Here is a 52,995-nt window from a genome sequence, read left to right as displayed (position 1 = left end):
CCTCAACACACCCTGGCCAAGCCAAGTCCAGCAATCCCATGGACGCTTCAGCCCGCCACAACGTTGCCTCTCAGCAACTTTCGACACAGGGCCTAATAGAGAGGCCGGTTCGGGCTCCGGCTCCAGCGCGGCAAAGTGCAACCTGCCGTCGTCGTCGAAGACGATCTGCGCGTTGTCCGGCAGGCGCCCGGCGACCTCCCGGTACGTGCCGTCCAGCAGCGCCGCCCGCGCCGCCAGGTGCTCGCCCGCCTCCTCGGGCAGCCCGAGCGAGGCCAGCACGGTCGGCCTTGCCTGCTCCCATGTCTCACCGGCCAGGAGCTTCGCCCGCGGGTCGCCCCACTTCGAGGAGTTCTTCGCGAACACCTGCTTGCTCCGTAGCATCCGGTGCAGCTGCTCCAGGACGCAGAAGGTGTACGCCTTCCAGTCCACCGCGCCCGGCTCCAGGTGCGGAGCCGCCAGCACTAGGCGCCGCCACGAGCCGACCAGCAGACCGGCGTCGATCTCGGCCGGGCCGACCTTCTTGCGACCCATGAGGTCCGGCAGCGACTTGAGCGCGTCCAGCACGGCCTCGCCCTCGGGGGTGGCGCCGAAGTCGACGACCGCGACCAGGAGCTTGAGGAACGGCCGGACGGTGCCGAACCGGCTGACCAGCATGGACCGCCACGCCTCGTCCGCATCGGAGTCCAGCGGCGGGGTCAGCTCGAATAGCGCAGCGATCGCGGCGGCCAGCTCGTGCCGGGGCACCACCGCCTCAATCCGCTCCCACATCGCCTCGAACGACTCCACCGCCGGCCCGGTGACCTCCCCGGTGTCGGTGTCGACCAGCTCGCTCGTGGTGTCGAACACGACCTGAAACGCGGTCGCCAGCTTCGCCGAGGCCCGCTCGACGCGCGGCAGCGTCTTCATCTTCTCCTTGACGGTCTCGCGCTCGGCCTTGGCCAGCAGCTTCGTCGCGATCAGCACCTCCAGGAGGTCCAGCGCATCATCGACGGCCCGGGTAGTCAGGTAGACCGTCGTGGCCAGCAGCGTCGCCAGCCGGCGGGAATCGCCGTGGCGGCGCAGCAGCGATGCCTTACCGTCCACGCCGTACCGGGACAGCTCCGCCAGCCGCCGGGGCGGGATCGCCGAGACGTCCAGGTCCCCCATGCCGAGGGCTGCGAGCTCCTCCGCCCGCTGGAGCGACCACTTCATCTGCGGACCCGACACCCGTACCGGACCGCGCCGCAGCCGGTCCAGCTCCGAGACCCGCTCGCCGGGCGGCACGGTCAGCAGTGAGTCCAGCACCGCCCGCTGACCGACGCTCAGCAGCCCGTACAGCGTGTCCCACAGCCGCTGGTTCACCGCTTCCCGCACCGTGCCCACCAGCCGAGCCAGGCGGCTCGCGCCCGGCAGCAGCACCCGCCCCTCGCGCAGCCAGCCCGCCGCCGCGTCGAACAACGCCTTCGGCCCGTCCCCAGTTGTTCAAGCCCGCGCGTCCAACCAGACCACCAGCTCGTCTTGGACCTCGGCGAAGTCCCGCCAGCCCCCCGACTCCTGGATCTCCCCGGCGTGCGTACGGGCCGTACCGTCCCGCTCGCCGTACAGCTTCAGGCACGAGGCGTCCGCGATCTCCAGCTGATCGGCCAGGTACTCGGCCACCTCCGCCGGCACCTGCCGCGGGTCCGGCATGAACCGGCCCAGGAGCCGCACGCTCGTGAGCTGGACCGCGAACCCGAGCCGGTTGTGAGCCCGGCGCTTGGCCTGCACCGCCTCCCGGTCCGCGTCGTCCAGGAAGAAGTACCGCTCCAGCTCCGCCCGCGAGGGCACCTCGTGAAACGACCCGTACCGGGCCGCCTGCTCGTCCGTCAGGAACTCGACCGCCACAACAGCTCTCCGAAGATCGACATCAACGACCCTCGAAGGCTCCGACGCCCAATCACCCCAGGTCAAAGCCCCAACCAGACCGGAGAACCCTTAGCGCACGATCTGACACGGATGTTCCTCAGACCCCTGCTCCACCGCGCCATCCGGCGCTGCCGGACCGCCCACCAAGCGGCACCCCGCCGGCGGGATCCGCTGCACACATCCGACCCGTCCCGCCTCTGTGGAGCGATCGGCCTGAGGCAGGAGACAGGTGAGCCTCAGGCGGTGTGCCGGATGGTGCCGGTGGCCTGTGTCCACTCCGACAGGACACGGCGGGCGCCGGCCCTCTCCTCGACCAGGGTGATGCGGGCGGTGGGATGAGCGGAGTAGGTGTAGACCTACTCCTCGAATTTTCCGTCCGCCGTCTCCTCTCCCTCCCACGTGCCGGTGACGGCCGGCCCGTCCGGCGGCTGGAACTGGAGCAGCACGTGGAAGGTCATGCTCCCGAGCCTACGCAGTGCCTGACCTGCGCTGTCAGTGCCGGGTGCGAGTCTGGACGCATACCCGGAGGCAGGAGGAAACAGGCCATGGCGAAGCAGGGAAGTAAGAGTTTCAAGATCTGCTGGCGGCTGGGCGACAAGAGCGGGGTGTCGGCAGTCGCCTACAGCGAATCGGCCCTGGAGCGCTACATGCGGCTCAAGCGCGAGAAGCTGGGCGAGGGGGCTGAGGTCGAGTCCTGCGAGGTCAAGCTCGGCGAGCCGTAGAGCGGTTTCAAACGATGGCTCCTGTCTGAGGCTGCTGTCGGTCGTGTCGCCGACTCACGTTCTGCGGCGGCGACCCGCGCGCCTGTGGCCTCCCGTGGGGAGCCGGGAGGCGGGCGCGGCCCTGCCCTCGACCGGCCTGGGACATGGCCGGAGCGCGGCCCGCTCGGGCAGGGCCGGCGGCATGACCCGCGAGGTGGGGGCTGGGTGCCGCATGCTGTTCACACTGCTACCGGCTGGTAAGGGTGCGCTAGAGGTGTGCACGCACCGGCCGATGGCATATGCGGCTCGTGGGGCCAGCGCTGGCGGTTGCGGGCGTATCGCTCGTAGCAGCGGGAGGAGGCGCGATCGGCTCGCCGTCCGGGGCGTTCCCTGTCCTTGACGCAAGAGGTGGAAGGACGCGGGTCCGCCCCCGCCACCCGCCAGAGCTTTACCGGCTCACCCATACGGGTGACGGGCATACAAACTCGCGATCGTCCCCGCACAGGCCCCGCTCTCCTCCACGCGGATCTGGGCAACCCTCCACTGACACCCGCCAACCGCTTCCGGAGGTCTCTGCCCGACCCCGCCATCGGCTCCGACCGATTCACGGCTCAACGCAGTTGATCCAATGCGCGCCTCGCCGGCCCGGGCGGCGCGCGGGCAGCGGTCCGACTGCCCTGCCTGCGTGCCGGGTTCGGCCCTGGGCGCTGCCGGGGGTGGGTGATGATGGGCCGGTGAGTACCGTCACCAGCGAGAACGCCGTGTCCCACGAGCCCGTCCTGCCTCTGTTCCCCGACCAGGTCCGGGGACGCGACAGCGCGGTACGGCATCTGCGGCGCCCCGGCACCCGGGGGCTGTACGTATCGGCGACGGGCACGGGCAAGACGCTGGTCGCGATCCGCGTCGCACTCGCGCTCGGAGCCCGGTTGACGCTGGTTGTGGTACCGACCCTCGACCTCGCCGCGCAGACCGCTCTGGCCTGGCGCGCGGACGGCTACCTGCGCCACCTGGTGATCGTCTCCTCGATGGACACGGCCGGCCATGACCGCCTGGCGGCCGCCCGGGTCGGCTCGACCGGCAGCCCGCAGGCGCTGGCCGCGCTCATGTCGGTGGTGGGGGAGGGGAAGGACCAGATCCCGTTCCTCACGGTGATCTGCACCTACGACTCCCTGGACAAGATCCGCGACGCCCAGCACACCCGCGAGGGCGTACCGGGCTTCGACCTCGCGGTGATGGACGAGGCACACCGGATCGCGGGCCGGACGGACAAGAAATGGGCGCTCGTCCACGACAACGCCGCCATCCGCTCAGACCGCCGCCTCTACATGACCGCCACTCCGCGCAGCTTCGCCGCCCCTGAGCTCGCGGAGTCCGCCAGCCTCGTCCGCCCGCGCGGCTACCGACCCGCCGGCTAGGCGGCCGCGGGCTCTGCCAACTCGATGGACAACGAGACCGTCTACGGCAAGCTCATCCACGACTACCCTCTCGCCACAGCGATCACGGACGGCCGGGCGGCGGACTACCGGATCGTGGTCCCCACGGTCAGCGACACCGACCTGCGCGCTCTGCTCAACCTCCCGGCCCCCGGCCAGGCCGGCCGCGACGACGACAGCACCGAGGACGGGACAGGGGAGGGGGCGCTGCGCACCAGTGCCCTGCACCTGGCCGTCCTCAAGGCCATGACCCAGCACCACCTCAAGCGGGTCCTGGTGTACTTCCACCTGGTCGAGGACGCCACCCGCTTCACCCGCGAACTGCCCCACACCCTGCGCCTGCTGCGCCGCACCGCCCCCCACCTGTGCCCGGACGCCGACCCGCGCCTGTTCTTCGTCCACGGCGAGCACACCCCCGACCAGCGCACCGACACCTTCACGAGTTTCGCCGCCGCCTCCTGCGCGATCCTGACCAACGCCAAGGTCATCGCCGAGGGCGTCGACATCCCCAGCGTCGACGCGATCGTCTTCGCCGACCCCACCCGCAGCATCGTCCGCTGCGTCCAGGCCCTGGGCCGCGCCCTGCGCCTGGACGTCTCCGGCAAGACCGCCTCCCTGATCGTCCCCGTCTACCTGCCGCCCGGTGCCGACCCCGAGAACATCCTCGGCACCGCCTACGGGCCGGTGTGGGCCATCACCAGCGCGCTGGCCAGCCACGACCACCGCATCCTCGAACGCCTCCCCGACAAGGCCAACCGGCTGCCGCGGGAGACCAGCACGCTGGTGACGAACCGCTGGCACTTCGACTTCACCCTCCACCCCGAGCGCATCGCCCAGGCGATGGACCTGATCGCCTTCAACCCCCGCGGCCCGCTGACCCGCACCCGCCGCGAAGGCCTCGCCTCCGCCCAGGCGTTCCACGACGCCTACAGCCACCTCGACGTCCCCGCCGACCACACCGACCCCGTCGGCTTCGAACTCGGCCGCTTCATCACCACCATGCGCGACGCACACACCACCGGCCGCCTCGATGCCGACTGGATCGCCGAACTCGACGCACTCGGCATGATCTGGGACAAACACGACGCCGCCTGGCGCACCCGCCTCACCCAGGCAGCCGACTACCACCGGGCGCACGGCCATCTCGCCGCCCCCGCCACCACCCCGATCGGCGCCTGGCTCGCCGAACAACGCTCCCACGCATCCCACAACCGCCTCGACCCCGCCCGCGCCGCCGACCTCACCGCCATCGACCCTCACTGGCAGCTCCCGCACGGACCCGACTGGCACCGCAAATACCACCAAGTGCGCCGCCACCTCGAAACCGGCCGCCCCCTCACCCCCGACACCCACGCCAGCGGCGTCAACCTCGGCAGCTGGACCATCCGGCAGCTCACCACCTGGAGCACCCTCACCCCCGGCCAGCACCCTCGCACCCCGCCCCACCACCCGGCGGACCTTCCAGGAGACCGTCCAGATCCTCGAACTCTTCCTCCACCGCGAACGCCGCGCCCCCGCGGCACGCGAGACCATCACCGTCGACGGCGACACCGTCAAGATCGGCCCCTGGTTCGCCAAGACCCGCACCAAGATGCGCACAGGCCGGCTCCATGCCGAACACGCACAGCTCGTCGCTGCCCTCTTCGACGGCGACTGGACCGACGAGAACCCGGCACCCGCGTTCACCTGAGGCCCCTCACCCTTGAGCGGCTGGCCGTACGCCGGACAGCCACACGAGTGGGGATCTTCGTAGCCCGACAGGTACCAAGTAGGTACCATCGGAGGTATGCCGTCCTTGAATGTCACCTTCACCGACGAGGAGCTCGAGGAGGTCCGTGCCGCCGCGACCGCCGAAGGCAAGTCCCTCAAGCAGTACGTCCACGACCTGCCGCTGCGCGAGCGCCAGCGCCGCCAGTTCGTCCGCTACGCCGCTTCCTGGGGCGAGGCGCACCGGGCCGATTTCGACGACGCCTTCCCCGACGAGATCCCGCACGCCAGCCGGGAGCGCGGAGCGGACGCCGCCTGATGATCCTCCACGTCGACGTCTCCTGGCTCCTAGACGTCCAGGAACAGGCCGTCTCCGAAGACGTCAGCGTCGCCGAATACTCCGCTCTCGTCGCCGCCGTCGCTCGACACAGGACCCGCATCCCGCGCCCCACCACGGCCGATCCCGATGCCGCATGGCGTGGCGCCGCCCTTCTGCATACCCTGATCCGCCTGCAGCCGCTGCCGCACCGCAACAGCCTGTACGCCTGCCAGGTCACCGCCGCCTACATGCATGCCTCCGGAGAAGGCATCGACCCCCCTTACGGGGCCATGGTCGACCTCGTCCGTGACATCCAGGCCGGCAAGGTCACCGTCTACCAGGCCGCCGACCGCATCCGCACCTGGCGCATCTGACCCACCCGAGCCGGAGGGCCCCGGCTCTGTACTTCGTCATGCCGCGACACCTCGGCCGTAGCCGCCGGCCGCCTGCCCACCCCCCTCGACGCCCAGGGACGAGCAGCGGCCGTCGGCCTCCTGACCCGCGAAGCCACCACTGCGGGCACTGTCCGGGCAACACCCGCCACCAGCCCTCTGCCCACGACCCAGCCCCCCGTGCCGCCGCGGTGCCTGTGGCCGTGGGGCGCGGACGCCGCCTCGCTTGCATCCCTTGCCCCAAGGACGGTGACGGCGCTGGTGTCACTGCCGACAGCCAGCCGCTCCACCCTGGCGCTGAACGTCGCCCTGCACAACGCACAGCAGCACATCGGCGCCCTGTTCACCTCCGGGGAGATCACCAGTAAGGCCCTGGCCCAGAAGGTCATCGCCGCCCGGTACGGCTTCGACGTACGTTCGCAGGTCCTTCCCGGCGGCTGGGAGACGTTCAAAGCCACCGCGGTGCCCGAACGCGACGCCACCCCTCTGCTCCGGCACAGCGCGCGAGTGGGTACCAGCGCGCGCGACAGCCTTCGAGCTGGCCTGCTGGCCGCAGCCCGCAGAGGCTTCACGCTCAGCCTCTGGCCACCGCCTCCACCGCGACCATTCTGGGACTGGAGGCCCTGGGCCTGCTGTTATGGGGTTCAGAAACAGGCACTGCCCTTGCGATTTAACCCTCGGCATCAAGCGCGGCCGGTTCGGTCCCGACGGCGAGGGCGACCTGAGCGGTCCATGACCAGGGCTCCTGAGGAGGATCCCAGCTCACCTCAACGTCGGTGTCGTGGAAATCGCGAGCGAGTTCCGTCACCATCTGGGCCGCCGCGTCTCGTGCGTCTTGTGGGTCGATGTTGACCGGCACGTCCAGACGTCCGCAGAGCATGCCGCCTTCCATGGTGAGGATGCTGTGACGCCAACCCTCTGGCGTCGCCAACAGCACGATCCCCTTCGGGATGCCCCAGTCCGGCCGCTTCTTCTCCTTCTTTCGTCTCACCATGCGGCTATCCAACAGCGTCGGGGTCGTGGCGATGAGGTCGGGTGGCAGCTCAGCTTGCCGGCGGCCCAGTTCTGCGGGGCTTGGTGCCGATCTTGTGGTGCGCGGGTCTGGTGCAGGACTCGCCGATAGCGGGGACGCGTCCACGTCGTAGCGGGTGGCGGGCCGCTTGTTCTTCGAGCCGGGCGGGCGGCCGGGGCCTGGCCGGCTCGGGTTCGGTGACTGGCCTGCGTGCCCGTCCGCGCGTGCAGGTTCCTGAACCCTTGGTGGAATCGGGCGGGGGTGAGCTTGTTCGGTTCCGCGGGTCATTCCCACGGCCGGCGGAGGCCCCGAGCGAGCGGGCGAGGCGGAGTTGTGCGTGGGCGGCCAGGACGAGCCAGGTCCAGCGGTCGGCTGCGGCGCAGTCGCGGAGCCTGGGGCGGGTCCAGCTGGGAGTCTGCTTGAGCAGGCGGAAGGTGTACTCGACGTCGAACCGTCGCAGGAACGCCTGCCAGCACCGGTCGACATCCTCGGACCCGGCGCCGGTTCCCGACCACCAGAGCCCGAACCGAGGAACCGGTCAAAGCCAAACCGGTGATCAGTGGCCGAGTGCGCTGTGTCAGGGCCCGGTGCCACACTGCAACCACCCCCATCGAATGGGCGGTTGACCTGATCGCCGGCGAGAGGACTGATACGTGGCGGCCGACTGGGACGCACTGGACTTCACCTGCCCCACCTGCGCGGCCACGCGCAAGGAGAGATGCACTACGAAGGACGGCCGCCCCGGGCCACGCACCTCGCCCGCCGCCTTACCTCGATCCTGCTGCGGATCGCCGTACACCGCGGCCGCAGTCAGCCACCGGCACGGTCCCGACGGCAGCGCCGTGCTGACGGCCACCCAGGCATGGAGTCCCCGCGCACAGGGACGGTCCCAAAGGCAGTTCCCCCGGAGGAGAAGCTGCATGGAGTTCCCGCGCGCAGGGACGGTCTCTACCGGTTCAACATCAAGGCCAGCGGCCCGGGCCAGGGACTGCGCCCGCTGGGGACCCGGACGCCGTCGAGGACGCCGAAGACGAGGAGTGACGGGCCGCGCACCCGACCTGTCGGGCCGTTCGTTGTGGAAGAGAAGGCCCCGCGCAGCTGCCCGGGGCCGAGAGGAGAAGAGGACGCTCTAACCCGCACGAAGGTCCGGTCGCTGGGCCACGGCACCCGCTGCACCCGTGCCTGATGGAAGGGCGCGGACGACGCCGCTTGCTGGAACATCGAGTTCACTCAGGGGCGCCCGGTCGGGTACCTGTGCCCCGAGTGCCAGACGCCACCTCTCCCTCGCTGTCTAGTCGGGCGACCTCAGGCCTGGAGGGTGTTCCGTGCCCGTGTGACAGTGTCGTAGAGGGCTTTCGGGTCATCCGCGTGCATCCGGATCACGGTGACGGGGTGCGGTGCGCCGAGGAATGTCGGTGCGTTGACCGGTTCGTTCAGGTGCAGGGTGAGCGAGGTCTGTGAGCCGATGGCGAGGTTGAGTTCGTCGGCCTTCTTTTCGTGGGTGAACCGTGCCTCTCTCCGGATGGCCGCGATCTGATCGATGGGGACGAGCACGTCGGTGTGGGCTCCCTGCCGGATGCGCAGAGTGCGGTCGGTGAGTACGTGGGGCCGGGTGATGGAGGCGGCGTGGATGCCGAGGACGAACAGGACGGTGTAGACGTCGATGACGAGCATCACGGCGTGGATGACGGGCCAGGCAGCGAGCAGGAAGGACACGGCGACGGTCTCCACGACGCACGCGAACGCAAACCCGTACATCAGCGTGGCCTGGTCACGGCCGTGCGGGAAGACGGCATCGGCTCCCTCGACTCCGTGTCGGCGGCGGCCGATCCAGCGGATGAGACTCGCCATGAGTCGCAGCTCATGGGTGACAAACCGCAGCACTGGCACGGGAATCATGTGGGTGAGCGCCTCGCGTGCGGACAGTCCGGACCTGCGCAGCCGCAGCCACGTGCAGACCTCCGCAGCGAGCATGGCCAGCAGGAGGACCTTGGCGCCGAGGATGACCGCTCCGGGTACCGGCGCCCCTGCCAGCAGGCAGCCGGCCAGCGCGACCTGAGGCAGCAGGGTGAAGGTCCGAAGCTTGCGCAGGACGGGACCGCGCGCCGGGGGTGGCGGCGCGGCGGGGAGTACCGCCTGGTTCTCGGGGTGTGTCATGGTGATCCTTCCTGCCGTTCGGTCGCCCGCTTCATCGCGCGGCGGATCGCCGCCGACTGGGCCGGAGCGAGATCCGCGAAGATTTCCTCGCCCACAGCGCCGGCCTCGCTCTGGGAGAAGCGCGCGACCAGGTCGTCGGGCAGAAGCCCGGCCAGCTCTCTCGCGGTGCGGTCCACCAGCGGATCGTCCGGCCTGATGTCGGCGAGACTGTTCAGCAGCGCGTAGACCTGCTCGGCGTGGTCTCGCATCCCGTGCAGGCTCGCCAGGAGTCCGGTTCGATGTTCCTGGGAAAGCACACTGTCCAGGAAGGCCAGGTGGTCGCGGTCTCTCACGGCCATCGGGGACTCCGGTACCGGAGCGAGGCCGGCCAGCAGCCGTGTCAGTTCCGGCGACAACGCCCCGTTGGCTGCTAGCTGGCCGGCCCGTGCCTCGGCCAGCAGTGCGTGAAGCCGCGTCCGGCGGTCCTGGAGGACCGTCTGCTGGCGGGCGAGGTCCTCGTCGAGTTCCTCCAGGATCTCCACCAGCTCTCGGCCCTGGTCGTCCTGAAGGACGTCGCGTACCTCTTCCAGGGAAAGACCGAGCTCGGTCAGCCGCCGGATCCGGGCGAGCAGAACGGCGTCGCGCAGGCCGTAGTCGCGGTAGCCGTTGCCGAGCCGGGCAGGTTCGGGCAGCAGGCCCTGGTGGTGGTAGTGCCGCACAGCCCGCTGGGTAACCCCGACGAGTGCGGCGATCTCGCCGATTCGCATGAGCCCAGTACAAACCCTGCCGCCACGTCAAGGTCAAGCGCGACCCTGACGCCGGGACGCTGCTCCTGCGCCGCGCCCGGGTCGGGCCAGTCGGCGATTTGACCTTGCCGCGACGTCAGGGTTTCTGATGAAGGGCATCCCGGCCCGACACCGTGACCGAACCGTCGGGAGGGTCCTCCCGAAAGGATGCTGAGATGACCACCACGACCGAGAAGAACATCGCTCTCATGCGCGCCGCGTACCGGGCTGTGGAGAACGGCGAGCTGGAAGTGGCCGCCGGGATGCTCACCGAGGACTTCATCGCCAACGTCCACGGCATGCCGGAGCCCTTCGTCGGACGGGAGATCTGGCTCTACGGCACCCGGGGTATGAAGGAGGCGTTCCCCGACCTCAAGATCAACGTCCAGGACATCTTCGGCGTGGGTGACAAGGTGACCGTTCTGGTCACCTTCGAGGGGACGCACCAGGGCGCGTTCCAGGAGTTCGAAGCCACGGGCAAGCAGGTCAGCTTCCGCAGCGTCGAGGTCTACCGCATGGAGGGCGACAAGATCGCCGAGGAATGGGTCGCTCCCGACATGCTCAGCCTCATGCAGCAGATCGCACCCGCTCCCGCCACCCAGTGACGGCACACCCCCAGCCCAAGAACAAGGAGTAGGCCAGCTGCTCCGCTGGGAGTCATACATCAACCCGCACTTCCAACGAACCGCGGCAGACCCCCTTTCGCCATGGGAGGGGGCCTGCCGCCTGTCGTCAAACGTCGAATGAAGACAGGGGAGGCGGGCGTCCAGCGAACCCGGGCTTTCCGGGCCCGACGGCGTCGCGGATCCAATGAGATCCGATAGCGGCTGATGACAGGGTTTGCTGACAGCTAGGGTCGGATGCGACCACCACGGGAAGCGGCATGGCCAGCCTGGTCTACAAGAGGGTGTCGACCGGCCAGCAGTCGACCGACCGTCAGAACCTCGTCCTGGACGAGGCCGGGATCGAGGACCCGGTCGTCTTCGAGGAGACCGCGGGCACCTCCAGCCGCCTCCACCCGCTGGAGCGTCCGAAGTTCGCCAAGCTGCTCGCCTACGCGCGGTCGGGCGACACCGTGCACATCTCCGAGATGTTCCGCCTCGTACGCGGCACCGGTCACATCCTCGACGTGCTTGACGTCCTTCACCGCGACCAGGTGGCGCTGCGCATCCACGATGGCGCGTTCTCCGCGATGGACCTCACCGCCTGCCACCCGCGCACCGGCGAACTGCTGTCCACCGTGAAGTTCATGGTGCAGACCCTCGCCGCCGGCGAACTCCAGCGCGAACTCCAGCGCGAGCTCACCTACGACGGACTGCGCGCCGCCGAGGCCAAGGGCAACAAGGGCGGACGCCGCCCCGCCGTCCTGGCCGACAAGACCGGCGCCGTCCGCACCGCCTACCCGGAGGGCCGGTCCATCGCAGCCCTCGCCCGTGACCACGGCGTCAGCCGCGGCGCGATTCGCACCGCCGTCGCCGACCTCCTGCCCGAGCACACCACCACCGAGCAGGACGCCCCCGCCCCGGAACTGCCGGTCACCCTCGACATGCCGGGCAAGATCGCCGACTTCCTCCGCACCACCGAGCTGGAGCCCGCCGAGCGTGCGGCGCTCAACCAGGGGGTGACCGTACGGCGGGGCCAGGGCCCAAGCCCCGCGCGCCCCGTCATCGTCGGCGCTCTGCTCGGCTGCTCTGGCCGCCCTCAGGGCGCTGATGGCTCCCCTCAGGCACTGGGGTTTTTCAACCTCACACTGATGCGTGGTGAAGGACGAGGACGGACGGCTTGGACGATCGCCGGGGAAGGCGGTGAGCGGCCGAGAAGGAGTGACCGCAGCGGGCAGGCCTCGCCAGGGGCCTGCGCCACCGCTGTGACTGGGCACGGATGGACGAATGGAGGGACAATGGTGGCGATGATGACCGTGCTGATAGCGGGCCTGCCCGAGGGCGCCGAATTGGAAGCGGTGCGCGCCCGCGTCCACTCCAGCCCGCACTTCCGCGTCGTCGCCCACGCCTATGAGCCCCGAATTGCCTCGGCCCAGGCTTGTGTGCTGCTGCCCGACATCGCAGTGATCACCCGCCACCTGCCCCACCCGGAGGCCGATCTCGCCCGCTACCGTCTCGTACTGGATCTGCGAGCCCTGGATCCGCCCACCGGGATCATCCTCCGCCGGGACCCCACGGAGCCGGATCAGCCGCTGGGACCGGGCGCCGGACCTGTGCACGGAGCGGTCCACGAGATTCGCCGAGGAGATGCAAACGCTCTCTGGGAGGCTCTGGTCACGATCGGCCGGCGCCGCGCCAGCTGCGACACCGATCCGACGGGACTGTGATCCCGGGCGCCTCGGCCGGCAGCGTCGGCGACGCTGTCGTCGCGTTCGGGCGTGGGACCCTCGGGAGCAGCGGACCGTGTTCACCGGCGGTGGAGGCGGTTGCGAAGGGCTGTGTCCCAGGTGCCCCGGGAGCAAAGACTCAAGATCAGGAGGGGGCAGGGTTCCGGTCCCCGGCCGGGGCAGGGAAGCGGTGGGCGGGCGTGGAGCGGGCAATGGCCGTACAGGAAGGCCCGGACGCAGTGACGCGCCCGGGCCGATCCTTCACGGGCCCCGCTGCTAAGGAGTCAGCCGGAAGCTCTGGGCGGAGGACCCGTCGCAGGTGCGCTGGACCAGGGGGGTCGAGATGGTGGGGGCGGAGGCGGCGGTGAGGCACTTTCCGCTGTGCCGGGCCACGAAGCGGACGCGTCCGGGCGCCTCGTTCACCTGGCGCCACTGCTGGTTGGCGCCGCCCGCGTAGGTCCAGAGCTGCAGGGGCGCGCCGTCGGCGGTCGAGACGCCGGTGACGTCGATGACCTGGGAGGGGTTGTCGCGGACGCCCACGCGCACGTGGCCGCCGTCGGTGGGGGTGAGGACGAACTGCTGGGCCGTGGTGCCGTTGCAGGTGTACTGCTGCACGACCGTGCCGTTGGCCGTGGCCGCGGCGCGGGCGTCCGCGCAGAGTCCGTTGGCCTCGGAGACGAGCGAGTACGACACGGGGCCGGGGGCGTCTTCGGCGCCGGCGAGCCATTTCAGCCCGTCGAGCAGGAAACGGTTCTGGGCCGCCGAGGCGAAGGTGGAGGAGGTGCGGGTGTTGGTGGCGTAGTTCATGGCGTTGTGGCCGAAGTTGGCGTACAGCATGCGGTACTGCGTGTTGGTCCAGGCGATCGGGTAGTCGCCGCCGTACCAGGACTGGTTCGGGTCGGTGCCGAGCGGGAAGCTCGACGGGTGGACCGAGGCGAGGACCTTGATCGACGGGTTCGACCGCAGGTTGTTGGACCAGGAGTACCACTCGCTGACGGCGGAGGTCCACGTCGCGGGCAGGTTCGCCGCGGCGGGGTGGGTGGGGTTCTCGGTGCGCAGCACGGCGGTGGTGGGGCCCCAGGTGTTGGAGCGGAAGTTCCCGCTGCCGAGGAAGCGGTTGTAGTACCAGTCCCAGGAGGAGGCGTCGGTAGTGAACGCGGAGACGTGGAAGCCGAGCCAGCCGCCGCCGGCGCGCATGTAGCGTTCGAAGCCGGTCCGCTGGGCTGCGTTGTGCGGGGCGCCGTCGAGGAACATCACGACGTCGTAGGCGTCGACGCCGCCGTTGGCGAGGAGGTTCCAGTCGGTGGTCGCCTGGTAGGTGAAGCCGTTGTCGGCTCCTGCGCGGGGGAACCAGTCGTTGGCCTCTTTGACGAAGTCGATGTGGGCGGCGTCCCAGGTGCCGTTGTAGAGGGCGAGGACTTTGAAGGAGGGGGCGGCGGGAGCGGCGTGGCCGGCGCCGGTGCCGGCCGCCGAGGTGACGATCAGGGCGAGAAAACCGAGGAGGGCGGTGAGGATTCTCTTCACGGGTAGCTCACCAGGTTCGCCACGTTGGTGGAGGAGTTGGACGGGCCGCCCCGGTCGTTGATGACGTGGCGGATGGTGCCGGTGCCGCCGAGGGAGACGGTGACCATGCTGCGGAACCGCACGTCGGGCCGGTTCGGCGCTTCGATGGCACGCTCGGCGACCACGCCCGGGTTGATGTTGAAGTAGCAGTAGCTGCCGAGACCGTAGGCCTGGTGGCTGGTGACGGAGTCGGCGACCTTGTAGGCGGCGTAGCCCTGGGTGGCACCGTTCATCCAGGCGGCCTGGTTGGGCGGGTCGTAGGGCATCTCGTTTTGGTAGAAGTACGTCCGGCCGCCGTTGCCGTTCCAGATGGTCTGGTACTTCTGGTAGTGCTCGACGAACAGGCCGTACATGGTGACGTTGTCACCGTTGACGATGAGGCCGGTGTCGCCGGTGTTGACGGTCCAGCCGACGCCGCTGCCGTGGTCTCCGCGCCAGATCCACATGTGGTCGCCGATCACGTTGTCGCTGTTGACGACCAGGCTGGTGGTGGCCTTGCCGACACCGGCGCCGCCGACGCGGATGTACACGTCGTGCAGCGAGGTCGGGTTGGCGGTGTGGGCGGCTGCGGCTGCGGTGGGGCCGACTTCGAGGAGGACGGGTGAGTTGACAGGGCCGGCGTCGAAGAGGACGCCGGCGATCTTCACGCCGTCGACGTCCGCGACGGTCATGGCCTTGATGCCGTTGTCGGGGATGAAGGTGGCCAGACCCAGACCGAGGACCACGGTGTCGGGGCGGGTGACCCGCAGGGTCTGGTTCAGGTGATAGACACCAGGGGTGACCAGGAGGTTCTTTCCCGCGTCGAGAGCAGCGTTGATCTGGGCGGCGGTCGCGCCGGGCTTGACGACGAAGAAGGTGTCCATGCCGAGCCGGGTGCCCGCGGGCGAGCCGGTGGTCCAGCTCGCCCCCGTGGAATCGGTGCGGACCGGGGGCACGACGACCTGGTAGGCGCCGGAGGCATCGACGGTGAGGTAGGGCTTCTCACGCGTGACGGGTGACCGGTCGATCGTGGTGTGGGGCGGGCTGGGGAAGCTGGTGGCGGGCACGCCCTGGCTGCCGACGAAGACCATGTTCCAGTTGGAGCCGGTCCAGGAGCCGAGCTGGGAGTTGCGGGTGAGCCACTGCTGCTGGGTTCCGGAGCGGACCTGGCCGTCGATCTTGGAGTCGGCCATGAAGCCGCCGCTGGACCAGCCGCCGTCGCTGAGCTCCAGGTTGCCGCGGACGTGCATGCGGCGGTAGGCGGAGGCCTGTGAGACGGCCCAGCGATCGGTGCCGCCGGTCGGGGTGACGGAGAGGTTCTCGGCGCCGCGCCAGAAGTTCTGGGTGGCGTTCTGCGGCGGGAACCAGTCGGCCTCGACGTGTACGGCGCCGTTGATCGTCACCGAGTCGGGCGAGGAGCCCAGGCCCAGGACCTGCGTGTAGAAGCCGACGTTGACGTCATTGTTGTACGTGCCGGGCTTGAACAGGACGGCGTAGCGCTCTGGGCCGAACTGGTTGGTCTCCTGCCGCTGGAAGATCGTGTTCAGCCGGCTCTGGATGGTGGCGGAGGGCATCGACGGGTCGAAGACAGCCACGTTCGGGCCGAGGTCGACATCTCCCGGTGCGGTGCTCACCGAGGTGACGCGGAAGCGCTGCGCGGCGGTGCCGTTGCAGGCGTACTGGACGAGCTGCACGCCGTCGGCGGTGGACGCGGCGGGGACGTCGAGGCACTTGCCGCTGTTGCGGTTGACGAGGCGGAAGGACCCATCGCCCTCATCCACGGCCCGCCACTGCTGATTCAGGCCTCCCCCGTAGGTCCACAGCTGGAGGGGGGCGTTGTCGGCGGTGGAGACGTTGGTGACGTCGATACTCTGCGCCGGGTCGTTGCGGCTTCCGATGCGGACGTGGCCGTCCGAGGTCGCGGTCACGGTCCACTGCTGGGCGGTGGTGCCGTTGCAGGCGTACTGCTGGACGGCCGTGCCGTTCACGGTCGCGGCGGCCCGGGCGTCGAGGCACTTGCCGCTGCCGGCGTTGGCGATGGTGACCGTGCCGGTCGGGACCTCGGCGGCCGCCGCTCCGGGGGCGAGGGCCATCAGGAGCGAACTGAACACCGCGCCGGTGGTCAGGGCCGCTTTGAGGCGGTGGGGACGGGGATGGGCGGGGGTGAGACGCCGGAATGCTGCGGCTCGTGAGGTGCTGGACACAAAGCTCCTTGAAGAGGGGCGAAAGTGGGCAGAAAAAGCCGCGGCCGGCAGGAAGATCGGGTGGTTGCAGGGCAGTGGCGCCACAGACGGGCCGGCCCCCGGGGATGTGCCCGGCAGGGGCGTGGGCATCGCAACCGACGGTGCATGGGAGCTGGTGCCGTGCGGCGGCGGAGCGATTGCCGCCGCACGGTGTTCGGTTACCGGCCGTGGCGCGGGTCAGCCGTTGTAGGCGGCGAGGATCTTGGTGAAGTCCCAGGGCTGCTGGGCGATGCCGGAGCAGGTGTCGGCGCCGCCGCCGGTGCACGGCCGGTCCCGGTTGACGGACCAGAAGGTCAGCCGGGCCAGGTGGCGCTGCTGGGCGTAGGCGAGGATGGTGCGGAAGTCGTTCTGGGTGATGGTCTCGCCGACGTCGGTGACGCCGTTCATCGAGGAGATACCGGTGTGCCGGTAGGCCTGGTCGTCGCTGTAGCCGTAGGCGTTCTTGACGGCGCTCTTCAGGCCCTCGGCCGCCCGGACGGTCAGAGTGCCCATGTTCTGGCCGTTGCCGCCGAAGTTGAACGGCATGATGGTCCAGCTGTCGACCGTGAGGCCGGCCGCCGCAGCGCGGTTGATCAGGCTGGTGTCGGGACCGTTCTGGCCGGTGCCGAAGGTGATGTAGACCTTCAGGCCGGAGTTATTGGCCTTGATGATCTTCAGGGCGTCGACGGTGCGCTGCTGGACGGTGGGGCTGTCGTAGGCGGCGGCTTCGATGTCGATGTCGATGGCCTTGAGCCCGTAGGCGTTGATGACCTTCTGGTATGCGCTGGCCAGCTCGCCGGCGCTGGAGCAGGAGCTTTCCAGCTTGTTGCCGCTCCAGCCGCCGAAGGAGGGGATGACGTCGCCGCCGGCCGCGCGGACGGTGTTGACCGTCTGCTGGTCGACGCCGCCGGTCAGGGGGCGGTTGCCGTCCCACTGGGGGTTGCAGTAGCCGTTGCTGAGGACGAAGGCGAGGGTGAACCACTTGACGCCGGTGGCGTTCATGACCGTGGTCGGGCTCGGCGGGCTGCCCCAGCCGTTGTACAGGTACGGGGCGACCGCCATGTTCCCGCCGGGCACCGGGCCGGTTCCGCCGGGCGCGGGCGCGGTCCACTTCTGGTTGGCGGCGCCCGTACAGGTCCAGATCTGCAGCCGGGTGCCATTCGCGGAGCTGTTGCCGGTGGCGTCCAGGCACTTGTCGGCCTGCGGGTTGACGATGTCGCGGGCGGCGTTGACGGTCCAGCGCTGGGCGGCGGAACCGTTGCAGTCCCAGAGCTGCACGGTCGTCCCGTTCGCGGTCCCGCCCGAGGTGACGTCCAGGCACTTGCCCAGGGCTTTGATCGTGCCGTCGGCCCCGACGTCCCAGCTCTGGGCGGCGCTGTTGTTGCAGTCGTAGAGCTGGATGGGAGTGCCGTTGGCCGGGTTGGCGCCGGCGACATCGACGCACTTGCCGCCGATCCCGGTGATCCGGCCGACGGCGGCCTCGGCGGGAGCTCCGGAGGCGAGCGTGAGGCTGCCGGCGGCCAGGGAGAGCGCGGCCAGGGTCAGCGGCACGCGACTGGTCGTGCGGGAATGCATGGGGGGTCCTCTCGACAGGCGGACGGGCTCGTCGGCGGGGTGTGAACGCAAAAATCACGCAAGGTGGGGCGCCGAAACAGAAGCCGGCCGTGACGTGGTGGGGATGGTGCTCCCGAAACCGATGAGCCGAAGTGGGTGAATGACGCCTTGTGTTCTGAGCCGGGAACCTAGAGGTCTGAACCAGACACGTCAAGACCATGACTTCGGCTCTTGAACGCACAACTGCCTTTTAACGCTTGCCCTTTGCCGCTTCGCTGATTGTGGTGTGAAGTCTTGACGAGCCACGCGAAGGGCTGTTGACTCTCGCCAGCGTCCCGGAACCGGTTCCGGCAAGGATGCCCGCCGAGGGAGGCTCACCGGTGTCTGTCACGATTTCCGACGTCGCACGTGCAGCCGGCGTCAGCAAGAGCACGGTGTCCCGTGTTCTCAACACCCGGGGCGAGGTCGATGCCGACACGGCTCTGCGTGTTCGGGAAGTGATCGCGGGACTCGGGTATGTCCCGCGGTCGGGCGCGGTCCATCTTGCACGGGGCAGAAGCCACACACTCGGCATGCTCATCCCGTCCCTGACGTGGCCCTGGATGGGTGAGGTGCTGCAGGGCGTCGCCGACAAGGCGGCAGCAGCCGGATACAGTCTGCTGCTGTTCACCTCGGCCGGGGACCAGCCCTCGATGGCCCACTTCACGACTCAGGTAGCGGCCCGGGCGTTCGACGGCCTGCTGGTGATCGTGCCGGACGGCGGCCTGGGTCCCGTCATCGAGATGCAGCAGGGCGGCATGCCCGTAGTCCTCATCGACGACCACGGACATCACCGTCCCCGCCTCCCTTCGGTCGCGACCACCAACCGCGCCGGCGGACAGTCCGCGGCCGCACACCTTCACACCCTGGGCCGCAGCCGACCGCTGGTCATCACTGGCCCCGCTCGCTTCGGCTGCGTCCGCGAGCGTCTGGAAGGCTTCGCCGGCACACTGCCGCCCACGCTGGTCTGCGAGGGCGAGTTCACCTGGGAAACGGGGCGCAGGGCCGTCGAACAGGCCCTGGCCCGCAGCCAGGACTTCGACGCGATATTCGCCCACAACGACCTCATCGCGGCCGGAGCGATGAGCGCGCTGCGCGCTGCGGGCCGCACCGTTCCCGGCGATGTCGCCGTCATCGGCTTCGACGATCTGCCCATGGCCCGGCACACCGAACCAGCCCTCACCACCGTGCGGCAGCCCATGCGGGCCATGGGCTCCACCGCCGCGGGACTGCTTCTCTCCCGGCTCAACGGCGCCCCCCTACCCGACGAACCCCACACTCTGCCCACCGAACTCGTCATACGCGACTCCGCCTGAACGCAGAACCAGACCGAGGACTTCATGAGGCAATCCACTCTGAAGCTGTCAGGTCTGTTACTGGCTGGTTCCAGCCGCGTTTGGTCTGTACGCGGGCGTGGCGGTAGGACTTTTGCGGGCTGTCCGAGGGGTGGTGGGCCCCGGCGCCGATCCTTGGCGCACGGAGCGTCGAAGGATCTGCGGACTCGCCTCACCAAGGGGGCGGGCCGTGGATCGATCGGAGTGCTCTGGTGCGTATTCGACTCGCCCCGACCGCTGTCGCCGCTGCGGTGACCGCTTCCCTGCTCTCTCCCGTCCTGGCGTCGGCGAAGGCCGGGGGCGGTGACCCGTTCGCGCCGCAGGGCCGGGCCGCGCACCACGCTCTGATCAGCGTGGGACTGACCTCCGACCAGCGCCTGGTCGGTTTCGACGTCTCCGACCCGGCCGGCACCTGGTCGCTGGGCAAGGTCACCGGCCTCAAAGGCGACGGCAAACTGGTGGGGATCGACTTCCGCGTCCAGAACGGCAAGCTCTACGGCGTCGGCGACAAGGGCGGCATCTACACCCTCGACGACAAGGCCGCGGCGGTGAAAGTCTCACAGCTGACCGTCGCGCTGAAGGGCAGGTACTTCGGGGTCGACTTCAACCCGGCCGCCAACCGGCTGCGGGTGATCAGCGACGCCGGCCAGAACCTGCGCCACAACATCGACGATGTGGCCGCCCCCAGGACCACGACCGTCGACGGCACGCTCACCAACCCCACCACGCCGCCCTCGACGGCCCTGGGCGTGACCGGGGCGGCGTACACCAACAACGACCTCGACGCGGCCACTGCGACCACGCTGTTCGACATCGACACCACCAACGACCGTGTCTCGCTGCAGTCCCCGGCCAACGCCGGCACACTCGCCCCCATCGGCAGCCTCGGCGTCAACGCCGGTTCCTGGGCCGGGTTCGACATCTACTACAAGCCCTCCAACGGGACCAACCGCGGCTTCGCGGCCCTGATGACCGGCGGCAAGCAGCGCTTCTACCAGGTCAACGTCCTCAACGGCCGCGCCGACCTCGTCGGCGCCTTCCCCGCCGACCGTCAGGTCGTCGACATCGCCCTCCCGCTCAACCAGCACTGACCGCTGCAGACGCCGGGGGCGGGCTGACCCCACCGCTCCCGGCACACCCCACACGCGGACGTCGGACGACGGCTGGCAGAACACGTGCGTACCCGGTCTCGAGGTACGCCGCGAGCCCGGGGCGCTTGAGACACGGCTCCTGGGCTGGCAGGGGATGCTGCCGCCTTCCCTGCTCTGCTGCCTCCAGGACACACCACCGGCGCACCTACCGCGGAGCGTCCCGACAGTCCGCGGCATCGAGCCGGCACGGTGAAAGACAGCGCCCGGACAACACGCACACGAGTGGCCTTGCCAGGCAGCCGTCCCCGCCCGCCGCCGTCACGGTGAGGCGGTGCGACGGCGCCGTCGCAAGGCATTGCTGTCGCCCTTTCGGCTCCCCAGGGCCATGCCGGTCTCCCGGATGCACTACCTCAAGTGGCAAGGGGACAAGGAGCGGCTGACGGTGAGCCATGCCGCTGCGTGTGAGAAGCCGACAACAGGTCAGCCGGCGCAGCGTACGGAAGGAAACCATCGATGCGCTCTGCCCGCATTCTCTTCGCCGCCACCGCCACCGCCACCGCCCTGGCGATCACCACACCCGGCGCGTACGCGCTCACCACCGGCGATGACTGGTCCAAGGACGAGACCGCCCACAGCCAGAAGCGCGACCACGACAAGCCGCACGGCGGCATGCACACCGGCTCCGGCGCCCTGTCCCTCCCCGGCGGCGACGACTGGTCCAAGGACGAGCAGAACAAGAAGGACCACGAGAAGGACGAGCACGACAAGAAGGACCACGGCAAGCCCCAGGGCGGCATGCACACCGGCGGCGGCGCGCTCACCGCGACGAGCGGCGACGACTGGTCCAAGGACCACGACAAGGGCGAGAAGCACGAGAAGGACCACGGCAAGCCCCAGGGCGGTATGCACACCGGTGGCGGCGCACTCACCATGGTGAACGCGGATGACTGGTCCAAGCCGGAGACCGAGCCCAAGCCGGAGACGAAGGACCACGAGAAGGACTGGGACAAGGAGCACGACAAGCCCCAGGGCGGCATGCACACCGGCGGCGGTGGCCTCGCAAGCGCTGGCACGAACGTGACCGGTGCGGTGGTGCTGGCCGGCGGAGTGGCCGCGTTCGTCCTCTACCGCCGCAAGAAGGCCTCAGGCGCCACCGCGTGAGGCCCGGCCAGGACGCGCGAGCCGCCTTCTCGCACGACGGCTCGCGCGTCCCGGCCCACACGCTCCTGCTCCGCCTGCGACCTGGCTCGCGCATTCGAAAGGTGCCTGTGGTGAAGACCCGGCCAGAACCCACCAGCGCGAAAGAAACCCGGCGTACTGCTCGGTGGGCCGCCCCGACCGTGTTCTGGACACTGGTGCTGGCCGTGCTCCTGGCCGTCTTCGGCCCGCGCATGTTCCCGCACGATGCGACCGTACCGTCCAGCCCCACAGCCTCCTCCACGGCCGAACAGGCTCCGGCGGCCGCACCCCAGCCCGCCATGCCGAGGTCGGCTCCCGTACGCCTGAGGATTCCCAAGATCGGTGTGGACGCGCCGTTCACCGATCTGCAGATCGGACCCTCCGGCGCCCTGGAGGCGCCTCCGGCCGGTGACACCAACCTGGTCGGCTGGCACGCCTCGGGCACTTCCCCTGGGCAACAGGGCACCGCGTTGATCGCCGGCCACCTCGACACCGCCACCGCCCCGGCCGTCTTCGCCCGCCTCAGCGAACTCAAGGCTGGGGACACCTTCGAGGTCGCGCGCGCCGACGGCACCACCGCCGTCTTTCTCGTCGACTCCGTCGAAAGCTTCCACAAGAGCGACTTCCCCGACCGGCGCGTCTATGACGACACCCCCGACGCCCTCGCACGCCTGATCACCTGTGCGGGCGCCTACGACCGCACAGTGAAGGATTACACCGAGAACCTCGTCGTCTTCGCCCACCTCGACACCACCGCCTGAACCCGCCCCCGGCGCCGACCCGTCTATCGATCGCGGCAGCTCACTACTCTGCAGCCGTCTTCAAAGCACACACAACCCTCCCGAGACGAATCACCCTTTCAGGCCGGCCCAAGGGGCTCGGTCGAACAGGTAGCCCCACCACCCCGGCTCACATCTCGATGGGGCCGATGCCCAGGGGCTCGGTGGTGGGCTGCTCGAAACCCCCTGGACCTGACGGCGCCGCCGAAGAGGACTCGAGCAGGCAGGCAGCCCCGGCCGGTGCCGGGGAGCAGCCCGACGGGCCGCAGGTCGCCCGTCTCGGCGGCATACCAGAGTTTGCAGACCCGGCTGCCGCTCAGAGCCAACTGGGTCGGCGGCCCGGGCGCGTAGCAGCCGATATGTCAGCGCTCTGCTGAAATGATCGAGGTGCCGTCCCGTGACATGACTTTGGCGCACGTTGATGATCCACAGTGAGGCAAGTTGCGAGTGGTGAAGTTGCCGGAAGAATGGAACCCTAGCGGCCGCACTGGCCGGAAGGAGACGGTTCTCCATGGCTTCCGCCGACACCTCGATGGATCTCACCCGGGCCGCTCATGTCGGGATCTCGGTCTCCGACCTGGATGCCTCGATCGCGTTCTACACGGCCTTGACCGGACGGGAACCCGCCGCGCAGGGAACCATGAACAGTGTCGCCTTCGGCCGCTCCCAGGGGCTCGCCGATGCGAACCTGCGGTACGCGACGATCAACATCGACGGCCTTGGCATCGACCTCATCGAGTTCCAGGATCCGGCGGGCGAGCGGACGAACGGGGCGGCGAACCGTCCCGGTTCCATGCACCTGTGCTTCAAGGTCGACGACTTCGACGCGGTGTACCGGCGGATGAAGGAAGCCGGGTACGGCTTCCTGGGCGACGACTACACCTTCCTCGCCGGAGAGGTCACCCCGGACGCGGCCCTGGGCACCAAGGTCGCCTACTTCAACGACCCCGACGGCACCAACCTGGAGATCATCGAACCCAAGGGCGGCTTCGCCAACTAGGACCTGTCCAGGTGCCCACGTGCGGCATGCCCTGGTGTTTTTGACACAGCGGGAGCGGAGCTGGGTATGTCCCGGCTCCGCTACGCACTGGTCGTGCGCGCTTTCCGACCAGGCTGGAGCGTTGCCGTCCTGAAGCGCAGTACCTCCGTACGCCGTACTACGCGTCCTTGCCGCCGCCTCCGCCTGCCATGTGAAGGAGAAGCGTCATGGCTGCCGCTGTCACCCCGCTAGCAACCACTGAGGCCGAGAGGCTGGTCAGTGCCGCTTACCGCGCCGCCCAAGCAGCCGGGATCGTCGTCAGTGTCACCGTTCTTGATGCCGGCGGGCACCTGCTCGCCTTCCGCCGCGACGACCGGGCTATTTTGATCTCAGGCGAGACCAGCACCCGCAAGGCCTATACCGCCTTCCAGATGGATGCTCCCACCGCTGACCTGGTCGACCTGGTCAAGCCCGAAGGTCCTTTCCACACTTTGCCCACCGCCCTCGGCCAGCCGTTGCTGTTCGTTCCCGGCGGCATCCCGATCCACCGTGACGGCAGGCTGATCGGCGCGATCGGTGTCGGTGGCGGCACCCCTGAGCAGGACCACGGTTTTGCCGCCGCCGCGCTTGAGGAGTTCTCCCGGTGACACGCACTCCGCAGGAGGTCTTCGCCGATCACGGCAAGCTTCTTGGCACCGGTGACCTCGACCTGATCAGCCTGAACTACACCGAGGACGCGGCCTTCCTCACTCCCGAAGGCACCCTGGTCGGCCGCGAAGGCGTGGAGGAAGGCATCGGCCGCCTCCTGGCCGACCTGCCGGACGCCGAGTGGCAGCTCGCCCCCCAGTTCGCCGGAAACGTGCTGGTTCTTCAGTGGACGGCTACCAGCGCCACCAGCGAGGTACTCGACGGCGTGGACACCTTCGTCTTCGAAGACGGTCTCATCAGTGCCCAGACCGTCCACTACACCCTCACTCCGCGCGCCGAGCTCGAGAAAGACCCGTGACCATGACACCTGCAGCCGTCTCTGCCGTCACACTCAACAACGGCGTCGCGATTCCCCAGCTCGGCTTCGGCGTCTTTCAGGTTTCTGACCAGGAGACCGCCACCGCTGTCACCACCGCGACCGAGGCTGGCTACCGCAGCATCGACACCGCCGCGATCTACGGTAACGAGACCGGTGTCGGCCGCGCACTGGCCGCCTCCGGGCTCCCTCGTGAAGAGCTGTTCATCACCACCAAACTGTGCAACGCCGACCAGAGTTACGATGCAGCGCTACGCGCCTTCGACACCAGCCTCGCCAACCTGAGCCTCGACTATGTCGACCTCTACCTGATTCACTGGCCGGCCCCGGCCCGTGACCTGTACCGCGATTCCTGGCGCGCTCTGGAACGTCTCGCCGCCGAGGGACGCGTTCGCGCGGTCGGCGTCTCCAACTTCCAGCCCGGCCATTTGATGCGGCTGATGGCGGGCGCGACACTGACCCCAGCCGTCAACCAGATCGAACTCCACCCCGGGCTGCAGCAGGCCGAACTGCGGGCGTTCCACACCGAGCACCGAATCGCCACCGAGGCGTGGAGTCCGCTCGCCCAAGGGGCGGACCTCGGCGATCGCGTCATAGGCGACCTGGCTGTCCGGTATGGCAAATCCCCCGCCCAGGTCGTTCTGCGCTGGCACCTGCAGTTGGGCAACATCGTCGTTCCTCAATCGGTCTCACCGGCCCGGATCCGAGAGAACCTCGACATCTTCGACTTCACCCTCACCGGTCAGCAGATGAGGCAGTGGGCCGTCCTCGACCGCGGTCTGCGCACCGGACCGAACCCCGATGAACTCAACTGAGTTTTTCTCATCGTGGGCTATGTGTGGTCTTCTAAGCGCCGCTGACCTGGGGTGACGTACGGATCTTTAACCTTGCAGGCCAGGATGCGAGAAGCGCATTCTTCGCCTCTGAGGGGTTCCGTTCCGGATGAATCGCCGCAGGCCGTCCGGCACGGAGCCCCTTTCTGTTTCCCGAAAGGCCCACCCGTCTCGCCATCCCTGCGTCCCACATCTGCCCGCGGCCCCCTCCCGCGCCGGCCGGAACCGAAACCTCCTCCTTGCCGATCTTGAGCCTCTGGCCCCACGGATCGCCCGGTGCGACGGCCGGTGATGAGCGGCAGCGACTTGCGCGAGGGGTGTCGCGCAAGTTCACGGAGACGGGCTGCCGCTCCTGTGCGCTTCGGCGCTGTCGGTCGGCGGCATCCTCTTGCATTAGCGAGCGTGTGCAAGTATTGTCTAAGCGTGTAAATAGTGCACGCAAGTAAATGTGGCACTCGTACACGTGATCAATACCCCGCATCCCGCAGAGGCACTTTCCATGTCGCTCAAGAACCTCCTTCCCGGCCGTCTCGGCTTCGGCACCGCCCCGCTCGGCAACATGTTCCGCGCGATCCCCGACGAGGAGGCCGCCGCCACCGTCGAGGCCGCCTGGGACCACGGCATCCGCTTCTACGACACCGCCCCCTTCTACGGCGCCGGCCTCGCCGAGGAGCGCCTGGGCCAGGTCCTCGCCGGCAAGCCGCGCGACGAGTACGTCCTGTCTACCAAGGTCGGCCGCGTCATCCTCGACGAGCACGAGACCGACGTCCCGGACTTCGGCGAGAAGGGCGGCCTGTTCGAGCACGGCAACCCGAACAAGATCCTCCACGAGTGGACCGCCGACGCCACCGAGCGCTCCATCGAGGGCAGCCTCAAGCGCCTGGGCACCGACCGCCTCGACATCGTCTGGGTCCACGACATCGCCCAGGACTTCCACGGCGACGCCTGGCTCGGCAAGTTCGAGGAGGCCCGCACCGGCGCCTTCCGCGTCCTGTCCCGCCTGCGCGACGAGGGCGTCATCAAGGCCTGGGGCCTCGGCGTCAACAAGGCCGAGCCCATCGAGCTGACTCTCGCCCTCGACGAGCCGCGGCCCGACGGCTTCCTCCTCGCCGGCCGCTACACCCTCCTCGACCACGAGCACGCCCTGACCCGCCTGCTTCCCATGGCCCAGGAACAGAACGTCGACATGGTCATCGGGGGCCCCTACAGCTCCGGCATCCTCGCCGGCGGCACCCACTTCGAGTACCAGCAGGCCCCCGCCGAGATCATCGAGCGCGTCGGGGAGCTGAAGGCCCTGGCCGACAAGCACGGCATCTCCATCAAGGCCGCCGCCCTGCAGTTCTCCCTCGCCCACCCGGCCTCCGCCGCCGTCATCCCCGGCGCCACCCGGCCCAGCCGCATCGCCGAAGACACCGCGGCCCTGAACGAGGCCGTCCCGGCCGCGTTCTGGACCGACCTGCGCGCCGCCGGCCTGGTCAGCCCGGCCGCCCCGCTCCCGAACAACGCCTGACCTCCATCCCTCCCACACCCCGCCCTCACGCGCAGCGCCAGGAGCACCGCCATGGCTTCCACGTCCGTCTCCCGCGTCGTTCCCGCCTCCCCCCAGCAGGTCTGGAACCTGATCGGCGGCTTCAATGCCCTCCCGGACTGGCTCCCCTACATCCCCGAGAGCACCGCCCTCGAAGGCGGCCGGGTCCGCCGCCTGACCAACTCCGACGGCGACATCATCATCGAGCGCCTGATCGGCTTCGACGAGGCTGGGCGCCACTACAGCTACGCCATCCTCGAAGCGCCGTTCCCCGTCGGCGGCTACATCTCCACCCTGCGCGTCCATGCCGTTCCCGGCCGTGACGACCTCGCCGAGGTGCAGTGGTCCGGCCGCTTCAGCCCCGACGGTGTCACCGATGCCGAGGCGGAGGGCCTCTTCGCGGGCATCTACCGCGACGGCCTGGACGCCCTCCATCAGGCACTTGCCGCCTGAGCCGCGCATCGTCGCACGGCCCGGACACGCCTTGTGCGCGTCCGGGCCGCGGCTGTCTGGTGCGAGTTCTTAGTTGGCGAAGCCGCCCTTGGGTTCGATGATCTCCAGGTTGGTGCCGTCGGGGTCGTTGAAGTAGGCGACCTTGGTGCCCAGGGCCGCGTCCGGGGTGACCTCTCCGGCAAGGAAGGTGTAGTCGTCGCCCAGGAAGCCGTACCCGGCTTCCTTCATCCGCCGGTACACCGCGTCGAAGTCGTCGACCTTGAAGCACAGGTGCATGGAACCGGGACGGTTCGCCGCCCCGTTCGTCCGCTCGCCCGCCGGATCCTGGAACTCGATGAGGTCGATGCCAAGGCCGTCGATGTTGATCGTCGCGTACCGCAGGTTCGCATCGGCGAGCCCCTGGGAGCGGCCGAAGGCGACACTGTTCATGGTTCCCTGCGCGGCGGGTTCCCGTCCGGTCAAGGCCGTGTAGAACGCGATCGAGGCATCCAGGTCGGAGACCGAGATCCCGACATGAGCGGCCCGGGTGAGATCCATCGAGGTGCCGGCGGAAGCCATGGAGCATCCCTTCGCCCAGCCCGCAGAGGGCGGCAGTGAACAGTTCTTCCCTGAGGTTCTTATTGCGCGCCTTGTCGTTTCGGCGGATCGTAAACCTATGTCGAGCCACACCGAGTCCGTGGCAGGCGGGCCGGCATGAGCAGCGCGTCATTCGCACTCCCGCGCCGGAACGTCTCCCCGCTGGAGCTGTTCTTCGACCTCGTCTTCGTCTTCGCGGTCGGCCAGCTCGCCGAGCACCTGCATGCCGAACTGTCCTGGCGCGGGGCCGCCGAGACCGCGGTGATGCTGGTGGCGGTACTCAGCACCTGGGCGCTGACCAGCTTCGACGCCACATTCCTGGACGTGGACAAGCCCCGGACCCGGCGACTGATCCTTGCGGTAATGGGCCTGGGCCTGTTCATGAACGCCCAGATCCCGCACGCCTTCGCGGAGCGGCCATGGGCGTTCGCGGTCCCGCTGGTGGCCATCCTGCTCCTGACCGACATCGTGGCCGCGGTGAGCGCCCCCTCACCGGTCCTGCGCCACCACTATTGGCGTGCGACAGCATGGGCTGCCGTCTCGGTACCCCTGTGGCTTATCGGCGCGGCCATGGACCACGGACCACGGCTGGCCTGGTGGGGGGCTGCGGCGGCGGTCGACCTGACCGGCGTATGGCTGGCGCACCCTCTGCCCCGCACCGTCCTGGCGTCCCAGAACCTCTCCTTCGACGCTGCCCACATGGTCGAACGCGTGCGCCTGTTCCTCACCCTGCAGCTGGGCGAGACCGTACTGACGATCGGCGCGGCTATCTCCGCCGCCCCGGTCACCGTGGCCACGGTGACCGGGGCACTGGGCGTATTCGTGGCCCTGGTGTGTTTGTGGGGCACATACTTCGGCGGCGGCGAGGAGATTGTGTCCCAGTATGTCGAGGCCACGGACGACCCTCTGCAGCCTGTCCGACGCGCGGTGAACGGCAAGTACGGCACCCTGGCCGGACTCGTCGCCCTGGCTGTCGGTGCCGAACTGGTGATCAGCCACCCCACCGGCCACGGCAGCCTCACTCTAGGCCTCCTGCTGTTCGGCGGTCCTGTCGTGTATCTGCTCACCCAGGCGTGGTGGTATTACGTCACGACCGGCCGCGCCTGGGGCGCCCGGCTCCTGGCCTGTCTCGCCTGTGCCGCAGCATGCGCCGCGGCCGTCCACCTGCCGCCTCTGGTCTCGGTACTGATCCTCGATGTCATCCTCGTCACGCTCGTCCTGGTACTGAAAGACGTGCACCATCGCGTCCTCGCCGCGATGACCGACCCGAGCAGCCCCCGCTCCTGACCCACCTCACCTCATGCGGAAGCCATGTCACAACGAGTTGGGGCGTGATAGCGGGTGAGGCGTGCTGGTCCGTCGAAGGGCCCGGCTCAGGCATGAGCGGTGCGGTCGGAGGCGAGGCAGACGATGGCACGGTAGGTGTCGGCCGGGCGGTCGCGGCGGTGGGCCCAGTGGAGCACTTGCTTCCAGCGTTTGCGATCGGCGAGGACGTGTCCGACCGCGATGCGGTCGCAGAAGTGCCCGTAGCGGCTGCGTTCCCACTGTTCGACTCTGCCTGGCAACGCTGCCGGGCGGGGTTTTCTGGTGGTGTGATCGCTCGCTCGCGATGGTCGCGGCGCAGACCGAGGCAGCCGTCGTCCAGGAGAACCCCGACGTCGGAGAAGTACTGGAAGCAGACGGCGATGCCCTCACCGCGGGCGGCCGTGGCCTCGTGCATGCGTCCAGGCCGCGGGGCATCGGTCCACAATGTGCGAACCCGCCAGTGAGCCTCTTTCATCTCGCGAGGGCTTGTTGGGTCATGTCTCGTTGTCCGCATGCGTGAGCGGCGGTCAGTCGGCGGCCGTGATCTTGGCTGCGGGGGAGGGAAACTGCGGAAGCGTCGTCTCGGCGAGTTCCTGGAGGACTTCGTCCACCGGGCGGTTGCCGGGGCGCAGGTTGAAGGAGACGTGAGCGACGCCGAGTTCGCCCATCGCGCGCAGATGCTCCACCAGTGCCTGGCTGCCGGTGCGCAGGCCGAGGCGGATGGCGCTCGCCGGGGTGGCGGGGTCCTCGGTGAGGTCCAGCTGCATGGGTGTGAGGTACGGCTTCGGTGCCTTGGCCATCAGTGCCTGCCACTCCCGCGTTTTGAGCCTCAACGCTCCGAGCGGACGGGGGTAGTTGAGGGACGCGTCCGCGTTCTCGGCGATCCACTCGGCAGACTGCTGGGCATGCCCGGCGATCGCGATGGGCACGCAGTGGCCGGTCGGCTTGGGCAGGACGTCGAGGCGGCGGGCGGCGTCGAGGCCGAGGTCTGGCAGGCTCATGCCCTCGTTTCCGGTGCGTGCGGCCCAGGCGGCGCGCAGCGTCTGCACCCCGGTACGGAACGTGGCACCGCGTGCGTGGAAGTCCTTGCCGAACAGCGGGTACTCGACCGGCCTGTCGCCGCTGGCCAGGCCCAGGACGAAGCGCCCGCCGGAGAGGACATCGACGGTCGCGGCGGCTTTGGCCACGAGCAGTGGCTGCCGCAGCGGAAGAACGACGGCCGCGGTGCCGAGGACGGCGCGCTCGGTGATGGCGGCGAGGTGGCCGAGGTGCGTGAACGTCTCGAATACGGAACCGGCGTCGCCGAACTGCTCGGGGTCGTACAGCGGCACGTCCCGTACCCACAGGCCCGCGAAGCCCTGCTGGTCGGCAAGCCGGGCGAGGTCGGTGTGGCGGGTCAGGTCGGCGACGCCGAAGGGGCGGCCGGCGCTGGACGGGTCGGTGCGCAGGGTGCGGATCCGGGTGCTGCCCCAGTCGTTGTCGAGGGGCAGTTCGAGGCCCAGGGTCGGCAGGCCCGTGGGGCTCATGAGCCGGTCGAGGGCGGTGGGTGGGTGGTGCATCGCAGGCACGGCTTTCGGGGTTCGGTTTGTCGGGAGTGCGGTGGGGGGCGGCGGGCGTTCGGGGTGCGCGCCGGGGGTCCATGAGCGCGCTTGCGCGGGCGGGATTTGCCATCCCGCCCGCGCGAGGCGGGGCAACCCGTCAGGGGCGGTTCAGCCGCCGTCCCTGCTGGGTCAGTTGAGCTGGTCCGGGTGGGGGCCGGTGCGCAGGTCGCGGTCGAGGCCGGCGACGGCGGTCATCTCATCGTCGGTGAGGGTGAAGTCGAAGACGTCGAGGTTCTGCCGGATGCGCTCGGGCGTCACCGACTTGGGGATGACGATGTTGCCCAGCTGGAGGTGCCAGCGCAGGACGACCTGGGCCGGGGACTTGCCGTGGCGCGCGGCGATCGTGGTGATCGCCTCGTCGCCCAGGACGGCGCCCTGGGCGAGCGGGCTCCACGCCTCGGTGGCGATGCCCAGCTCGGCGTGCACGGCGCGCAGTTCGCTCTGCTGCAGGCCCGGGTGCAGCTCGACCTGGTTGACGGCCGGGACGAGCTCGGCGCCGTCGATGAGCCGCTTCAGGTGGTCGGGCTGGAAGTTGGAGACGCCCGCGGTGCGGACCCGGCCCTCGGATACGAGCTTCTCGATGGCCTTCCAGCTCTCCTTGTACAGGTCACGGGCCGGGGTGGGCCAGTGGATCAGGTACATGTCGACGTACTTAAGGCCCAGCTTGGCCAGGCTGGCGTCGAAGGCGCGGAGCGTGGCGTCATAGCCCTGGTCGGCGTTCCACAGCTTTGTGGTGACGAACAGGTCCTCGCGGGCGATCCCGGAGGCCGCGAGGGCCTTGCCGACGCCGGTCTCGTTGCCGTAGACGGCGGCGGTGTCGATGGAGCGGTAGCCGGCCTCCAGGGCGGAGGCGACGGCGGTGGTGGTCTCCTGGTCGGGGACCTGGAAGACGCCGAAGCCGAGCTGCGGGATCTCGACGCCGTTGTTGAGGGTGACGGTGGGGATGGTGCTGTTCGGTGCCATGGTGCGGATGACCTTTCAGGCGGTGGTGCGGGTCGTACGGGGGGTCAGGGTGTAGCGGACGGTCTGGGCGCTGATGAGTCCGTCGCGGAAGACGAACGTGTCGACGCCGTCGGTGACCTGGTGGGTGTCGGTGGCGGCGCTCCACTGCAGGAACAGCACGTCACCGGCGAACTGCGGGGTCAGCTGCCAGTCGGCGTCCGGCAGGTCGGCGAGCAGCCTGCCGATGCCCCGCCGTACTCCCTCACGTCCCGTGAGCGTGCCCTCGGGCGTGAGGAAGACGGCGTCCTCGGCGTAGTTCCGGCTGATCATCTCCAGGTCGCCGGTGCCGAGCCGGTTGCCGTGGTCGGCGAAGACTTCCTGCGGCGTGCGGCTCACCGGGCGGGCTCGGTCTGCTCGGCCAGCTCGGTGAGCGCGGCGGTGGCGAAGCCGTGGTCCTGCTCGGGGGCGCCGCCGCCGACGCCGATCGCGCCGATCAGCCGGCCGTCGCGGTGGACGGGTACGCCGCCCGCGATGAAGAGCAGCGGCTTGTCGAGCGCGGTGGGCAGGGAGTGGAACGGTCCGTCGGGTTTGACCAGGTCGACCAGGTCGGCGGTGGGCGCGTTCAGCTGCAGGGCGGTGTATGCCTTGCGGGTGCTGCTCTCGCCGGAGATCAGGACGGCTTGGTCGTCGCGGCGGAAGGCGAGCAGGTTGCCGCCGGCATCGAGGACGGTGGCGCTGACCGTGACTCCGGCGGCCTCGGCGGCGCGCCGGGCGGAGTCGATCAAAAGTTCGGCATCCTGTGTGGTCAGCGGGGTGGTCGGGGCCGGTGCGATGGTCGTGCTCATGCGGGGTTCCTTCTCGGAGGGATGTCCCGGGGGGCTCGGGGACAAGGGGTCAGATGGTCGCGGCGGCGGGTTCGGCCGCCGTTTTGGCCTCGGCGGCGGCGCGGCCCGCGCTGTGGGTACGCCGGTCCAGGCGGGCCGCGAGGAAGGCAAGCAGCAGCGCCGTGCCGGAAAGGATCGCGCCGACCCAGTTCGGGGCGGTGAAGCCGAGGCCTGCGGCGATGACGACACCGCCGAGCCAGGCGGCGAGGGCGTTGCCGAGGTTGAAGGCGCCGATGTTGGCGGCGGAGGCGAGGGTCGGGGCGGCGGAGGCCTGGTCGAGTACCCACTTCTGCAGCGGCGGCACGGTCGCGAAGCCCAGGGCGCCGATCAGGGAGAGGGTGATCGCGGCGAGGACCTTGCTGTGCGCGGTGACGGTGAACACAAGCAGGGCGGCGGTGAGGGCCGCGAGCGCGGTGAAGAGCATCGGCATCAGGGCGCGGTCGGCGAACTTGCCGCCGAGCAGGTTGCCCAGGAACATGCCCACGCCGAACAGGACGAGCAGCCAGGTCACCGCACTCTCGGTGTAGCCGGCGACCTCGGTCATCATCGGCGTGATGTAGGTGATCGCGGCGAACACACCGCCGTATCCGAGGACGGTCATCGCCATCGCGAGCCAGACCTGGACGTTACGGAAGGCGGCGAACTCGCCGCGGACACTCACCGACTGCGGGCGGCCGGTCTCGGGGACGAGCTTGGCCACACCGAGGAGGCCGACGACGCCGAGGGCTGCGACGAGTCCGAAGGTGACGCGCCAGCCGGCGGCCTGGCCGATGTACGTGCCGCCGGGGACGCCGACGATGTTGGCCACGGTCAGGCCCATGAACATCAGGGAGATCGCGGAGGCTTTCTTCTGCGGGGCGACGAGGTCGGCGGCGACGACGGAGCCGATGCCGAAGAACGCGCCGTGTGCGAGGGAAGCGACGATCCGGCCGGTCAGCATGAGGCCGAAGCTGGGGGCAGCGGCGGAGAGTGCGTTGCCGGCGATGAACAGGCCCATGAGGAACATGAGCATTTTCTTGCGGGATACCCGGGTGCCGAGCACGGTCAGCAGCGGGGCGCCGATCACGACGCCGAGCGCGTAGCCGGAAACCAGCCAGCCTGCCGTCGGGATGGTGACACCGAAGTCTCCTGCGACCTGGGGCAGCACCCCCATGATCACGAATTCGGTCGTGCCGATCCCGAAGGCCCCGATGGCAAGGGCCAGGAGCGCGAGTGGCATGGGGAAGCACCTTCCAGATGATTGCATGCGGCGGTTACGTCGAACGACGATAATTGCAAGCGCTGGGTAATGCAAGCAGGGTTAACCCTTACATGCATTAACCGTCGTGTGCAACTATTAAGGGGATGGTTCGACGAAGGAGCCCCGATGACCGCCACCTCCCCCGCACTCACCGCCCTGGCCCACGGCTGGTGCGCTCTGTCCCTGCTGCACGGCCGGATCGAGTCCCACCTGGAGCGCGCCCTCCAGAGCGGACACGGACTGAGTGTGCGTGAGTACTCCCTGCTCGACGTGCTCAGCCGCCAGCACGACGCACAGGGCGGCCACCTGCAGATGAAGCAGGTCGCCGACGCCGTCGTCCTCAGTCAGAGCGCCACCACCCGCCTGGTCACCCGCCTCGAGGACCGCGGCCTGCTCATGCGCTACCTGTGCCCCACCGACCGCCGCGGCATCTACACCAACGTCTCCGAGCAGGGCCTGAAGCTCCTCGAAGAGGCACGCCCCACCAACGAGGCCGCACTGCGCGAAGCCCTCGCCAAAGCCGCCGAGGACCCGCGGCTTGCTCCCCTGGTCCGCACGATCGAGGCCACCCGCACGCCGACGGTGGTGGCAGCGGCATGAAGGCCATCACGGTGCGGCTGCCTATCGGTCTGGCCCCGCGCTCGCGCGGGGCCAGACCGATAGGCAGCCGCTTCAGCGCCCGGAGGTGCCGCTGAAGCCTGCGCTTCCATGCTGACTGTCAGAGGTGTGCCGACCTCAGCCGGCGGCCGGGGCCCAGTTGGCGGGCAGTCCGGACTGGGCCAGGACCTCGGCGAGGTTGTAGAAGTCCTGGTCGGCGGTGATCTGGTGACCATTGGTGTCCAGCAGGGTGGCCAGGGGCACTGAGAAGGACTTCGGCGCACCCTTGATGTGTCCGGCGTACACCGCCTGGATCGTTATGCAGTGCCCGCCGTCGCGCCAGGCGGCCTGCACGGTCACGTGGACGTCTTCGATCATCGCGTCAGTGCGCGCCTTCCACCCGGAGATCTGCTCACGGCCGGTCATGGTGGCCCCGATCGCGTGATCGGTGTACGTGCCGTCGGTGGTGAACAGCGCGCCGAGCGCGGTGGGGTCGGTGCCGTTCCAGGCGGCGCTCCAGGACCTGACGCTCTTGGGCAGGTGATCGGTGGACGGCTGCGCGGCCTGCGCAGTGCCGGTGGAGCCGATGAGGACGGCAGCAGCCGCGACGGTGGTCACGACGGCCATACGGATCTTCGTGGTGTTGTGTTCCTTTTCGGTAGCTGTTTGGTGCCGGCGGCGCCGGTCGGGCCGGTGCCTTGGCTGTCGGGGGCGGCGCGGCAGTTGCGTGCTGCGCCGAACCGGACTGCCAGGTGTCAGGAGGCCGGGGTCCAGTCGGCCGGCAGTCCGGACTGGGACAGGACGGTTGAGAGGCTGTAGTAGTCCTGCTCCCGGTCGATCTGGCCGTGGTCGAGGTTGAGCAGGGCGGCGATCGGCACGGTCACGAGGATCCGGTCGTCCGCGAACGACTCCAGCGCGCACGCGGCAGCCGTGACCGTCTTGCCCGAGCCGGTCGCTGACACGATCGTGCCCCGGGCACCCTGCAGGGGCACAGATGACTGCGATGTGCCGGGTTGGTGTCAGTGGGTTGGTGTCAGTGACGGTATGCCAGGTGGGTGTGTTTTCGTTGGTCGGTCTTTGAGTGAGGGCGTGGTCACTGACACGGGGCGGTACCGGGGGCGGGCGTGGCTGTCATGGGGCGGTACACCCCGCTCCGCTCCACTGTCTTGAGAACGGCACTTCTGATCCCAGCCCCCACCTGGCGCCGTATGCGGCAGCGCCTTATGTGACAGCCCTCCCCGGAGGCCGGCCCGCTCGGATCGAAGGCGCGTACCCCCTTTGAGGGCCTTGCTCCCCAAGATCGCGCCCCCTTGACCGCTCGCCGATCGAGGGGGCGCGTTCCAACCGCTCTTCGGCCCTTTCTGCCGCCTGTACGCCCCCTACCGCCGTGCCCCGCCCTTTGTCCGGGTGTGGCGCGCAAGGCGCTCAGAGTGCCGTGCAGCGCTTCCTGTTCTTGCTGACCTGAAGGGATCGGCCTAGCCGTGTTCGGGCCAGATTGGTCCTTGATCGCTCCAGACGACGCCCTTGTTGCGGCACAGGCAGAAGGGGTGTCCGACGGGGTCCGTGAAGACCTGCCAGCCGTAGCCGTTGGGGCCGATGAAGTCCTGCTTCAGTGTCGCGCCGAGGGCGACGACACGGCTTTGCTCGGAGTCGATGTCGTCCACTTCGAAGTCGAGGTGGAACTGTTTGGGGTGCTCGGTGTCGGGCCACTGCGGAGCGCGGTAGTCGTCCACCCGGATGAACGCCAGCTCGATCTCGCCGAACCGGATGCCTGCCCAGTCCGCCGAGCTGTCTTCCTTGACCGGACGGCCCGTCACCGCGGAGTAGAAGGCCGCCAGGTCCATCGTGTCCGGACAGTCGATGATGAAATCGGTGAGTCGCAGCATCCCGCGATGTTGGCACAAGCTCACTGGTTCACACCTCACGTGCCCGCGTCGTCTTCGTCCGGTAGGCGAGGCGATCCGGAGGAGGCGGCCCAGACGCCCGCCTGTCGCCCTCGTGCCACATCGGTACCCGTCTGGATGGCTTCTCGTCTGCTGAGAGAAGCGGGGGTGGCGTCACCTGCGACGCTATCCGGCCGCCTTCCGCCGGCCCTCCACCGAAGGACTTCCGGTGATCATCGACACCGCCCTGCACGGCGGGTTCGCGGACGCGTTCACCCGCCTCATCCCGAAGTCTGAGGCTGGAGAGCTGGGCATGAAATCATGTGATCATGCCTGGCCATTGGACCGGATCGGTCTTCCTGAGCGTCTTTGTCACTGCCGCGGTGTTCATGTCGGTCAGGGCTGCCCGGCGACGTGCTTGGCGCGAGGCGATCTGCTGGGCCACGGCCGCAGCCGGCATGGGCTGTCTCGTCGCCCAGAACGCGGGCGTGCTCGATCAGATCCTGCCAAGCGTGCTTCTGATGGCTGCGTTCATGCTGCAAAGGCTGCTGCTGTGGCGGACAGACCGCATGGCTGGCGCGTAGAAGGACCCATGCCGCCCTCTGCGAACGGAGGCCGGCCGGGGTGGTGGAGCGTGCCCTTCGGGTCGCCGAACAGGGCCGACCAGTAGATCGCGGGTGATGAACCGGCGGATCACGAATGAGATGACCGCCGTGATCTCCATGATGACGTCCGGATCAAGCAGGGTCAGGAGCCCTTCAAAAGTAGCTTGACTGTAAGTAGCTTAGCGCTAAGCTACTTACAGTCAAGCTGTCATGGGGGAGGAAGTGCTGTGAAAGAGCAGGATCGCGTACCAGGACAGTGGGCTCTCCCGGTCGCCGCCTCCGTCAACGGGATCGGCACCGGCTTGTACGTGCCGTTCACGCTGGTGTTCTTCCACGCCATCACCGGGCTGTCCTTCACCGTCGTCGGCGCCGTTCTCACCGTCACCGGCCTCGCGGGCCTGACCGCGCTGCCGCTTGCCGGTGCTGCCGTCGACCGGTGCGGGGCCAAACGTGTGCAGTACACGCTGTACGGCGTGCGGGTTATCGGGTTCGCGCTCTACCCCGTCGCCCACTCCCTGCCCGCGTTCGCCGCCGTGGCACTAGTCACCGCCGCAGCCGACCGCGCCTTCCCCGCAGTTCAGCAATCCCTGATCGGCGAGGTCGCCAGCGGCGCGGACCGCGACCGGCTCCAGGCGGCCACCCGCGCCCTGCAGAACGGCGGCAACGGCGCCGGCGCGCTTCTGGCCTCGCTGGTCATCGCCTTCACCGGCCCCACCGGCTACACCTATACCGCCTGGGGCAACGCCCTGGTCTTCGCACTGGCCGCGCTGCTGCTGCGCCCCCTGCGGCCGGTACGTTCCACCGCGGCCCGGCGCCGAGCCGGCTACCGGCTGGTCCTCACCGACCGACCCTTCCTGATCCTCACCGGCGCCAACTTCCTCAACGCGCTGAGCTACTCTGCCCTGTCCATCCTCTTCCCGCTGTTCCTGCTGGAATGGCTGCACGCACCCGCTGTCCTCACCGGCTCCGCGTTCACCGTCAACACCGTGCTGTGCGCACTGGCCGGCGTATACGTCGGCAGCCGGGTCCGGCGGACCGGTGCCCGCCGGACCCGGGCCGCAGTTCTCGGTGGCACCCTGTTCTCCGCCGCCTTCGCCGCGCAGATCGCGCTCGGTACCGTCCGCCCCACCTCCGGCCCGGTGCTCGGCACCGCTCTCGCCGCCGTGATCGTCGTCTACACACTCGGCGAACTGATCCACAGTCCCGCGGCCGACGTCCTCGCCATGTCGGCGGCTCCCGAGTACGTGCGCGGCCGCTACATGGCCGCCTACCAGATCTCCTGGTCCCTGGCGAAGGCCGTCGCGCCCTCGCTGTTCACGATCCTGTTCACGATGGACGGCCGGCTGCCCTGGGCAGCCCTGATCATCACCTCTACCATCGCCACCGCCCTCCTGATCCGCGTGGAACACCGCCTGCCCGCCGATGCTGTACGGCCCCACCCGGCCGGCACCGCCCAGGGAGCCGTCCCCACCGCCGCGCCGGCCACGGCGTAACCCCTCGCCAGGACATCGGCACCACGTTCGAGTTCGGCGTTGTCGGGACCCGTGAGATAGAGCAGGTTGGCAGTAGTCAGCCGCAGCGAACTCGTCCGCATGCTCGGCCGGGATCCCGGCGGCAGCCAGGGACCGGAATACCTCCAGACGGGCGTTCAGCGCGTCGTCCTGGTGCCGACCGACCCCGGGACCGGCACCGGCCTGTAGGCGCCTGCAGCGAAGCGCCCCGATCCGACTCCCGTTCTGGAAGGCTTCTGCCATGAGCGAGGACGCCGACGAGGACCGGGCAGTGAAACCGCACGCAGTCGCCCGGCGGCCCGGGGACCGGGTGTTCCAGTGCGATGCGACGGCGGTGTGCACGATGCCGGACGGCACCCGCGCCTACGCCCTCCTCGACGGCGTCGGCGACACCCGCACCGTCCGGGCCTGGACCCGCACCGCCGCGCGCCGTCTGGCCCGCGCGGCCGCCGGACACGGCGACGCGGAGGCCGGCCTGCGCGCCGAGTACGAGCGCTACGCCGCCGACCCCGCCCGCCACGACCCTGAGCACGACCTGCCCTCTGCGGCGGCCGTCGTCGCCGTCCACGTCCCCGGCGGCCTGTTCACGGTCGCCTAGGACTTGTCCGGCCGATCATGGTTGTGGGCAGTCGGGCATGATGCCCGGGTGAGCATCATCGTGAAGCTCTTCGTGGCGCCGGACGACACGTCAGCGGCTCTGACCCTCCAAACCGGGCCGGGACGGGCATTCGAGTCGCTCTCCTTCGGTAACTTCGATCCCGAAGAGGCCGTGGTCGAGTGGGAATGCCTTCTGGCCGGCGCCAGCTTCGAAGAACTCGTCGATGCCGGTGAGCCTCGCATCGTCGCGGGCCAGGACAACGACGGGTGCGTCGTCTTCGCGATCTCGCCTCGCCTGTCCACTGCACTCGCGAATGCTGGGCACTCCAGGTTGCGTGACGTCGCCGCCTCGTGGGCTCAGCTGCGCGCGGAAGATGGCGAGGCCATCGACACGGAGATCGCCGAGGCGATCGTGGGTGATCTGGCTGGCCTCGTCAGCAGCGCCCGGCGCCATGACCAGGGCGTCTACTGCTGGGTCGCGTAGGAGTTCATGTTCGGAGCCAGATAGCGACGGCCGCCGCGGTGGCGGTGCCGAGGAAGACGTAGCCGCGCTTGTCGTAACGCGTGGCGACCGCCCGGAACTGCTTCAGGCGGTTGATCGCCCGCTCGACGGTGTTGCGCTTCTTGTAGCGGTCCTCATCGAAGCCGGGCGGCCGTCCACCGCGTGCGCCCTTGCGCAGGCGGGCCGCCTGGCTGTCGGTCTTCTCCGGGATGGTGTGGCGGATTCCCCGCCGTCGTAGGTACTCGCGGATGGGACCGTTGCTGTAGGCCTTGTCGGCTGCGAGGCTGTCCGGCTTCTTGCGCGGCCGTCCCAGGCCAGGTCTCAGGACTCGGATCTTCTCAAGGACCGGCTCGAACTGGGTGCAGTCCGCCCGCTGACTTGGCGTGACGATCAAGGACAGCGGACGGCAACGGTCGTCCGCGCTCAGGTGGAGCTTGCTGGTGAACCCGCCCCGCGAGCGGCCCAGGCCCTCACCTCCCGCACCACCTCCGCCAGGCGGGCGACGAGACTCTGCCACGGCGTCTCGTCCTGGTGTTCCATCTCTTCGGCCCCCTTTGATCCCGGGGCCGGCGGCGGATCGGTACGGGCGCCGGCCGCATGCTGATGCGCGCGGACGATGGTGGAGTCGACCGAGACGTCCCAGTCGATCTCGCCTGCGGCGTCGGCCGCGGCCTAGACCTGCTGGAGCAGGCGTTCCCAGGTGCCGTCTGCCGACCACAGGCGGTGGCGTTCGTAGACGGTCTTCCACGGCCCGAACCGTTCGGGCAGATCACGCCACTGCACCCCGGTCCGCACCCGATGCAGAATCCCGTCGATGACCTGCCGGTGATCCCGCCACCTGCCACAACGACCGTTGCTCACCGGCAGGAACGGCCGCAGCCGTTCCCACTCGGCATCCGTCAGATCACCCCGCCCCATGCCCACGTGAACGATTCGGCGATGGAGGAGTCACATGATCAGCCGGACGGCGGCAACCTTGCCGGCCTCGCCGCCGGGGCCCGCGTGGTCATTGATCGGAACGGCTGGCGGTCTCCAGTGCGCGGCCCGCGAGCCAGGTAGCGATCCGCTTCTGCAACTCCTTGTCGGTGCGGGGGTAGTCCCAATTTGCGTACCATTCCAGGTCCTGCAGGACGTTCTGAGAGCGGGCCGGGTGGGCCACCGCCCTCACGTCGACACCGATCTCGCCCGTCGAGCAGCTGATGTACACGCTGCTGTCGAGCGCCATCATGCTGAAACCCGGGTGTCCTGCACGTATGCCGAGGAACGCCGATGCCGCACCCCGCCCCATGATGTCCCAGCGGTCGAGGAGCCGGACCCGGGTCCAGACCCACGATGGGGTATGGCGGCCATAATGCAAGTGCTCCTTCGGCAGGAGGGCATGGTGCGTGTGGGTGCCGTGAGGAAGCAGGACGAGGAACTCGCGCCGGTGGTCGAAAAGACCCGAGGAGACCGCCAGGTCGTACCAGTCCTCGTTGAGACGCTCGACGAGCCGTGGGGTTTCGTACCGGTGGGAGAAGCCGCCGACGATGTCCTCGCGGTCGTATCCCAAGACGAACGGCATCGTGCCGTCCGGCACGGCGTCCGGGATCACCTCGAGGCCGGCCCGCCGCAGCGGCCGGTACATCTTGCGTTCGCGCTCCTGGATACCCACGGGCAGTGTTCTACCAGGTGCGGCATGCCAAGAATCCGCGCCCCGGCGCGTCTCCCGTTTCCCGACCTCCCGGATCGGACCGGTGCTCGGATTAGAGGCGTGATCGGCCGGACAGGTCCTAGTCGCCGAGGCGCTCGCCGCCGGGAAGAAGCCGGCCGCCGCGGCCAGGGCCGGGAAACTGGGCCGCGCTGTGGAAGTCACGGGCATGGACCTCGTCTTCCGTCCGCAGCCGACCATCCAGCTGATGTGGGCGCTGGGGGACGAGGAGACGCGGCGGGTGATCGAGGCCGCGCACGAGCGGGCGATCGAGGCGACGCTCGTCTGGATCGAGGACCACGCGGCGACCATCCGCGTCGGCGCCCAGGGCCGTTACCCCACCCGGCCGGTGCACGGTCTGGCCTTCGCGCGCTTCCGTCACTACGAGTCGAGAGCCGGAACCCCGCTGCTCCACGACCACGTCCTGGCGTCGCTGCGGGGGCTGCGCCTGGACGGGAAGTGGGGTGCGGTGCACTCCACGACGCTGCTGGAGAACGTGGTCGCGGCCTCCTCCCTCTACAACGAGCTCGTCATGGCCGGGGTGTGCGAGGCGCTGGGCGTGGCGTCCGAGCCGCGTACGGTCAGCGCGGGGCGTCGGCCGGTGATGGAGGTGGCCGGGGTGCCGTACGAGCTGATCGGCTGGATGTCGAAGCGTGGCCAGGAGATCGACCTGTGCCGTCAGGAGCTGGAGCACGAGTACGTCACCGCCGTCGACGAGGATGGCAACCTCAAGTTCGGGCCTGTCGTCTCCGAGGAGGCCCGTACGAAGCTGAACCGGATCGCGGCCAGGAAGACGCGCCCGCCGAAGCCGAAGGCCCGCTCCCTCGCCCAGTTGCGCGCCGACTGGCGGGCGGGCGCGAAGGAGTTCCTCGGTGAGGCCGCGCATCTCGTCGACAGCCTGTTGGAGGGGGCCCGGGCCGCGGCCGTCGCGATCCGCGTCCGCGTCGCCGAGACCCTGGACGTCGCTCTGGCCGCCCTCGGCATCTCGGCGATGGTGTTCGTGATGAGCGGCAACGGCCTCTTCCACCGCCGCCACCTGCTCGCCGAGACCCGGCGCTTCCTCGCCCTGGTCCAGCGCGGCCGTCGCCGCGAACCGGGTCTCGACGAGGAGATCGTGACCGCGGCCATCGCTACGCACTGCCTGGATATCACCGAACCGAAGAGCACCCGCGGCCTGCTGGCGAACTATCGCCTCTACACCACCCACTGGGCCCACCCCGACCCGACCCGCAGCCACCGGCGCGCACCGGAGGCGGCCCCCGACACCGACCACCGGCCCCCGGCCGACCTCACCGCTCCGAACGTCCCGGCCCCGCCGGGGAAGCCGGGGGAGTGGGACATCCCCCGCGACGCTCCGGTCCTGCCAGTGGAGCTGGGGGAGTGGGACATCCCCCGCGTCCCGCTCCGCTACGACCGCGCGGTCATCGCCTCCACCGTCCTCACCCGCCAACTGCGCGCCGCGCGCGGCGCGGGACGCACCCGGTACTACGAGGGCGTCACCGCGCACCAGCAGGCCGCGATGCCCGAACAGCTCCTCCCCGTCTTCGACACCGCCTCTGACATTGAGGAGCCGGAAGACGGGGACGAGCCGGCGGACTGGATGGAGCGGCTGCGGGCACTGCAGAAGGCGCGCGCCGAGACGGGCGCGCAGGACCTGACCACCGAGCAGGTCAACAGCATTCAGGCCCGCATCGAGGAGATGAAGGCGCGCGGCAAGGCGCTCCGGGAGCGCTACGCGCCCCACCCGGGAGCTCCCGCTCCCCGGCCGGTCCTTGAGGACCAGCAGCGCCGGCAGCATCCCGGGCAACCCGGTACCGGACACGGTGGGGCGAGCCGCTGAGTGGACTCCACTGAGCCTCCGCCAACTTGAAGTCGCAGATCAAAGGGCTGGTGTGACCGATCCTCGGGGTACTCGTGCTGGTCGTGGGCGGAAGCCCACGGAGAAGATCATCCGTCAGCGGTTGATTTCGAGGTTCGTCAGGACGAGCAGGGCGCGCAGGAGGCGGGTGGCGCGGGCGGGATCGGTGCGGAGCTTGGTGAGGATCCGCCACTTCTTGAGGTGGGCGAAGCCGTGCTCAACCGGTGCCCGTCCGACGGCGAGGACACGGTTGGCCTCCTTCTCGCCTCGAGTGAGCTTGTGGGTACGAGTGGCGATGTAGCCGGTGACGACCACGGGGTCGAGGATGTCGTTGTCCAGGCCGCGGAACCCGAGGTCGGCCAACGCTCCGCGGCCGGCGGCGCGCAGGTGGGCCAGGATGTGGTCGTGGCGGGCGGCGGTGTTGTCGTGGGTGCGGCCGGGACGGGCGGCGGATATCCAGATCAGGCGCCCGTTCTCGTCGGTCAGGGCGAGGAAGTGCAGGCCATGGCTGCGGTGCTTGCCGGAGTAGTTCCGCCGGTCGGCCTTGCCGGTGCGGCGTCTGGCGCGAATGAGGGTGCCGTCGATCAGGACCACCTCCCCACCCTGCCTGGTGACCTTCCTCAGGACGCGGTCCAGGCGCGGCGCCTGGGCGGCGAGCAGCCCGATCAGCTCGTCGCGCCAGCGGCGGACGGTGGACTCGGACACATTGTTTCCGCCGGCCATGTCGGCCAGGCGCTGGTCGTGACGCAGCACGGCCAGGACGATCACCGCGATCCTCCCAGGCGGCAGGATGCGCCACCTGGAGCGAATCGCCTTCAGGTGGCGCCGTAGCAGATCGGCGAGGTGGTTGACGGTGCGCGTGGACAGCGGCAGACGGCACTGGTAGACAAACGGGCAGGTCTCCTCGGCGCGCTCTTCGGTATTCGTCACACAATTCCAACGGCCGCCGGGGGCACCCCGGTTACGCCCGTGCCGAGCCGCTCCGAGTGTCGGTGTTGCTGGTCACAGGCGGGTGGTGAACCGGCCGTCGGGCAGTTTCCGCAGCCAGCCGCGATCGACGAGCCTCACCAGCTTGCTGCGTAGCGGTTCCAGCTTGGCCTTCACGCTGACGTCCACCCCCACCACCTCGCCGACCTCACGGGCCATGACCGGTCCGGCGGCCTGCCGCACAGCGGCGACGATGCGCTGGTAGTCCCACGGCAGCGCGTCCTCCTCCACTCCCGACTCACGGTGCGGGATCAGCATCACCGCCCGTCCGGCCACTTGCCCCGGCATCGGTCGGGCCGAGGAACGTTCCTCGGCGAGCTGCCCGGCCATCCGTTCAAGGACGCGTTCGGCGACGGCGAGTTCGTCCCGCTCGGCCCGCACTTCCGCCAGCTGTTTGGCCAGCTGCTCTTCGAGTTCGTCCAGTTCCGCGCGCCGCGCGGTGATCCGTTCCAGCAGCTCGGGATCCAACATGCACCGGATCGTAGAAGGCTGCCGGACTACGGCGAGCAAGAACCGGACAGTTCAGCTACCTACTTCTGCTGACGACCGCTTGTTCAGGGCTCGATGGCTACGAATGTCGGTTCTGGTCGGGCCGACCATGCGCCAGACGCTGAGCTTCGGCCGTGACCTCGGCATCGAGCTGGGCCAACGTCCTGTCCCCGTACTCGACGATGTCGTACTCGTCATCAAGCTCAGCAAGACGCTCGGCCAGGGGCAGCTGGTGGCCGAACCGCTGGTGGATGCGCATAGCAAGCTCTCGCGGCGTCAGCCGGCCCGCCAGCATCTGGTGCGCGAGCGCCCGCACGGCAGCGTCCTGCCCGGCCTCGCTGTCGCGCGGGTAGAACACCAGGTCCAGCTCATCGAGTACGACGGGAAGCAGGTCGGGAACGTCGTACTCCGCCTCGGCACGTGTGTATCCGGCCAGAATGCGCAGTGCCGGGCTGTCCAGCCCGGCAACGAGTGCCGCGCAGGCAGCCTCGACGACATCGTGAGCATGGGCCTCGCCGATACTCCAGAGAACAGCGAGGTCTCGCAGGTCATCGGTTGCGGCTTCGATCGGCGACACCTACGCATGATCCCCTGCACGAGATGATCCCGTCGACCGCCTTTCGACTCAGGCGTCGACCGCGCTGACGGACGATCTACTACTCAGACAATCGCCCGTGACCAGCACGAGCAGCCCGAGAACCGGTCACACCAGCCCTTTGACCTGCGACTTCAAGTTGGCGGAGGCTCAGTGGACTCCACTTCGGTGCGCCGGGCGACGATGGACTCCATCGTGGTGCGCCGCGATGGTGCGCCACCGCCTCCAGCACCGCACCACTCCGACGCGCGCCGGTGCGCCGTACCCGATGCTCCGCACCGCGCCGGTGCACCCGCCGACGGCCTCTTGCCCGGGTGCGGCCGGACGCGCGCGACTCCCCTTGTCCGGCCCTGCTACACCCCCTTGTCGAGCTCTGCTACCGCGACGTTTCTCCTTGCCATCGCCGGTTTCGGTTCGCGATCAGGTCGCGGTCAAGGGGGCATGTGATAAAGGAGCCCGCCCGGCGGTGGCGCGCGACCGGTGCGGTGCGGCGAGGCCGCGAGACTGCACCGCCGGCGCTCGGTGGTGCGGCTCGATGACGCGGTGGTGCGGATGGAGCGCACCACGGTGGCGCGGTGGTGCGCCGGGGACGCGGACCGCCCACCGCACCACCACTGTCCCGGTGGTGCGGTTACGCGGTGGGGTGGTGCGCCGGGTGCGCTTCCATCGCCTGCTTCATTCCCGCGGCCTCCAACTGGCGCAGGGCCTCGTCGACGCCGCCGGGGTCTGCGGTGAGGATGTTCTCGGTGAAGCGGACGATGGTGTCGGCCATGCCCCCGTGCGTCGGCCAGGCACACGCCGTGGCACAGGAGCTGCAGCAGCAGGCGTCCGAGCGCGGCGGCCGGGAAGGAGTGCGCGCACGGCTCGCCGTCGTGGTCGTCCGCGGCGGTGACGGGAATGAAGACGCGGGCGGCGACGTCCAGGAGTGGCCGGTGCAACTGCGGGCCCGTGTCGTCGGCGACCTGGCAGGCGGTGTCGATGTCGGCGGCGTGGATCGCCCGGATGTAGGCGAAGGCGGCGGTGACGTCGGCCGGCTCCATCGGGGTGAGCGGAGCGGTGACGGTGTTCTCGGACATGGGTGGCTCCTCATCGTCGGGCCGCCCCGCTGATCGCAGCGGCCTCGAGGACACACTCGAACTGTGGCCCTGTGGACAGAGTCCAGTCGGCGGAGGGGAGAACTCTCTTCCTCCGGTGTTTTGTGTCATCGAACTTTGAGCGATTGCCACCGAAGTTTGAGTGGTCGGGAGGGCAGACCTGGCTCCGCCTTCCGAGCGGTGTCAGATGGTGTCCCGCCGAGTGGTGTAGCGGGTCGGGGGTCGAACGCGCGGGTGTCTGCCCGGGGCGTGCATCCGCTGTCGCCGCGTGCTTCGTCAATGACGACAAGGGGTGTCGGGTTTACGGCCCACGATGGACGCATGCGCGAAACCCCAGAAGAACTCAACGAGCTCCAGTCCCTCCTCGACTCCTCCCTCTCCGGCTCGACCGCACACCTCCGCTCGATCGTCGAGGGCCGCACCATCACGGCGGCGCAGCTCACCGGGATCCTCACCGGCATGTGCACGCTTGCCCTCTCCACGGTGACCGCAAAGGGCGAGCCGCGGATCAGCGGTGCCGACGGGCACTTCCTGCACGGCCGGTGGCACTTCGGCACGGCTCGCAATGCCGCCAAGGCCCGTCATCTCGCTGCCCGTCCGGCCGCCAGTGTCGCGCACATGCGCGGCGAGGACCTGGGCGTGTTCACCCACGGCATGGTGGAGGAGATGAACCCCGAGGACGCCGAGACCACGGCCGACTGGGAGGAACTCCTTGCCTACTTGAAGGACTTCTACGGCGACGACCCTTTCGACTGGAATCGCGAGGTCGTCTATTACCGGTTGAACCCGCACTGGATGACCGTCTACGCCCCCGACCTCGGCAAACTCACCGTCACGTGACGCCGGGCGCGTCGACGAGGGCCTGCACCTGCGCGTACGTGGGTGCGGGGCCGGTCGACGGCGCGCCGTCGCGTACCGCCGGCGCCGTGGCGACGGCCTCGCCCAGCGCTCGCCGGTGCAACAGCGACCCGGTGCTGCACCGCCCGATCAAAACCTGTCGCTCCTGACGCTCGGCCCCCGATCACTCAAACTTCGGTGGTAATCGCTCAAAGTTCGATGACACAGGACATCCGGGTTGATCACGATGCGGTTACGGTGGAGGGGTCTTCCGAGGCCGGTGTCACACCGGGCCCGGATTCCGCACCTGTAGAAGGTGACCGGCGGGATAGGCCCGCCCCACCTTCAGGAGCATCCTGTGGCGAGCACCGCAGACGAGCCCGAGCAGCCCCTTGACCCGGCCGGACAGGCCTCCTCCGTGGACCCCTCCATCACCCCCTCCGCGCCACGCCGTCAGAAGCCGGGCGTTTTTGCAGGTCAGGCCCGGCGGACAGAGGGCCGGCGCAGCGCCGACAACCCTCATACAGATGTGTCCAGGAAGCCAAAGCACCGGAGGACTTCGACCGGACCTCGACGCCGCGAGCTGCTGCAGGCACTGGGGATCTTCCAGAGGGCTACGCCCGACCAGCTCTGGAAGCTGACCCGTCCGGACAACCAGCACGACAGGCTGACGCGGGACAACCTTCTGGATCTTCAGGACCACCAGCTGGTGAGGATCGAGTTGGTACGGGAGGACCAGCGGCAGGTGTGGGTGTTGACGAAGCGGGGCCACGGCGAGGCGAAGCAGCTGCTGGAGCCGAAGGGCATACGCATCTCGGCACTGCGCGAGGAGAAGTACGACCCGGTCACCGGGGAGCTGCTCGGCACCAGTTACGACGACCACGCGGCGGCGGTCACCTCGACGGCCGCCGAACTCCACCGTGCCGGGATCGGCCACCGGCTCGGCTTTGCCACCGAGATTCCGCACCGGCTCGCAGGCGGGTATGTGCAGCGGGCGGACCTGGTGGTGCGGGCGCCTCAGGCCGGGGTGCCGGTGATGCTGCTGGAGATCGACCGCCGCACCGAGGACGCCCACGACTTGGTGGCCAAGCTGCGCCGGTACTGGCAGTGGGGCCGGCTGCTGGCACCGGACGCGGGCAGGATCGCTGTGGACCTGGTCCGCTCCCAGCCGGACGCGATCGAGGATGTCCGCCATGAGCTGCGGTTGTGGCGTCGGGTCTATCCGCCAACCGGCCGGGAGGGCCTGGTCCCCCTCGCGTTCGTGTTCGCGGACACCACCGAGGCGAAGATCGCCAACACAGTTGCCGTGCTGGAGGAGGCCGGCCGCCGCTACTGGGCGCCGCGCCGATACGGCACGCTCTACGAGAAGGCCATCACCGCGCGGGACTACCGCCAGGCGGTACCCGTCGTCGTCACCACCCTGGAGCAGCTTCAGGAGCACGGCGCTGGCGCGGCGGTGTGGCGGCGCCTGGGACGCAAGGACGAACAGAGCCTGACCGACGCGCTCGACAACCCCGACGGCCACGCCCTCTACCACCGCCAGTACGCCCGCGCTGAAGCGGAGGACGAGCGGCGCCGCGCCGCTCAGCGGGAGGCACGGCGCCCGGTGTGCAAGCAGTGCGGGCAGAAGTTCACCGACCAGCGCTGGGAGGAGACCACCGCCCACCGGACGGCCTGGAAGGCCGGGGACGTGTCCGTGTGCGGCACCTGCCACGCCGACGATGTCGCCCGCGAGGAAGCCGCCGCCGAAGTAGCCCGCCTCGCCGCCGCGCCACCAGAACCGGAGGACCGCCCTGAGCCGGAGAGGGGCCGCGGCTGGTTCCGCCTGCGGACCTGACCCCACAAACCCGTTGTGCGGTCGGCAACCACCAGGCCGCACAGCGGGACCGGTCCCGAAGTCACCGCGCCACCGGGCGGGACGGACGGGTCCATCCGACGGTTACAGCTCATCGCAGGATCTACACAGGGCCGTATGAGACGCAACCGAGAGACCGCACCCCAGGATCTGCCGGGCGAGTTGTGGCACGCCCTGGCCCGGCTCCACCACACCCATCCCGGTCCCGTGGGCCGTGTCGGACAGCTCGCCCGCCCGGCCGGGTTGCTGTCCTTCACCGCGGCCGCCGACACCATCCTCACCGCCCGGGTGCAGCTGACCGGCGCGGAAACGATGCGGGAGGTGAATGACACGCTCCGCGCGATGACCGGGAACCTGCCCCACGCGCACTTCACCGGCCCCGGCGTCGCCCTGGAGCTCACCCTCAGCAGACGCCAGGACCTCCCGCTCCACGCGGCACACCTCGCCGGACTTACCCGGCTCTTCCACCACGCCGCCGGCACCATCGGCGCCCGCAGCACCCCGGGAGGCGGCCGGTGCTTCCACTGCGACGGGACCGGGCGCGCCCGGCCTCTGTGGGAGCCGGCGGCCGGGCTCGCGTGAGCGGCACAGAGGAAGAACGCCCGTGCTCCGGGCCGTCTGGAAAGGCAGTCCGGAGCACGGGCGGGCGTAAGGACGCGCACTCGTGCGCGACCACGGACACGACCACGGAAAGCGAACTGCGCCCTTCACCATGCGGGCGCTACTGCCCGGCCGCCGGTACGAACGAAAGAGAAAGGGCCCGCCAGCGAACTGGCAGGCCCTCATCCGCCGAGCTGTCAGCGATCGCCCATCACGGGTGGCCGGGACCGCCGCCGCAGCAGGCGACCGTGTCGGTCTGGTCAGCGCCAGCGAGGGGCGCTACGGCGAGCACCGCTGCCAGTGCCACGAGCACGCCGAGTACGGCTTTGCGCATCACATCTCCTTGTCGAAGGGGAACGTCGTCCAGCACTTCAGCTGGCAGGTGCCGGTTACGGGAAACCGGGTCCGCCGCCGCAGCAGGCGACGGTGTCGGTCTGGTCAGCGCCGGCGAGGGGCGCTACGGCGAGCACCGCTGCCAGTGCCACGAGCACGCCGAGTACGGCTTTGCGCATTTTCTCCTCCTGATCGTCGGAATCCGGTACCGCTCGAAGCGGTCACTGAGCCTTTTTCATCCTGTGCTGGAGGGTGAAAGAGGCTGGTCAGCAGGGGTGGTGACGAGGCAGGGCCCTTGGTCGTTGGCGTGGTGATCTCACTCAACACACCGGCGACCGAAGGGGCCCTGGTGGTTCCGTATCCTGCCATGCTCGACGTCCCGCACGAGCTGGTTGAACACGTTTCCTGGCTGCTGCACGAGCGTCGCCGAGTTCGCAACACCCGCTGGCGCAGGCTCGGGTGCTTCAAGCAGGCGCTTCTCACGCTGGTGCACTTACGGAAGAACGAGACGTTCTCGCAGCTCGGGGCGGGTTTCGGGATATCGCAGGCCACCGCCTGGCGCTACGTCGACGAGACCCTGGACGTCCTGGCCGGCTGGGCGCCCGGCCTCCACGAAGCACTCACCGGCCTCGGTGAAGGCGACCACGTCATCGTTGACGGCACCCTGATCCCCATCGACCGCATCCGTGCGGACGAGCCGTACTACTCGATGAAACACCGCCGGCACGGCATGAACGTGCAGGTCATCACCCGTCCCGACGGCACACCCCTGTGGTTCTCGCGTGCGACACCCGGCCGCACTCACGATCTGACCGCGGCCCGGGGCCACAGCCGTCGTCCAGGCCTGCCTCACCAGACAGATCCTCGTTCTCGCCGACCGCGCCTACCAAGGCGCAGGCGCCACCTTCCGCACCCCCTGCTACCGCCACCGCGAACAACCCGAGCACTACCAGCAGTTCAACCGCGACCACGCCAGGCTGCGGGCACCGGGAGAGCGGGCCTTCGCGCAGCTGAAGTCCTGGCGCATCCTCCGCCGAGCCCAATGCTCCACCCGCCGCATCGGCACCATCGTCCAAGCCATCCACACCCTGCTGACCTGCAACTATTCAGGATGAAAGAGGCTCAGTGAGCCTTTTCCAATCTCACGCTGACGCGTGGTGAAGGACGAGGACGGCCTGGGCGATCGCTGTGATGCGGGTGGTGCTGCAGCGGAGCTTCCGTAGGAGACGCCAGCCCTTCAGGGTAGCCATGGCCTGCTTGCCGAGGCAGCGGATCTTGGCGTGTGTGCTGTTGTGGCGGCGCTGCCACCGCTTGAGGCGACGGCCGCGGAAGGGCACCCGGATGGAGCCGGCGGCGCCCTGGTATGCCTTGTCGGCCCAGCACTTGAGGTCGGCGTCGGTGAGTGCTTCGACGATCCCGTGAGTGCGGGCGGCGGTCAGGTCGTGGGTGGAGCCGGGCAACGCGGGCGAGGCCCACAACAGGCGGCCGAACGGGTCGGTGAGGACTTGGATGTTCATGCCGTGCCGCTTGTGTTTGCCTGAGTAGTACGGGGTGTCGGCGGCGATCCGGTCGATCGGCGGCAGGGTGCCATCCAGGATCACGAATGCCTTGGTCCGCGCGATGCGCATCGCCCCGGCCAGGGTGGGCGCGAGCGCGGCCAGCACGTCGACGGCCTCGCGTATGTAGCGGTATGCGGTCGCGATGCCGATACCGAACCCGGCGGCGAGCCGGGCGTAGGTGTCGCCGCATCGCAGATGGGCCAGGGCGAGCAGAGCCTGACGACCTGCGGTCAGACGCCGCCATCGGGTCCCGATCTCCCTTCGACGCACAGCGAGGTGTCCGGTCAAACACCGCAGGGTGCGACTGGACAGGTCGATCGATGACGGGTAGACAAGCACGCGAGGCTCTTGGTGGCTGCGGGCGATCTTGGTCGAGAACCCGTCTACCAGAAGCTTCGACGTTCGGTAGATCCGTCCAACACGCTGCCAAAACCGCCAGGTTGGAAACGGCTCCGTGGCCGCGCCGCTCAGCCGATCGTGAACGGGGTCAGGGCGAGGGCGATGCCGCCGACCAGTGGCGGCAGCGAACCGAGGATCCACATCCCGGCCCAGAACAGGTGCTTCTTTCCCGAGATCTCGACGGCGAGCTGGTCGGCAGGGTTCTCCGGGTCGTACGTGGCGCGGGCCACCGGTCCGACGTGCTTGCTCCGCGCGGTCCGCTCGGCGCCGTCGGCGTCGGCGAACTTGTACCAGGCCGCCCCGTCCGTCGTCTTGAAGTCCAGGGTGGCGGGCACGGTGACCCCGCGCCGCTTGAGTACGAAGTGGAGCAGCGTCCTCTGCCCCCCGACGAGCATCAGGCCGAGTCCGAAGAGGAGCGGGACGGTCGCGACGATGGGGGCGATGACCTCTGCTCCTTGGCCGACGCCGACCCAGATCACGTAGCCGAGGTAGCCGGCGGCGAGAGCGATCATGATGATGATCCGGCGCAGGTACTTCGGATCCTTCGCCGGCTTCTCCGCGTCCTCTGGCGACGCCAGCTGCGTGACCGTGATGCGGGCGCTTCCGGCGGGGTCCCGCTGTGCGGGGAGTGCGGCGGTCAGGGCGGCGACGAAGGTGGTGGCGGCCGTCGGGTTCCCGGCGTCCACGCGGTGCACGGCGCTGTCGCTGAGCACGATTTCGACGTGGTGTCCGCCGTCGGTACGGGCCTCCTGGACCACCGCGAGGGGGATCTCCGTGCGGGTGCGGCTGTCGACGATCCGGAGACCGCCGTCATCGAGCACGGTCTCGGCACCATCGCCGCCGATCAAGATCTGCGTAGAGACCATCGTCTTCCCCCCCTGCCAACCGGCCACGGCCCGACTGCCGTCACACCGGCGTCAACCTACCGCAGGGCGTCACACCCCTCAGCGCCGTACCGGCCCCACACATGCCAACACCCGGACGGGTGAGCCGCGGAGGGCCTGGAAACGACGAAGCCCCCTGCGCTGAGGCGCAGGGAGCGACGGGGTCGGCGAGCCGGGGCTTCGCCAAGTTTCCAGCACAACTGCCGGACACCAGGATCAGGTTGAAAAAGGCTCACTGAGCCTCTTTCATCCTGAATAGTTGCAGGTCAGCAGGGTGTGGACGGCTTGGACGATGGTGCCGATGCGGCGGGTGGAGCATC

At 69.2% G+C, this 52,995-nt stretch carries 53 protein-coding genes and 5 pseudogenes; 30 read left to right on the top strand and 28 right to left on the bottom strand.

The features are described 5' to 3' along the window. Positions 1-93 precede the first annotated feature (93 nt). Positions 94-1,863 (bottom strand): annotated as a pseudogene (locus ACWGSR_RS32795) (DUF4158 domain-containing protein); the annotation flags it as partial. Between the two features lie 566 nt (positions 1,864-2,429). Between ACWGSR_RS32795 and ACWGSR_RS32790 the strand changes: the two are divergent. The 5 genes and pseudogenes from ACWGSR_RS32790 (at position 2,430) to ACWGSR_RS32770 (ending at position 6,418) form a co-directional block, all read left to right on the top strand. After that, positions 2,430-2,606 (top strand): hypothetical protein, encoded by a 177-nt coding sequence (locus tag ACWGSR_RS32790; RefSeq protein WP_453572157.1) that lies wholly within the window; start codon positions 2,430-2,432, stop codon positions 2,604-2,606. A gap of 713 nt (positions 2,607-3,319) precedes the next feature. Next, a complete protein-coding gene (locus tag ACWGSR_RS32785; RefSeq protein ID WP_453572154.1) occupies positions 3,320-4,000 on the top strand; it encodes a DEAD/DEAH box helicase family protein in 681 nt (226 codons plus the stop codon). Between the two features lie 24 nt (positions 4,001-4,024). Continuing rightward, a pseudogene (locus tag ACWGSR_RS32780) lies at positions 4,025-5,212 on the top strand (Helicase associated domain protein); the annotation flags it as partial. A 592-nt stretch (positions 5,213-5,804) separates the two neighbouring features. After that, positions 5,805-6,044, top strand: coding sequence for a hypothetical protein (locus ACWGSR_RS32775; RefSeq protein ID WP_453572171.1), 240 nt, complete (start codon positions 5,805-5,807; stop codon positions 6,042-6,044). Then, entirely contained in the window at positions 6,044-6,418 is a 375-nt protein-coding gene (locus ACWGSR_RS32770) for a toxin Doc (protein WP_453572168.1), read from the top strand. The genes ACWGSR_RS32775 and ACWGSR_RS32770 overlap by 1 nt, the downstream gene beginning before the upstream one ends. Before the next feature lie 688 nt (positions 6,419-7,106). Here the strand turns inward: ACWGSR_RS32770 and ACWGSR_RS32765 are convergent. The 3 genes from ACWGSR_RS32765 to ACWGSR_RS32755 form a co-directional block, all read right to left on the bottom strand. Then, positions 7,107-7,430, bottom strand: coding sequence for a hypothetical protein (locus ACWGSR_RS32765; RefSeq protein WP_453572151.1), 324 nt, complete (start codon positions 7,428-7,430; stop codon positions 7,107-7,109). A 1,323-nt stretch (positions 7,431-8,753) separates the two neighbouring features. Further along, on the bottom strand, positions 8,754-9,605 hold the full coding sequence (locus ACWGSR_RS32760) for a hypothetical protein (RefSeq protein WP_453572148.1): 852 nt from the start codon (positions 9,603-9,605) through the stop codon (positions 8,754-8,756). Next, the gene (locus ACWGSR_RS32755; RefSeq protein ID WP_453572145.1) at positions 9,602-10,351 is read right to left on the bottom strand and encodes a MerR family transcriptional regulator; all 750 of its coding nucleotides are present in this window, start codon (positions 10,349-10,351) and stop codon (positions 9,602-9,604) included. The genes ACWGSR_RS32760 and ACWGSR_RS32755 overlap by 4 nt, the downstream gene beginning before the upstream one ends. A gap of 194 nt (positions 10,352-10,545) precedes the next feature. Here ACWGSR_RS32755 and ACWGSR_RS32750 point away from each other — a divergent pair, with 194 nt between their 5' ends. Both ACWGSR_RS32750 and ACWGSR_RS32745 read left to right on the top strand, forming a co-directional pair. Next, positions 10,546-10,974 carry an ester cyclase gene (locus ACWGSR_RS32750; protein WP_453572142.1) on the top strand — a complete coding sequence of 143 codons (429 nt, stop codon included), beginning with the start codon at positions 10,546-10,548 and terminating at the stop codon, positions 10,972-10,974. Between the two features lie 278 nt (positions 10,975-11,252). Then, complete coding sequence (locus ACWGSR_RS32745) at positions 11,253-12,698, top strand: recombinase family protein (protein WP_453572139.1); 1,446 nt, start codon at positions 11,253-11,255, stop codon at positions 12,696-12,698. Between the two features lie 276 nt (positions 12,699-12,974). On the opposite strand, the gene ACWGSR_RS32740 is transcribed toward ACWGSR_RS32745, so the two are convergent. The 3 genes from ACWGSR_RS32740 to ACWGSR_RS32730 form a co-directional block, all read right to left on the bottom strand. After that, positions 12,975-14,222 carry a ThuA domain-containing protein gene (locus ACWGSR_RS32740; RefSeq protein ID WP_453572136.1) on the bottom strand — a complete coding sequence of 416 codons (1,248 nt, stop codon included), beginning with the start codon at positions 14,220-14,222 and terminating at the stop codon, positions 12,975-12,977. Next, complete coding sequence (locus tag ACWGSR_RS32735; protein WP_453572165.1) at positions 14,219-16,333, bottom strand: RICIN domain-containing protein; 2,115 nt, start codon at positions 16,331-16,333, stop codon at positions 14,219-14,221. Before ACWGSR_RS32735 ends, ACWGSR_RS32740 begins: the two co-directional genes overlap by 4 nt. Positions 16,334-16,660: 327 nt before the next feature. Continuing rightward, complete coding sequence (locus ACWGSR_RS32730) at positions 16,661-18,037, bottom strand: ricin-type beta-trefoil lectin domain protein (protein ID WP_453572133.1); 1,377 nt, start codon at positions 18,035-18,037, stop codon at positions 16,661-16,663. A 359-nt stretch (positions 18,038-18,396) separates the two neighbouring features. Here ACWGSR_RS32730 and ACWGSR_RS32725 point away from each other — a divergent pair, with 359 nt between their 5' ends. The 10 genes from ACWGSR_RS32725 to ACWGSR_RS32680 all read left to right on the top strand — a co-directional run bounded on the left by ACWGSR_RS32725 (position 18,397) and on the right by ACWGSR_RS32680 (position 27,255). Beyond that, a complete protein-coding gene (locus ACWGSR_RS32725; protein ID WP_453572131.1) occupies positions 18,397-19,371 on the top strand; it encodes a LacI family DNA-binding transcriptional regulator in 975 nt (324 codons plus the stop codon). A 236-nt stretch (positions 19,372-19,607) separates the two neighbouring features. Continuing rightward, on the top strand, positions 19,608-20,480 hold the full coding sequence (locus ACWGSR_RS32720; RefSeq protein WP_453572163.1) for a DUF4394 domain-containing protein: 873 nt from the start codon (positions 19,608-19,610) through the stop codon (positions 20,478-20,480). 513 nt (positions 20,481-20,993) lie between these two features. Then, positions 20,994-21,641 (top strand): hypothetical protein, encoded by a 648-nt coding sequence (locus tag ACWGSR_RS32715; protein WP_453572129.1) that lies wholly within the window; start codon positions 20,994-20,996, stop codon positions 21,639-21,641. A gap of 179 nt (positions 21,642-21,820) precedes the next feature. Further along, a complete protein-coding gene (locus ACWGSR_RS32710; protein ID WP_453572126.1) occupies positions 21,821-22,420 on the top strand; it encodes a class F sortase in 600 nt (199 codons plus the stop codon). Positions 22,421-22,949: 529 nt separating this feature from the next. Next, positions 22,950-23,438: a VOC family protein gene (locus tag ACWGSR_RS32705; RefSeq protein ID WP_453572123.1), complete on the top strand. Its 489-nt coding sequence runs from the start codon at positions 22,950-22,952 to the stop codon at positions 23,436-23,438. A 206-nt stretch (positions 23,439-23,644) separates the two neighbouring features. Beyond that, complete coding sequence (locus ACWGSR_RS32700; protein WP_453572120.1) at positions 23,645-24,064, top strand: GlcG/HbpS family heme-binding protein; 420 nt, start codon at positions 23,645-23,647, stop codon at positions 24,062-24,064. After that, entirely contained in the window at positions 24,061-24,423 is a 363-nt protein-coding gene (locus tag ACWGSR_RS32695; RefSeq protein ID WP_453572118.1) for a nuclear transport factor 2 family protein, read from the top strand. The genes ACWGSR_RS32700 and ACWGSR_RS32695 overlap by 4 nt, the downstream gene beginning before the upstream one ends. Positions 24,424-24,425: 2 nt before the next feature. Beyond that, entirely contained in the window at positions 24,426-25,256 is an 831-nt protein-coding gene (locus ACWGSR_RS32690; protein ID WP_453572160.1) for an aldo/keto reductase, read from the top strand. Positions 25,257-25,773: 517 nt separating this feature from the next. After that, positions 25,774-26,784: an aldo/keto reductase gene (locus ACWGSR_RS32685; protein WP_453572115.1), complete on the top strand. Its 1,011-nt coding sequence runs from the start codon at positions 25,774-25,776 to the stop codon at positions 26,782-26,784. Between the two features lie 51 nt (positions 26,785-26,835). Beyond that, positions 26,836-27,255 carry an SRPBCC family protein gene (locus ACWGSR_RS32680; protein ID WP_453572112.1) on the top strand — a complete coding sequence of 140 codons (420 nt, stop codon included), beginning with the start codon at positions 26,836-26,838 and terminating at the stop codon, positions 27,253-27,255. A gap of 69 nt (positions 27,256-27,324) precedes the next feature. Here ACWGSR_RS32680 and ACWGSR_RS32675 read toward each other — a convergent pair whose 3' ends face one another. After that, positions 27,325-27,813, bottom strand: a complete 489-nt coding sequence (locus tag ACWGSR_RS32675; protein WP_453572109.1) for a VOC family protein — start codon at positions 27,811-27,813, stop codon at positions 27,325-27,327. Positions 27,814-27,948: 135 nt separating this feature from the next. Here ACWGSR_RS32675 and ACWGSR_RS32670 point away from each other — a divergent pair, with 135 nt between their 5' ends. After that, the gene (locus ACWGSR_RS32670; RefSeq protein WP_453572106.1) at positions 27,949-29,118 is read left to right on the top strand and encodes a low temperature requirement protein A; all 1,170 of its coding nucleotides are present in this window, start codon (positions 27,949-27,951) and stop codon (positions 29,116-29,118) included. An 86-nt stretch (positions 29,119-29,204) separates the two neighbouring features. On the opposite strand, the gene ACWGSR_RS32665 is transcribed toward ACWGSR_RS32670, so the two are convergent. From ACWGSR_RS32665 to ACWGSR_RS32640, 6 genes are all read right to left on the bottom strand, one after another. Then, positions 29,205-29,396 (bottom strand): transposase, encoded by a 192-nt coding sequence (locus ACWGSR_RS32665; RefSeq protein WP_453572103.1) that lies wholly within the window; start codon positions 29,394-29,396, stop codon positions 29,205-29,207. Positions 29,397-29,663: 267 nt separating this feature from the next. Then, complete coding sequence (locus tag ACWGSR_RS32660; protein WP_453572100.1) at positions 29,664-30,695, bottom strand: TIGR03571 family LLM class oxidoreductase; 1,032 nt, start codon at positions 30,693-30,695, stop codon at positions 29,664-29,666. 171 nt (positions 30,696-30,866) lie between these two features. After that, on the bottom strand, positions 30,867-31,700 hold the full coding sequence (locus tag ACWGSR_RS32655) for an aldo/keto reductase (RefSeq protein WP_453572097.1): 834 nt from the start codon (positions 31,698-31,700) through the stop codon (positions 30,867-30,869). A 15-nt stretch (positions 31,701-31,715) separates the two neighbouring features. After that, positions 31,716-32,075, bottom strand: a complete 360-nt coding sequence (locus ACWGSR_RS32650) for a nuclear transport factor 2 family protein (RefSeq protein WP_453572094.1) — start codon at positions 32,073-32,075, stop codon at positions 31,716-31,718. After that, on the bottom strand, positions 32,072-32,524 hold the full coding sequence (locus ACWGSR_RS32645; protein WP_453572091.1) for a GlcG/HbpS family heme-binding protein: 453 nt from the start codon (positions 32,522-32,524) through the stop codon (positions 32,072-32,074). Before ACWGSR_RS32645 ends, ACWGSR_RS32650 begins: the two co-directional genes overlap by 4 nt. 49 nt (positions 32,525-32,573) lie before the next feature. Beyond that, positions 32,574-33,782, bottom strand: coding sequence for an MFS transporter (locus ACWGSR_RS32640; protein ID WP_453572088.1), 1,209 nt, complete (start codon positions 33,780-33,782; stop codon positions 32,574-32,576). Positions 33,783-33,929: 147 nt separating this feature from the next. Between ACWGSR_RS32640 and ACWGSR_RS32635 the strand changes: the two genes are divergently transcribed. Then, on the top strand, positions 33,930-34,403 hold the full coding sequence (locus tag ACWGSR_RS32635) for a MarR family winged helix-turn-helix transcriptional regulator (protein ID WP_453572085.1): 474 nt from the start codon (positions 33,930-33,932) through the stop codon (positions 34,401-34,403). A gap of 135 nt (positions 34,404-34,538) precedes the next feature. Here the strand turns inward: ACWGSR_RS32635 and ACWGSR_RS32630 are convergent, their stop codons facing one another. From ACWGSR_RS32630 to ACWGSR_RS32620, 3 genes are all read right to left on the bottom strand, one after another. Next, the gene (locus ACWGSR_RS32630; protein ID WP_453572082.1) at positions 34,539-35,027 is read right to left on the bottom strand and encodes a nuclear transport factor 2 family protein; all 489 of its coding nucleotides are present in this window, start codon (positions 35,025-35,027) and stop codon (positions 34,539-34,541) included. 128 nt (positions 35,028-35,155) lie between these two features. Beyond that, entirely contained in the window at positions 35,156-35,392 is a 237-nt protein-coding gene (locus tag ACWGSR_RS32625; protein ID WP_453572079.1) for a DEAD/DEAH box helicase family protein, read from the bottom strand. 483 nt (positions 35,393-35,875) lie between these two features. Further along, complete coding sequence (locus ACWGSR_RS32620; protein WP_453572076.1) at positions 35,876-36,286, bottom strand: VOC family protein; 411 nt, start codon at positions 36,284-36,286, stop codon at positions 35,876-35,878. Positions 36,287-36,612: 326 nt separating this feature from the next. Between ACWGSR_RS32620 and ACWGSR_RS32615 the strand changes: the two genes are divergently transcribed. From ACWGSR_RS32615 to ACWGSR_RS32595, 5 genes are all read left to right on the top strand, one after another. After that, positions 36,613-36,867 (top strand): hypothetical protein, encoded by a 255-nt coding sequence (locus ACWGSR_RS32615; RefSeq protein WP_453572073.1) that lies wholly within the window; start codon positions 36,613-36,615, stop codon positions 36,865-36,867. Between the two features lie 248 nt (positions 36,868-37,115). Next, positions 37,116-38,381 carry an MFS transporter gene (locus tag ACWGSR_RS32610; protein ID WP_453572071.1) on the top strand — a complete coding sequence of 422 codons (1,266 nt, stop codon included), beginning with the start codon at positions 37,116-37,118 and terminating at the stop codon, positions 38,379-38,381. 66 nt (positions 38,382-38,447) lie between these two features. Continuing rightward, the gene (locus ACWGSR_RS32605; RefSeq protein ID WP_453572068.1) at positions 38,448-38,588 is read left to right on the top strand and encodes a hypothetical protein; all 141 of its coding nucleotides are present in this window, start codon (positions 38,448-38,450) and stop codon (positions 38,586-38,588) included. A 52-nt stretch (positions 38,589-38,640) separates the two neighbouring features. Next, positions 38,641-38,997 (top strand): hypothetical protein, encoded by a 357-nt coding sequence (locus tag ACWGSR_RS32600; RefSeq protein ID WP_453572065.1) that lies wholly within the window; start codon positions 38,641-38,643, stop codon positions 38,995-38,997. Between the two features lie 48 nt (positions 38,998-39,045). Continuing rightward, entirely contained in the window at positions 39,046-39,480 is a 435-nt protein-coding gene (locus ACWGSR_RS32595; RefSeq protein WP_453572063.1) for a hypothetical protein, read from the top strand. A 4-nt stretch (positions 39,481-39,484) separates the two neighbouring features. Here ACWGSR_RS32595 and ACWGSR_RS32590 read toward each other — a convergent pair. Further along, a pseudogene (locus ACWGSR_RS32590) lies at positions 39,485-40,416 on the bottom strand (IS5 family transposase). A gap of 88 nt (positions 40,417-40,504) precedes the next feature. Continuing rightward, positions 40,505-41,149 (bottom strand): hypothetical protein, encoded by a 645-nt coding sequence (locus ACWGSR_RS32585; RefSeq protein WP_453572060.1) that lies wholly within the window; start codon positions 41,147-41,149, stop codon positions 40,505-40,507. A gap of 139 nt (positions 41,150-41,288) precedes the next feature. Between ACWGSR_RS32585 and mobF the strand changes: the two are divergent. Further along, a pseudogene (gene mobF / locus ACWGSR_RS32580) lies at positions 41,289-43,025 on the top strand (MobF family relaxase); the annotation flags it as partial. Positions 43,026-43,139: 114 nt separating this feature from the next. On the opposite strand, the gene ACWGSR_RS32575 reads toward mobF, so the two are convergent. From ACWGSR_RS32575 to ACWGSR_RS32560, 4 genes are all read right to left on the bottom strand, one after another. Next, positions 43,140-43,973 (bottom strand): transposase family protein, encoded by an 834-nt coding sequence (locus ACWGSR_RS32575; RefSeq protein WP_453572057.1) that lies wholly within the window; start codon positions 43,971-43,973, stop codon positions 43,140-43,142. Positions 43,974-44,045: 72 nt separating this feature from the next. Next, positions 44,046-44,501: a hypothetical protein gene (locus ACWGSR_RS32570; RefSeq protein ID WP_453572055.1), complete on the bottom strand. Its 456-nt coding sequence runs from the start codon at positions 44,499-44,501 to the stop codon at positions 44,046-44,048. A gap of 97 nt (positions 44,502-44,598) precedes the next feature. Then, on the bottom strand, positions 44,599-45,096 hold the full coding sequence (locus ACWGSR_RS32565) for a hypothetical protein (RefSeq protein ID WP_453572052.1): 498 nt from the start codon (positions 45,094-45,096) through the stop codon (positions 44,599-44,601). Between the two features lie 649 nt (positions 45,097-45,745). Continuing rightward, positions 45,746-45,886, bottom strand: a complete 141-nt coding sequence (locus ACWGSR_RS32560; protein WP_453572049.1) for a hypothetical protein — start codon at positions 45,884-45,886, stop codon at positions 45,746-45,748. A gap of 28 nt (positions 45,887-45,914) precedes the next feature. On the opposite strand from ACWGSR_RS32560, the gene ACWGSR_RS32555 reads away from it, so the two are divergent. After that, positions 45,915-46,223 (top strand): hypothetical protein, encoded by a 309-nt coding sequence (locus tag ACWGSR_RS32555; RefSeq protein ID WP_453572046.1) that lies wholly within the window; start codon positions 45,915-45,917, stop codon positions 46,221-46,223. 306 nt (positions 46,224-46,529) lie between these two features. Continuing rightward, the gene (locus tag ACWGSR_RS32550; RefSeq protein ID WP_453572043.1) at positions 46,530-47,048 is read left to right on the top strand and encodes a pyridoxamine 5'-phosphate oxidase family protein; all 519 of its coding nucleotides are present in this window, start codon (positions 46,530-46,532) and stop codon (positions 47,046-47,048) included. Here the strand turns inward: ACWGSR_RS32550 and ACWGSR_RS32545 are convergent. After that, a complete protein-coding gene (locus tag ACWGSR_RS32545) occupies positions 47,041-47,169 on the bottom strand; it encodes a hypothetical protein (protein ID WP_453572041.1) in 129 nt (42 codons plus the stop codon). The two genes, ACWGSR_RS32550 and ACWGSR_RS32545, sit on opposite strands and share 8 nt — an antisense overlap. Before the next feature lie 405 nt (positions 47,170-47,574). Here ACWGSR_RS32545 and ACWGSR_RS32540 point away from each other — a divergent pair, with 405 nt between their 5' ends. Both ACWGSR_RS32540 and ACWGSR_RS32535 read left to right on the top strand, forming a co-directional pair. Then, on the top strand, positions 47,575-48,882 hold the full coding sequence (locus ACWGSR_RS32540) for a replication-relaxation family protein (protein ID WP_453572037.1): 1,308 nt from the start codon (positions 47,575-47,577) through the stop codon (positions 48,880-48,882). Between the two features lie 135 nt (positions 48,883-49,017). Continuing rightward, positions 49,018-49,482 (top strand): hypothetical protein, encoded by a 465-nt coding sequence (locus tag ACWGSR_RS32535; protein WP_453572034.1) that lies wholly within the window; start codon positions 49,018-49,020, stop codon positions 49,480-49,482. Between the two features lie 229 nt (positions 49,483-49,711). Here the strand turns inward: ACWGSR_RS32535 and ACWGSR_RS32530 are convergent, their stop codons facing one another. Both ACWGSR_RS32530 and ACWGSR_RS32525 read right to left on the bottom strand, forming a co-directional pair. Then, positions 49,712-49,834 (bottom strand): hypothetical protein, encoded by a 123-nt coding sequence (locus ACWGSR_RS32530; RefSeq protein WP_453572031.1) that lies wholly within the window; start codon positions 49,832-49,834, stop codon positions 49,712-49,714. Between the two features lie 55 nt (positions 49,835-49,889). Then, complete coding sequence (locus tag ACWGSR_RS32525) at positions 49,890-50,012, bottom strand: hypothetical protein (RefSeq protein ID WP_453572029.1); 123 nt, start codon at positions 50,010-50,012, stop codon at positions 49,890-49,892. A gap of 128 nt (positions 50,013-50,140) precedes the next feature. Here ACWGSR_RS32525 and ACWGSR_RS32520 point away from each other — a divergent pair. Continuing rightward, positions 50,141-50,948, top strand: a pseudogene (locus ACWGSR_RS32520) (transposase family protein). Between the two features lie 27 nt (positions 50,949-50,975). Here the strand turns inward: ACWGSR_RS32520 and ACWGSR_RS32515 are convergent. Together ACWGSR_RS32515 and ACWGSR_RS32510 are read right to left on the bottom strand one after the other, a co-directional pair. Continuing rightward, a complete protein-coding gene (locus ACWGSR_RS32515) occupies positions 50,976-51,731 on the bottom strand; it encodes a transposase family protein (protein WP_453572026.1) in 756 nt (251 codons plus the stop codon). Between the two features lie 128 nt (positions 51,732-51,859). After that, on the bottom strand, positions 51,860-52,657 hold the full coding sequence (locus tag ACWGSR_RS32510; RefSeq protein ID WP_453572023.1) for a hypothetical protein: 798 nt from the start codon (positions 52,655-52,657) through the stop codon (positions 51,860-51,862). Positions 52,658-52,995: the final 338 nt, after the last annotated feature.

The sequence above is a fragment of the Streptomyces sp. NPDC055632 genome (assembly GCF_053618675.1).
Note: the sequence above shows the minus strand (reverse complement) of the source record. Positions and strands in the feature narration are given on the sequence as shown.

What these genes read in the sequence shown, in the direction of transcription:
- ACWGSR_RS32770 (WP_453572168.1), top strand. Translation starts at nt 6,044, where the DNA reads ATGATCCTCCACGTCGACGTCTCCTGGCTCCTAGACGTCCAGGAACAG.
- ACWGSR_RS32715 (WP_453572129.1), top strand. Translation starts at nt 20,994, where the DNA reads ATGCGCTCTGCCCGCATTCTCTTCGCCGCCACCGCCACCGCCACCGCC.
- ACWGSR_RS32660 (WP_453572100.1), bottom strand. Translation starts at nt 30,695, where the DNA reads ATGCACCACCCACCCACCGCCCTCGACCGGCTCATGAGCCCCACGGGC.
- ACWGSR_RS32685 (WP_453572115.1), top strand. Translation starts at nt 25,774, where the DNA reads ATGTCGCTCAAGAACCTCCTTCCCGGCCGTCTCGGCTTCGGCACCGCC.
- ACWGSR_RS32550 (WP_453572043.1), top strand. Translation starts at nt 46,530, where the DNA reads ATGCGCGAAACCCCAGAAGAACTCAACGAGCTCCAGTCCCTCCTCGAC.
- ACWGSR_RS32760 (WP_453572148.1), bottom strand. Translation starts at nt 9,605, where the DNA reads ATGACACACCCCGAGAACCAGGCGGTACTCCCCGCCGCGCCGCCACCC.
- ACWGSR_RS32525 (WP_453572029.1), bottom strand. Translation starts at nt 50,012, where the DNA reads ATGCGCAAAGCCGTACTCGGCGTGCTCGTGGCACTGGCAGCGGTGCTC.
- ACWGSR_RS32630 (WP_453572082.1), bottom strand. Translation starts at nt 35,027, where the DNA reads ATGGCCGTCGTGACCACCGTCGCGGCTGCTGCCGTCCTCATCGGCTCC.
- ACWGSR_RS32570 (WP_453572055.1), bottom strand. Translation starts at nt 44,501, where the DNA reads ATGTTGGATCCCGAGCTGCTGGAACGGATCACCGCGCGGCGCGCGGAA.
- ACWGSR_RS32510 (WP_453572023.1), bottom strand. Translation starts at nt 52,657, where the DNA reads ATGGTCTCTACGCAGATCTTGATCGGCGGCGATGGTGCCGAGACCGTG.
- ACWGSR_RS32745 (WP_453572139.1), top strand. Translation starts at nt 11,253, where the DNA reads ATGGCCAGCCTGGTCTACAAGAGGGTGTCGACCGGCCAGCAGTCGACC.
- ACWGSR_RS32640 (WP_453572088.1), bottom strand. Translation starts at nt 33,782, where the DNA reads ATGCCACTCGCGCTCCTGGCCCTTGCCATCGGGGCCTTCGGGATCGGC.
- ACWGSR_RS32750 (WP_453572142.1), top strand. Translation starts at nt 10,546, where the DNA reads ATGACCACCACGACCGAGAAGAACATCGCTCTCATGCGCGCCGCGTAC.
- ACWGSR_RS32775 (WP_453572171.1), top strand. Translation starts at nt 5,805, where the DNA reads ATGCCGTCCTTGAATGTCACCTTCACCGACGAGGAGCTCGAGGAGGTC.
- ACWGSR_RS32600 (WP_453572065.1), top strand. Translation starts at nt 38,641, where the DNA reads ATGAGCGAGGACGCCGACGAGGACCGGGCAGTGAAACCGCACGCAGTC.
- ACWGSR_RS32615 (WP_453572073.1), top strand. Translation starts at nt 36,613, where the DNA reads ATGCCTGGCCATTGGACCGGATCGGTCTTCCTGAGCGTCTTTGTCACT.
- ACWGSR_RS32530 (WP_453572031.1), bottom strand. Translation starts at nt 49,834, where the DNA reads ATGCGCAAAGCCGTACTCGGCGTGCTCGTGGCACTGGCAGCGGTGCTC.
- ACWGSR_RS32755 (WP_453572145.1), bottom strand. Translation starts at nt 10,351, where the DNA reads ATGCGAATCGGCGAGATCGCCGCACTCGTCGGGGTTACCCAGCGGGCT.
- ACWGSR_RS32690 (WP_453572160.1), top strand. Translation starts at nt 24,426, where the DNA reads ATGACACCTGCAGCCGTCTCTGCCGTCACACTCAACAACGGCGTCGCG.
- ACWGSR_RS32700 (WP_453572120.1), top strand. Translation starts at nt 23,645, where the DNA reads ATGGCTGCCGCTGTCACCCCGCTAGCAACCACTGAGGCCGAGAGGCTG.
- ACWGSR_RS32635 (WP_453572085.1), top strand. Translation starts at nt 33,930, where the DNA reads ATGACCGCCACCTCCCCCGCACTCACCGCCCTGGCCCACGGCTGGTGC.
- ACWGSR_RS32790 (WP_453572157.1), top strand. Translation starts at nt 2,430, where the DNA reads ATGGCGAAGCAGGGAAGTAAGAGTTTCAAGATCTGCTGGCGGCTGGGC.
- ACWGSR_RS32735 (WP_453572165.1), bottom strand. Translation starts at nt 16,333, where the DNA reads ATGGCCCTCGCCCCCGGAGCGGCGGCCGCCGAGGTCCCGACCGGCACG.
- ACWGSR_RS32675 (WP_453572109.1), bottom strand. Translation starts at nt 27,813, where the DNA reads ATGGCTTCCGCCGGCACCTCGATGGATCTCACCCGGGCCGCTCATGTC.
- ACWGSR_RS32655 (WP_453572097.1), bottom strand. Translation starts at nt 31,700, where the DNA reads ATGGCACCGAACAGCACCATCCCCACCGTCACCCTCAACAACGGCGTC.
- ACWGSR_RS32645 (WP_453572091.1), bottom strand. Translation starts at nt 32,524, where the DNA reads ATGAGCACGACCATCGCACCGGCCCCGACCACCCCGCTGACCACACAG.
- ACWGSR_RS32705 (WP_453572123.1), top strand. Translation starts at nt 22,950, where the DNA reads ATGGCTTCCGCCGACACCTCGATGGATCTCACCCGGGCCGCTCATGTC.
- ACWGSR_RS32620 (WP_453572076.1), bottom strand. Translation starts at nt 36,286, where the DNA reads ATGCTGCGACTCACCGATTTCATCATCGACTGTCCGGACACGATGGAC.
- ACWGSR_RS32680 (WP_453572112.1), top strand. Translation starts at nt 26,836, where the DNA reads ATGGCTTCCACGTCCGTCTCCCGCGTCGTTCCCGCCTCCCCCCAGCAG.
- ACWGSR_RS32535 (WP_453572034.1), top strand. Translation starts at nt 49,018, where the DNA reads ATGAGACGCAACCGAGAGACCGCACCCCAGGATCTGCCGGGCGAGTTG.
- ACWGSR_RS32560 (WP_453572049.1), bottom strand. Translation starts at nt 45,886, where the DNA reads ATGGCCGACACCATCGTCCGCTTCACCGAGAACATCCTCACCGCAGAC.
- ACWGSR_RS32670 (WP_453572106.1), top strand. Translation starts at nt 27,949, where the DNA reads ATGAGCAGCGCGTCATTCGCACTCCCGCGCCGGAACGTCTCCCCGCTG.
- ACWGSR_RS32765 (WP_453572151.1), bottom strand. Translation starts at nt 7,430, where the DNA reads ATGGTGAGACGAAAGAAGGAGAAGAAGCGGCCGGACTGGGGCATCCCG.
- ACWGSR_RS32730 (WP_453572133.1), bottom strand. Translation starts at nt 18,037, where the DNA reads ATGCATTCCCGCACGACCAGTCGCGTGCCGCTGACCCTGGCCGCGCTC.